General features: G+C 34.1%; 56 protein-coding genes and 2 other annotated features (2 of these 58 cut by a window edge). Of the genes, 11 read left to right on the forward strand and 45 right to left on the reverse strand.

Translation table 11 applies throughout. The features are described 5' to 3' along the window. Nucleotides 1-862, reverse strand: partial view of an aminotransferase class V-fold PLP-dependent enzyme gene (locus NST77_RS08970; RefSeq protein ID WP_163186826.1) — the 5' portion only. It extends 623 nt beyond the left edge of the window; the window shows 862 of its 1,485 coding nt (coding positions 1-862); the start codon lies at nucleotides 860-862; its stop codon lies off the left edge, out of view. 74 nt (nucleotides 863-936) lie between these two features. On the opposite strand from NST77_RS08970, the gene NST77_RS08975 reads away from it, so the two are divergent. Next, complete coding sequence (locus tag NST77_RS08975; protein ID WP_164463836.1) at nucleotides 937-1,917, forward strand: site-specific integrase; 981 nt, start codon at nucleotides 937-939, stop codon at nucleotides 1,915-1,917. 51 nt (nucleotides 1,918-1,968) lie between these two features. Here the strand turns inward: NST77_RS08975 and spoIIP are convergent, their stop codons facing one another. The 6 genes from spoIIP to NST77_RS09005 form a co-directional block, all read right to left on the reverse strand. Next, nucleotides 1,969-3,108, reverse strand: coding sequence for a stage II sporulation protein P (spoIIP, locus tag NST77_RS08980; RefSeq protein ID WP_095328883.1), 1,140 nt, complete (start codon nucleotides 3,106-3,108; stop codon nucleotides 1,969-1,971). Nucleotides 3,109-3,365: 257 nt separating this feature from the next. Further along, entirely contained in the window at nucleotides 3,366-3,782 is a 417-nt protein-coding gene (gene fabZ / locus NST77_RS08985) for a 3-hydroxyacyl-ACP dehydratase FabZ (protein WP_095328890.1), read from the reverse strand. After that, complete coding sequence (locus tag NST77_RS08990) at nucleotides 3,782-4,387, reverse strand: lysophospholipid acyltransferase family protein (protein ID WP_095328884.1); 606 nt, start codon at nucleotides 4,385-4,387, stop codon at nucleotides 3,782-3,784. The genes fabZ and NST77_RS08990 overlap by 1 nt, the downstream gene beginning before the upstream one ends. A gap of 427 nt (nucleotides 4,388-4,814) precedes the next feature. After that, entirely contained in the window at nucleotides 4,815-5,687 is an 873-nt protein-coding gene (locus NST77_RS08995; RefSeq protein ID WP_095328885.1) for an HAD family hydrolase, read from the reverse strand. After that, nucleotides 5,684-6,457: a DeoR/GlpR family DNA-binding transcription regulator gene (locus NST77_RS09000; RefSeq protein WP_095328886.1), complete on the reverse strand. Its 774-nt coding sequence runs from the start codon at nucleotides 6,455-6,457 to the stop codon at nucleotides 5,684-5,686. Before NST77_RS09000 ends, NST77_RS08995 begins: the two co-directional genes overlap by 4 nt. A 136-nt stretch (nucleotides 6,458-6,593) precedes the next feature. Then, nucleotides 6,594-7,361, reverse strand: coding sequence for an alpha/beta hydrolase family protein (locus tag NST77_RS09005; protein WP_095328891.1), 768 nt, complete (start codon nucleotides 7,359-7,361; stop codon nucleotides 6,594-6,596). A 200-nt stretch (nucleotides 7,362-7,561) separates the two neighbouring features. On the opposite strand from NST77_RS09005, the gene NST77_RS09010 reads away from it, so the two are divergent. Then, complete coding sequence (locus NST77_RS09010) at nucleotides 7,562-8,353, forward strand: histidinol-phosphatase HisJ family protein (RefSeq protein ID WP_123257723.1); 792 nt, start codon at nucleotides 7,562-7,564, stop codon at nucleotides 8,351-8,353. A gap of 269 nt (nucleotides 8,354-8,622) precedes the next feature. Here NST77_RS09010 and manA read toward each other — a convergent pair whose 3' ends face one another. Beyond that, the gene (gene manA, locus NST77_RS09015) at nucleotides 8,623-9,567 is read right to left on the reverse strand and encodes a mannose-6-phosphate isomerase, class I (RefSeq protein ID WP_341122919.1); all 945 of its coding nucleotides are present in this window, start codon (nucleotides 9,565-9,567) and stop codon (nucleotides 8,623-8,625) included. A 223-nt stretch (nucleotides 9,568-9,790) separates the two neighbouring features. Between manA and NST77_RS09020 the strand changes: the two genes are divergently transcribed. Beyond that, nucleotides 9,791-12,961 (forward strand): S8 family peptidase, encoded by a 3,171-nt coding sequence (locus NST77_RS09020; RefSeq protein WP_341122920.1) that lies wholly within the window; start codon nucleotides 9,791-9,793, stop codon nucleotides 12,959-12,961. Between the two features lie 53 nt (nucleotides 12,962-13,014). Here NST77_RS09020 and NST77_RS09025 read toward each other — a convergent pair whose 3' ends face one another. From NST77_RS09025 to NST77_RS09050, 6 genes are all read right to left on the reverse strand, one after another. After that, complete coding sequence (locus NST77_RS09025) at nucleotides 13,015-14,238, reverse strand: MFS transporter (protein ID WP_341122921.1); 1,224 nt, start codon at nucleotides 14,236-14,238, stop codon at nucleotides 13,015-13,017. Further along, nucleotides 14,235-14,669, reverse strand: coding sequence for a MarR family winged helix-turn-helix transcriptional regulator (locus NST77_RS09030; RefSeq protein WP_095328896.1), 435 nt, complete (start codon nucleotides 14,667-14,669; stop codon nucleotides 14,235-14,237). The genes NST77_RS09025 and NST77_RS09030 overlap by 4 nt, the downstream gene beginning before the upstream one ends. Nucleotides 14,670-14,967: 298 nt before the next feature. After that, nucleotides 14,968-15,099, reverse strand: a complete 132-nt coding sequence (locus NST77_RS09035) for a hypothetical protein (RefSeq protein ID WP_268926835.1) — start codon at nucleotides 15,097-15,099, stop codon at nucleotides 14,968-14,970. A gap of 202 nt (nucleotides 15,100-15,301) precedes the next feature. Further along, a complete protein-coding gene (locus tag NST77_RS09040; RefSeq protein ID WP_095328974.1) occupies nucleotides 15,302-15,598 on the reverse strand; it encodes a YfzA family protein in 297 nt (98 codons plus the stop codon). A 258-nt stretch (nucleotides 15,599-15,856) separates the two neighbouring features. Beyond that, nucleotides 15,857-16,570 (reverse strand): MOSC domain-containing protein, encoded by a 714-nt coding sequence (locus NST77_RS09045; RefSeq protein ID WP_171509648.1) that lies wholly within the window; start codon nucleotides 16,568-16,570, stop codon nucleotides 15,857-15,859. Between the two features lie 83 nt (nucleotides 16,571-16,653). After that, nucleotides 16,654-16,986 carry a DUF3889 domain-containing protein gene (locus NST77_RS09050; protein WP_095328898.1) on the reverse strand — a complete coding sequence of 111 codons (333 nt, stop codon included), beginning with the start codon at nucleotides 16,984-16,986 and terminating at the stop codon, nucleotides 16,654-16,656. Between the two features lie 150 nt (nucleotides 16,987-17,136). Between NST77_RS09050 and NST77_RS09055 the strand changes: the two genes are divergently transcribed. After that, on the forward strand, nucleotides 17,137-17,709 hold the full coding sequence (locus NST77_RS09055) for a biotin transporter BioY (protein WP_235850211.1): 573 nt from the start codon (nucleotides 17,137-17,139) through the stop codon (nucleotides 17,707-17,709). A gap of 281 nt (nucleotides 17,710-17,990) precedes the next feature. On the opposite strand, the gene NST77_RS09060 is transcribed toward NST77_RS09055, so the two are convergent. Then, on the reverse strand, nucleotides 17,991-19,646 hold the full coding sequence (locus NST77_RS09060; RefSeq protein ID WP_163186820.1) for a copper resistance protein CopC: 1,656 nt from the start codon (nucleotides 19,644-19,646) through the stop codon (nucleotides 17,991-17,993). Nucleotides 19,647-19,883: 237 nt separating this feature from the next. Here NST77_RS09060 and NST77_RS09065 point away from each other — a divergent pair, with 237 nt between their 5' ends. Continuing rightward, complete coding sequence (locus tag NST77_RS09065; protein ID WP_164463637.1) at nucleotides 19,884-20,057, forward strand: hypothetical protein; 174 nt, start codon at nucleotides 19,884-19,886, stop codon at nucleotides 20,055-20,057. Nucleotides 20,058-20,282: 225 nt separating this feature from the next. Then, nucleotides 20,283-21,287, forward strand: coding sequence for a cation diffusion facilitator family transporter (locus NST77_RS09070; RefSeq protein ID WP_095328900.1), 1,005 nt, complete (start codon nucleotides 20,283-20,285; stop codon nucleotides 21,285-21,287). Nucleotides 21,288-21,401: 114 nt separating this feature from the next. On the opposite strand, the gene NST77_RS09075 is transcribed toward NST77_RS09070, so the two are convergent. The 3 genes from NST77_RS09075 to NST77_RS09085 all read right to left on the reverse strand — a co-directional run bounded on the left by NST77_RS09075 (nucleotide 21,402) and on the right by NST77_RS09085 (nucleotide 24,169). Next, nucleotides 21,402-21,809, reverse strand: a complete 408-nt coding sequence (locus tag NST77_RS09075; protein WP_095328901.1) for a hypothetical protein — start codon at nucleotides 21,807-21,809, stop codon at nucleotides 21,402-21,404. 107 nt (nucleotides 21,810-21,916) lie between these two features. Then, nucleotides 21,917-22,921, reverse strand: coding sequence for an LLM class flavin-dependent oxidoreductase (locus tag NST77_RS09080; protein WP_123257729.1), 1,005 nt, complete (start codon nucleotides 22,919-22,921; stop codon nucleotides 21,917-21,919). Between the two features lie 90 nt (nucleotides 22,922-23,011). Then, nucleotides 23,012-24,169 (reverse strand): metallophosphoesterase, encoded by a 1,158-nt coding sequence (locus NST77_RS09085; RefSeq protein ID WP_171509649.1) that lies wholly within the window; start codon nucleotides 24,167-24,169, stop codon nucleotides 23,012-23,014. A gap of 251 nt (nucleotides 24,170-24,420) precedes the next feature. Between NST77_RS09085 and NST77_RS09090 the strand changes: the two genes are divergently transcribed. Both NST77_RS09090 and NST77_RS09095 read left to right on the forward strand, forming a co-directional pair. After that, nucleotides 24,421-25,356, forward strand: a complete 936-nt coding sequence (locus NST77_RS09090) for a helix-turn-helix domain-containing protein (RefSeq protein WP_123257730.1) — start codon at nucleotides 24,421-24,423, stop codon at nucleotides 25,354-25,356. A 125-nt stretch (nucleotides 25,357-25,481) separates the two neighbouring features. Further along, the gene (locus tag NST77_RS09095) at nucleotides 25,482-26,276 is read left to right on the forward strand and encodes a Cof-type HAD-IIB family hydrolase (protein WP_095328905.1); all 795 of its coding nucleotides are present in this window, start codon (nucleotides 25,482-25,484) and stop codon (nucleotides 26,274-26,276) included. Between the two features lie 58 nt (nucleotides 26,277-26,334). Here the strand turns inward: NST77_RS09095 and NST77_RS09100 are convergent, their stop codons facing one another. Continuing rightward, the gene (locus tag NST77_RS09100) at nucleotides 26,335-26,769 is read right to left on the reverse strand and encodes a hypothetical protein (protein ID WP_095328906.1); all 435 of its coding nucleotides are present in this window, start codon (nucleotides 26,767-26,769) and stop codon (nucleotides 26,335-26,337) included. A 309-nt stretch (nucleotides 26,770-27,078) separates the two neighbouring features. Between NST77_RS09100 and NST77_RS09105 the strand changes: the two genes are divergently transcribed. Next, the gene (locus tag NST77_RS09105; protein ID WP_095328907.1) at nucleotides 27,079-27,396 is read left to right on the forward strand and encodes a thioredoxin family protein; all 318 of its coding nucleotides are present in this window, start codon (nucleotides 27,079-27,081) and stop codon (nucleotides 27,394-27,396) included. Nucleotides 27,397-27,635: 239 nt separating this feature from the next. Here the strand turns inward: NST77_RS09105 and ppc are convergent, their stop codons facing one another. The 4 genes from ppc to NST77_RS09125 form a co-directional block, all read right to left on the reverse strand. After that, complete coding sequence (ppc, locus tag NST77_RS09110; protein WP_095328908.1) at nucleotides 27,636-30,398, reverse strand: phosphoenolpyruvate carboxylase; 2,763 nt, start codon at nucleotides 30,396-30,398, stop codon at nucleotides 27,636-27,638. A 457-nt stretch (nucleotides 30,399-30,855) separates the two neighbouring features. After that, complete coding sequence (locus NST77_RS09115; RefSeq protein WP_061796239.1) at nucleotides 30,856-31,155, reverse strand: heme biosynthesis protein HemY; 300 nt, start codon at nucleotides 31,153-31,155, stop codon at nucleotides 30,856-30,858. Nucleotides 31,156-31,396: 241 nt separating this feature from the next. Then, nucleotides 31,397-31,777, reverse strand: a complete 381-nt coding sequence (locus NST77_RS09120; RefSeq protein WP_095328909.1) for a hypothetical protein — start codon at nucleotides 31,775-31,777, stop codon at nucleotides 31,397-31,399. A gap of 184 nt (nucleotides 31,778-31,961) precedes the next feature. Then, nucleotides 31,962-32,588 (reverse strand): YitT family protein, encoded by a 627-nt coding sequence (locus NST77_RS09125; RefSeq protein WP_095328910.1) that lies wholly within the window; start codon nucleotides 32,586-32,588, stop codon nucleotides 31,962-31,964. Nucleotides 32,589-32,814: 226 nt separating this feature from the next. On the opposite strand from NST77_RS09125, the gene NST77_RS09130 reads away from it, so the two are divergent. Then, nucleotides 32,815-33,261: an Lrp/AsnC family transcriptional regulator gene (locus NST77_RS09130; RefSeq protein ID WP_047940607.1), complete on the forward strand. Its 447-nt coding sequence runs from the start codon at nucleotides 32,815-32,817 to the stop codon at nucleotides 33,259-33,261. A gap of 88 nt (nucleotides 33,262-33,349) precedes the next feature. Here the strand turns inward: NST77_RS09130 and NST77_RS09135 are convergent, their stop codons facing one another. From NST77_RS09135 to NST77_RS09200, 14 genes are all read right to left on the reverse strand, one after another. After that, nucleotides 33,350-34,129, reverse strand: coding sequence for an HAD family hydrolase (locus NST77_RS09135; protein WP_095328911.1), 780 nt, complete (start codon nucleotides 34,127-34,129; stop codon nucleotides 33,350-33,352). Between the two features lie 187 nt (nucleotides 34,130-34,316). Next, nucleotides 34,317-35,507, reverse strand: a complete 1,191-nt coding sequence (locus tag NST77_RS09140) for a class I SAM-dependent rRNA methyltransferase (protein WP_163186816.1) — start codon at nucleotides 35,505-35,507, stop codon at nucleotides 34,317-34,319. Nucleotides 35,508-35,604: 97 nt separating this feature from the next. Next, complete coding sequence (gene arr / locus NST77_RS09145; RefSeq protein WP_095328913.1) at nucleotides 35,605-36,021, reverse strand: NAD(+)--rifampin ADP-ribosyltransferase; 417 nt, start codon at nucleotides 36,019-36,021, stop codon at nucleotides 35,605-35,607. 344 nt (nucleotides 36,022-36,365) lie between these two features. After that, a complete protein-coding gene (gene clpP / locus NST77_RS09150; RefSeq protein ID WP_095328914.1) occupies nucleotides 36,366-36,947 on the reverse strand; it encodes an ATP-dependent Clp endopeptidase proteolytic subunit ClpP in 582 nt (193 codons plus the stop codon). 26 nt (nucleotides 36,948-36,973) lie between these two features. Next, the gene (locus tag NST77_RS09155; protein WP_095328915.1) at nucleotides 36,974-37,588 is read right to left on the reverse strand and encodes a sigma factor; all 615 of its coding nucleotides are present in this window, start codon (nucleotides 37,586-37,588) and stop codon (nucleotides 36,974-36,976) included. A 72-nt stretch (nucleotides 37,589-37,660) separates the two neighbouring features. After that, a complete protein-coding gene (locus NST77_RS09160; RefSeq protein ID WP_095328916.1) occupies nucleotides 37,661-39,142 on the reverse strand; it encodes a DUF4153 domain-containing protein in 1,482 nt (493 codons plus the stop codon). A 93-nt stretch (nucleotides 39,143-39,235) separates the two neighbouring features. After that, nucleotides 39,236-39,880 (reverse strand): hypothetical protein, encoded by a 645-nt coding sequence (locus NST77_RS09165; RefSeq protein ID WP_095328917.1) that lies wholly within the window; start codon nucleotides 39,878-39,880, stop codon nucleotides 39,236-39,238. Continuing rightward, the gene (locus tag NST77_RS09170; RefSeq protein ID WP_095328918.1) at nucleotides 39,877-40,209 is read right to left on the reverse strand and encodes a PadR family transcriptional regulator; all 333 of its coding nucleotides are present in this window, start codon (nucleotides 40,207-40,209) and stop codon (nucleotides 39,877-39,879) included. Before NST77_RS09170 ends, NST77_RS09165 begins: the two co-directional genes overlap by 4 nt. Before the next feature lie 359 nt (nucleotides 40,210-40,568). Next, a complete protein-coding gene (locus NST77_RS09175) occupies nucleotides 40,569-41,468 on the reverse strand; it encodes an AEC family transporter (RefSeq protein ID WP_095328976.1) in 900 nt (299 codons plus the stop codon). Between the two features lie 55 nt (nucleotides 41,469-41,523). Further along, a complete protein-coding gene (locus NST77_RS09180) occupies nucleotides 41,524-42,771 on the reverse strand; it encodes a glutamate-5-semialdehyde dehydrogenase (protein WP_095328919.1) in 1,248 nt (415 codons plus the stop codon). Between the two features lie 16 nt (nucleotides 42,772-42,787). Beyond that, nucleotides 42,788-43,885, reverse strand: coding sequence for a glutamate 5-kinase (proB, locus tag NST77_RS09185; protein WP_095328920.1), 1,098 nt, complete (start codon nucleotides 43,883-43,885; stop codon nucleotides 42,788-42,790). A 379-nt stretch (nucleotides 43,886-44,264) separates the two neighbouring features. After that, nucleotides 44,265-45,041, reverse strand: coding sequence for a Cof-type HAD-IIB family hydrolase (locus NST77_RS09190; protein ID WP_095328921.1), 777 nt, complete (start codon nucleotides 45,039-45,041; stop codon nucleotides 44,265-44,267). Nucleotides 45,042-45,419: 378 nt separating this feature from the next. Then, on the reverse strand, nucleotides 45,420-46,394 hold the full coding sequence (locus NST77_RS09195) for a DMT family transporter (protein ID WP_095328922.1): 975 nt from the start codon (nucleotides 46,392-46,394) through the stop codon (nucleotides 45,420-45,422). A 191-nt stretch (nucleotides 46,395-46,585) separates the two neighbouring features. Next, nucleotides 46,586-48,298, reverse strand: a complete 1,713-nt coding sequence (locus tag NST77_RS09200) for an ABC transporter ATP-binding protein (protein ID WP_095328923.1) — start codon at nucleotides 48,296-48,298, stop codon at nucleotides 46,586-46,588. Nucleotides 48,299-48,751: 453 nt separating this feature from the next. Here NST77_RS09200 and NST77_RS09205 point away from each other — a divergent pair, with 453 nt between their 5' ends. Further along, complete coding sequence (locus NST77_RS09205; RefSeq protein WP_249937848.1) at nucleotides 48,752-49,678, forward strand: LysR family transcriptional regulator; 927 nt, start codon at nucleotides 48,752-48,754, stop codon at nucleotides 49,676-49,678. Between the two features lie 493 nt (nucleotides 49,679-50,171). On the opposite strand, the gene trpA is transcribed toward NST77_RS09205, so the two are convergent. The 8 genes from trpA to NST77_RS09245 all read right to left on the reverse strand — a co-directional run. Next, the gene (trpA, locus tag NST77_RS09210) at nucleotides 50,172-50,963 is read right to left on the reverse strand and encodes a tryptophan synthase subunit alpha (RefSeq protein ID WP_163186812.1); all 792 of its coding nucleotides are present in this window, start codon (nucleotides 50,961-50,963) and stop codon (nucleotides 50,172-50,174) included. A gap of 4 nt (nucleotides 50,964-50,967) precedes the next feature. Further along, nucleotides 50,968-52,164, reverse strand: a complete 1,197-nt coding sequence (gene trpB, locus NST77_RS09215; RefSeq protein WP_123257735.1) for a tryptophan synthase subunit beta — start codon at nucleotides 52,162-52,164, stop codon at nucleotides 50,968-50,970. A gap of 18 nt (nucleotides 52,165-52,182) precedes the next feature. Continuing rightward, the gene (locus NST77_RS09220) at nucleotides 52,183-52,794 is read right to left on the reverse strand and encodes a phosphoribosylanthranilate isomerase (protein ID WP_123259383.1); all 612 of its coding nucleotides are present in this window, start codon (nucleotides 52,792-52,794) and stop codon (nucleotides 52,183-52,185) included. After that, a complete protein-coding gene (gene trpC / locus NST77_RS09225; protein WP_341122922.1) occupies nucleotides 52,791-53,585 on the reverse strand; it encodes an indole-3-glycerol phosphate synthase TrpC in 795 nt (264 codons plus the stop codon). Before trpC ends, NST77_RS09220 begins: the two co-directional genes overlap by 4 nt. Beyond that, entirely contained in the window at nucleotides 53,586-54,611 is a 1,026-nt protein-coding gene (gene trpD, locus NST77_RS09230) for an anthranilate phosphoribosyltransferase (protein ID WP_095328929.1), read from the reverse strand. Then, nucleotides 54,608-55,195, reverse strand: a complete 588-nt coding sequence (locus NST77_RS09235) for an anthranilate synthase component II (RefSeq protein WP_095328930.1) — start codon at nucleotides 55,193-55,195, stop codon at nucleotides 54,608-54,610. Before NST77_RS09235 ends, trpD begins: the two co-directional genes overlap by 4 nt. Beyond that, nucleotides 55,176-56,573, reverse strand: coding sequence for an anthranilate synthase component I (gene trpE, locus NST77_RS09240; RefSeq protein ID WP_095328931.1), 1,398 nt, complete (start codon nucleotides 56,571-56,573; stop codon nucleotides 55,176-55,178). The genes NST77_RS09235 and trpE overlap by 20 nt, the downstream gene beginning before the upstream one ends. A gap of 88 nt (nucleotides 56,574-56,661) precedes the next feature. Then, nucleotides 56,662-56,897, reverse strand: a binding site (T-box leader). A 37-nt stretch (nucleotides 56,898-56,934) separates the two neighbouring features. Beyond that, nucleotides 56,935-57,184, reverse strand: a binding site (T-box leader). 59 nt (nucleotides 57,185-57,243) lie between these two features. Continuing rightward, nucleotides 57,244-57,671 carry the 3' portion of an MOSC domain-containing protein gene (locus NST77_RS09245; protein WP_095328932.1) on the reverse strand. Its footprint extends 214 nt past the window's final position, so 428 of the gene's 642 nt are visible here — the last part of the coding sequence; the start codon falls outside the window, past its right edge — the gene reads right to left on this strand; the stop codon is at nucleotides 57,244-57,246.

Here is a 57,671-nt window from a genome sequence, read left to right on the forward strand (position 1 = left end):
CGGTTCCCCCTCCTGGCTGATCCGGTATACTGGAAAAAATAAGCTTCTTTGACATCACTAGCACTCCGCTCGTTCCCGGTCCACCTAGAAATTTATGAGGTGAAAAATAAATAGCATCTAATCGTTCCTCTTTATCATCAGGATGCATATTCATTTCTACATAAGGAGCTGATGCAGCAAAGTCAACAAAGCAATAGCCTTTATACTTATGCATTATTTTTGCCAGCTCGTGGTAATTTGTTTTCCTTCCAGTAACATTGGAGCATGCTGTAAATGCCCCTATTTTTAATGGGATGTCCTTATATTGCTCTAGCAGAGATTTTAAATGTTCCATGCTGACATCCCCACTGTCATTTGGCTTAATCATTATGACATCTGCATTTGTTTCCAACCATGATAAATAATTAGAATGATGTTCCATATGAGTGACAAATATTACAGCGATTTTCTCTTTTTTCGCACAGGCACAGCCATTCTTTAAACCTATTATTCTTTGTAATTTATTAACAACCCCTGTCATACCAAATCCATCGAATAAAATAATGTCATTTTCGTCTGCATGAACATGTTTTTTGATGATTCGCTTTGCTTCCTTATATGCCTTAGTCATATAAGTACCCGTAATATTTGACTCTGTATGTGTATTAGCAACATACGGTCCTAATTTATGGATGATCTTCTCTTCAATAGTCTTATATAATCTGCCACTTGCCGTCCAATCCGCATATAGCAGCTGTTGCGTTCCATAAGGTGTAGAAAAGGTTAAATTATTGCCAATGATATTATGCTTAATTTTTGAAAAATATTGCTCTAATTTAGTATGATATTGGTAGACAGACTCACCAACTTTAATTCTAATCAATTTAAAATCCCCTTTCTCTCTCCTTCTTTAACCTATGTCAAAATAAGAAGAGAGGTTATTGCATTTCGGATAGTTTGAAAAAAATTCATAAGAAGGATGGAACATATATGATGATTACCTTGCCTGATTATGCACTTGATTATATGGAGAACTTAAATCAATCTGGACGAAGCAAACTTACATTAAAACAATATGAATCTGATTTAAAGAAATTTTTCAGCTGGCTCTCTACATACAAGGAAAATACTAAATTTGAAACAATAAAGGCATTAGGTGCTGATGATATTCGCGCTTACTTTCATTATTTAAAGGAAAAGCAACTGTCACAAGCAACTATACGCCGACTTGCATCTGTCCTTAGCCGACTATTGATGTACCACCAATGTGTTTGCGCCCATGAAATTCATAAACTAGCTGAAGCTGCCCCATTGCGTTCCCTAACTACAAAAGATTTTATTACAAGTGAAGAATCTAATAAATTATTGCAAAACCTGCTGACAAAGGATTTTGAAGGAACTAAAAAATCGGCTCGAAACTATCTGCTGGCAAGAAATTGGACAATTGTGACTTTATTAAAAACCTTTGGCCTGACACCTCTCGATATACACAGTATTAAAATGAAAGATGTGAACTTTGCACAAGGAGAACTAACTCTTCATAGAGAAGAATCTGGGTTCCTTCTCACCATTCCAAATGATATTCTGACAAAATTACGAGCATACTACTTTTCCATTCCGGAAGTCTTGCGGCCAAAATATTATTCTAATGATCCCGTCTTTGTTGCTTTTAACAATATTTCTTATTCTTTTCAATATGATTATGATCGACAAAAACCAAAAGCTCTGTCTGTCCGCGCTATTCAAGAAATGATTAAAGATGAAGTAAAAAGAGCAGGTTTGCGTAAAATTTCTGCAGTCAATTTTCGCAATGCTGCTATATTAAAAGAACTAGCATTAGGCGTAAGCGATGAGAAGGTAATGCATCAATTTCATTTAACAAGTGAAGCTGCCCTTAGAAGGTATAAACAATATTTGCAAAATAAAATCAATAGATAAATAGAAAAAAGCTGGACCTCCAATATAAAAGTTGGTCCAGCTTTTTCTTCGTTATTGCTGTGTCGCATCATTTTCTTCCCAATACACCTTTGAGAATACGTCAGCAAATGCTTCAATGCTGCGATTCAGTTCTCCTTGCGTATTGTCTATCCCACCTACTTCAAGTAGAATAGCACGATCAGAAAAGTTCTGATTGTATACTCCGTTTCCTTCTTCTTTTCCCTTCAAGAATACGCCTCTCGATATTCCAGGGTATTTTTTTTGCAGTTCTGCATGAAGCTTTTTGGCAAATTCTTGATTTTTTTCATAGCCTTTATTCGCATTGCCTATAATAAATAGTAATTTGGCATAGCTTTTACCATCAATCGTAGCACTAGTAGTTTTTTTCCTTGCTGAATCTCGGTGTATATCAATTAAATAGTTTAAATGTTTATTTTCGCTAACTGCTGTCTCCACCACCTCTTTAGAAACGGCATAAGATGAGAAGAAATTCCAGCCTCTATCAAGAAGCTTTTGGTTAATATTTGTTTTATCTAATTGCACGCCAATTCCTTCATCTTGCAATATACTACTTAATTTATTACTTAGCCCAACTACATTGGCCCGTTCATCTGAGCTGACTGCTTCATTTTCATTTGCATTCTTTAAAAGTGGTAGATATGCTTCTAGATTATGAGTATTGTAAACCAATACTGTTTTATTTTTAGGAGTAGTTACTGGAGCTTTATTCTCTGAAGGCTTATCTTCCTTCTCCACTTTTTCTTCATCTACTTCTTTAGGGTTCTTCATAAGCTCCTTAGAAGGAGTTGACTCAAATGGTAGATTAGCAAGACTTGTCCCTTCTTCTGCGACAACTATTTCAGTATGAAAAAAAGTCAGAGCAGGTAGTTCTCTTCCTAAAAGAGTGCGTGTGTCATCTAAACGAATATTAGTGGCAATTTGAAAAAGAATATTTCCGATTGAAAGTCCCTTTCCATCTGATTTTGGAAAAAGATGATTTTCACTATGAAATATTTCTGTATAAATTTCCGTTGTATTTACTGATTTTAAAATATTGGCAACATTATCAGAAGTTAATTTAAAGGAAAAAATAGAGGTCGTGATTCCCGCAATAAGGATAAACATTAGGATGATTCCTAATATTGTTGTATTCAAATATTGGATTAATGTACGTGTTTTGGAGGTTTGCATATAGGTACATCCCCTTTCTCCTTATAGATATATGTCTATTTACTAGAAAATAGTCTTGTAATCTATGAAATATTTGATAGGGAAATGTAATTATTTTAAAGATGATTGAGAAATTTTTTTATTATGTTGATTGCGTAAAATTTATTATAAAGACTATAGGAAGCTGCTATTTTTAGCTATCCAGTCTTCCATAAAAATAAAGATCACCTTCTAGAAAGATTGTCCTTTTCTAGAAAGTGACCAAGTAACTACTTTGCTTATTGAAAGGAAAAAAGAAACTCTGCTTCACAAATCAATTCACCAGCTACTGTTGCTTTCCCACTTGCTTTAGCAAAGCTATTTTTCACCTTTTCAACCATTACTTCCATACAAAGTTCATCTCCAGGAAAAACTGGCTTTCGAATTTTGGAATGATTAATGCCTGCTAATAAGGCGAATTTATTCCTATGTTTTTCTTCGCTATGAATAGCTACTGCTGTAACTTGCGCAATCGCTTCAATTATAAGGACGCCTGGCATAATCGGATTATTGGGGTTTTGCCCCGTCGCAAATGTGTCTTCCTTGTTAATCTGCTTTACTCCAACTGCCATTTTGCCTTCTTTTAACTCTAATATTTCATCTACTAGAGGCAGAGGATACCGACTTAGTATATCCTTCACTTTCTGTAGATTCATCATTGCTTACCGCCTCTTTTATCTAATTCATTTTGTAATTGTGCCATTACATCGCTTAATTCTCTTGTAATATCAGCTGGATCTTTTTTCGTACCATCTTCATTTTTCAAAAAAATTGGATCACCAAATATAACACGGATTTTCCTTCCCCTTAACAGCCCCTTTAAATCCGTAGGACCACTATAAGCTGCTGGAACGATAGGTACTCTCGCCAAGTTTGCAATCGTAGCAGCTCCCTTTTTTAATGGCACATCCTCAGAAGTTCTTGTTCCACTAGGAAAAATTCCTACTATCTTTTTTTCCTTTAAAAGTTTTACTGGCGTTTTAATACTGCTTGGGCCTGGATTTTCTCGATCCACTGGAAAAGCATTAATACTATGCAAAAATTTCGCTGCATTTGGTTTATTAAATAACTCTTTCTTAGCCATAAAGTGAATTTCATTTGGTAATAAAGAAGTACCAAGCGCAACCACATCCACCCATCCAATATGAGAACATGCAACCACATAACCAGTATCTTGCGGTAATTTATCTTTATTGATTACCTTTGTTCTGCCGAAAATTTTTAAGACAACATTTGCAAATCTGCTCGTAAATGCATACATTTTTTCTTTCTCCTTTATGTGAAAATTACTTATTATTTATGTGTAGCTATACTATATGTAAGATTTTTAAAATGGCCAAATACAAATATTCCGCTGTTAAAAACCGCTATCAAAAATAATATCATCTGCTATTAGTACTAGATACTATTTTTTTACTACCTACTTATTATATCTCATTCTCCTTAAAAAAAATAGTATCAAACAACTACAAAATAGGCGTCTTCCACATAATGGATCAACTGTAATTAAAGCAGTAATTTATCGAACTAATTTTCAAACAAGTTGGTGATCAAAGAATGGCCACAACCTTTATTTATCCAAATAATAAAAAAACCTAAACGATCATACGAAATTCTAATGGCCTATCCGTATAATTGTTTAGGTTTATATTTGATTCTAAGTCTTATATCCATGCAGGGTTCCTATATTATACGGTTATCGAAGACAATACTAATCGTTTAATCGTATTTGCGACTCCATCCTGGTCATTCGTTTCAGCAACCTCTAGTGAAGCTTCTATTACATCCTGCCTTGCATTTCCCATCGCCACAGGATATCCGACCTTTGTCAGCATCGAAAGATCATTCATACTGTCACCCATTGCTAACACATCCTTTAAGTGAATTCCTAAGTGATTTGCTAATTTTGCCAGTGCATTTCCTTTGGAGGCATCCTTATGTTCAAATTCAAAATTATAGGTACCAGATGTCACAATGGTGATGCTGGAATCATCTTCGAACGTTTTCCATCCAGTGTCTAGCTTCTCCTTATCAAAGGAAAATGCCAAAATATTATAGACATCAATTGCTGGATTTTCTATTTCTTTATAGCTATCAATATAAGAAAATCCTGTTTGTGCAAATTGAATAGTCGCATGTTTTTCAAGCTCTTCTCTGCTAATTTGAGGATTTGCCGTACATAAACGATCTAGTTCAATGGCAATTAATTGTCTACCACGCTGTGGCGAGTATAGATAATCGTTGCTAAAAACTTCATAATAGTAATCTCTCTCATCTAACCATTGCAATAGATTCATTGCTTTTGTCTTATCCATCGGAAGATGATCAAATAGTTTTCCTTCTGGATCATGGATAGTCGCACCATTTGCGCCAATAACCCATGTTTTTAGTCCGGTTTCTTTGAAAATCTCCATAACATCTGGATAGTTTCGCCCTGTTGCTACAATTACTTCTATTCCTTTTTCTTGTGCACTTTTCAAACTGGCTGCATTTTCTGGACTAATCTTACTTTCATGATTTAAAAGAGTTCCATCTAAATCGGTTACAATACATGTAATCATCCTTCTCCATCCTTCCTGTCTGCCACTAATAATTCCACACCATTTTCCTTTAATAATTGAATAAACCATTCTTCCGGTTCTTTATCAGTGATAAAGAGATCAATATCGGAAAGATTCGCGAATTGGTAAAAGTCAGTGATGCCAATCTTGCTATTATCGGCAACTACAATAACCTGCTTTGCTTGCTGCATCATCTTCTTTTTAACATCGCCGTCTTCTTCGTCAACAATTGTTAGTCCCTTTTCAGATATACCGACAATACCAATAAACACTTTATCTACATAATATTTATCCAATCGTTGAATAACAGAATTCCCATATAAATAGCGATGTTCTTTTTGCATTACTCCACCTAATAAGTGGATTTTCGGCAATTGTTTATCTGATAAAATATCTGCCAAATTAATAGAATTTGTTATCACTGTACATTCTTGATTAATAAAACTTCCGATTGCCTGTACAGTGGTAGAAGCATCTAAAATTATATGATCATTCTCACGAACAAAGGATGCAGCTAATTTTCCAATTGCTTTCTTTTCTTCTGAGACAGCTTTCAATCGATTATGATAATTATCTACTTTGCGATGAGTTTTTGGTAAAAGCGCACCACCCCTTGTTCGAATAATTGCTTGTTCCTCTTCTAGTTTTACTAAATCCCTTCTAGCTGTATCTCTGGAAACATGAAAGAGAGAACAAATTTCTTCCACCGTTATTTTTTCATGCTCATTTAAGTGCTGTATAATCTCCACTAATCTTTGCTCTTGTGCCATATTATCCCCTCAAATTCATTTCATCTATTTACATTTTAAGTTATTTACTTATAAATTTCCATTATAATAAGCAAAATAATTATTTTTACTTAAAAAAACGCAAACGGATATCTATTTCATCCATTTGCGTTTTTAATTATTTCCTTTCTAACCAGTCAACCGTTCCATTAATCAGCTTCAAAAATTGCCTTCCAGATGAGAATGTATGTACACCATCTTCAATAAGTATGGAATCAACTGTTCCTGTATTTCTAGTTAAATATTCATTTTTATATTTATTCAAATAGTGATAAGGAATATCCTCATCAGCTGTACCGTGCACTAGAAGCACATCTCCTGAAAATTTATGACAGCTAGTTAATGGTTGATAATCTGTTAAAGAATCAAAATAAGTTTGAAAAAAAGAATAACCATAAAAATCAACAACTTCCCTCTCTGCTAATTCAGATAATCTAGCTTTACCAAATATTCGTTTAATATCAACCGCTGGATCTCCGACAGCAGCCCACTGAATTAACCGGCTGACCCGTGAATCTTTGATAGCTGTCAATACCGCGACAGCTCCTCCCAGACTATGACCAAGTAAAATAAGTTCCGTTATCGAGAATCCATCATAAGCAAATTGAATAATTGCTTCTGTCTGTTCTATTAAATCAGACAATTGCGTGCTGCCATACTCACCACTTGATTCACCACATCCCCTATAATCAAAACGAATCACTAAATAACCCAATTCAGTCAGTACATTACTTGCCTTTACAAACAAGCGATCAACGCCAATTCTACTGCCAATTAACCCATGACACATTATCACTACTTTATATTCACTCTGTATTTTCTTTGGATAATCAACAGACAAAACAATAGTATCGTCTTTCCAGTTGATTGTTCTTACCTCGGTCATTATTTCTTCCTCCTAAATACTTCATATATCTATTATACATTATTCCTACCTGTTTAGTAAGTTTAAAAGAAGAATTTTCTGAAATCTTTTTCCTCATAAAATAATAGAACCTCTTTCCAACTTCAAGTTTGTTATTAAAATATGGTAGAATAAACAAGCAATATTTCATTAATTAAAGCGCGTCATTAAAGGAGATTCTTATGTATTATATTGATTATCATCATCATTCCAACCATTCATTTGATTCTAAGGCAATAATGATGGATATTTGTGAAAATGCCATAAGTAAAGGGGTAAACGAAATTTGTTTTACCGAACACTTTTCTGTCAATCCGAATGCTCCTACTTACGGTCATATGATTTGGCCAACATATCTAGAAGACATTAACAAATGTAGAATTCGTTATCAGGATCAATTAATAATTAAATTAGGAATTGAACTATGTGAACCCCATTTATTACGTGAACAATATAAAGCAGTGTTAGCACCGATTCCTTTTGATTATATCCTTGGTTCTGTTCACAATTTACATGGGCTTACACTTCGTAAATATATGAATACTCACCCTGATGAGGATATTTATCTTACTTATTTTAAAGAGGTTCTTGAATTAGTTACATACGCAGATATTGATGTCCTCGCTCATTTTGATTTAATGAAGCGCTATGCCCATCCCATACGAGGTATCTATCACTTCCCTGACTATCAGGAGATTATCACTACTATCTTAACAACAGCAATCAAAAGAAACATTGGTTTAGAAATTAATACTTCTGGCTGGCGAACAAGCTTAAATGAATCATTACCTTCTATAGAAGTTTTGGCATTATATAAAAAGTTAGGTGGCGAAATACTTACAATTGGTTCTGATTCCCATAGAAAAGACGATGTTGGCGCCGGTTTCATGCAAGCTCTTAATCTAGCAAAGAAAGCAGGTTTTACAGCATATTACAAATATGAAAAAAGAAAACCTATTCGAATAGATATGTAAAAATCTTAACAGCTTCTTATAAGCATTAGAGCTATACTAGCAGAGACTCTTCTATTGTAATGAGAAAGTAGAAGGATTTCCGACCATTCCGTTAGGATAGGATGAAAAAATTATCAATTAAAAGGATAATACAGCACTACTCAATAATCATCCCAAACTAAATAAAAAAAGAGTGCATAGGTAGTTACCGATAAAAGTTAGTATTGTTATTCTAACTTTTGGAGATCAGTATCCAAATGACACTCTTTTTTTATTTTTGCAAATTCGCTTTAGATATAGGAAACAATCAGCTCTGCTTTCCCAGCCAATTCAAATTCACCAAATTTATATGGCAGTATGAAATGATCCCCTTTTTGGAAAGTGAATTCTTTGCCATCCTTTTGCAGAGATCCATCTCCTTCAATTACGCTACATAGTAAAAAAGCTTGGTCTTGTTCTCTAGTAGACTGTCCGTCCAACACCCATTTTTCTACTGTAAAATAATCACATGTAACAAATTTAGTAATCTCCATGTTTCCTTGTTGTTTAACAAGTGGAGTAGTTGCCGCTAATTGATGTGGAACAGTTGTAACGTTAATTGACTGTTCAATATGCAGCTCTCGCTTATTGCCTTCGCTATCTGTACGATCATAGTCATATACGCGATATGTGGTATCCGAATTTTGTTGCGTTTCAAGGATGATAATCCCTTCACCAATAGCGTGAATCGTTCCGCTAGGTACAAAGAAGAAATCACCTTTTTTCACTGGTACCTTGTTTAGTAATTCATCCCATTTATTTTCCGCTATCATCGTTGTTAATTCATCTTTTGTGTTCGCGTGATGCCCAAAAATGATTTCTGCTCCATCCTGACAGTCAATAATATACCAACATTCCGTTTTACCAAGTTCTCCATTTTCATGAACTTTTGCATAGTCATCATTTGGATGCACTTGCACAGATAAATCTTGATTAGCATCTAATATTTTTGTTAATAAAGGAAAACGGTCACCTTCCATATTTCCAAAAAGCTCACGATGATTCTCCCATAACTCTTCTAAGTTTTTACCCGCTAATGATCCGTTCTTCACCATACTTTGACCATGAGGATGTGCTGAAAACGCCCAGCACTCTCCTGTTACTTCACTGGGAATATCATACCCAAAGCTACGTAGTGCTGTACCGCCCCAAATTCTTTCTTTAAATACTGGTTTAAAAAATAATGGCTCGTTCATGTGATTTGGAACTCCTTCTTTACAATATTTACTAGACTATTCTATCATATTCCAAAGTAAATTGGTTTTTATTTTCATAAAACGAAAATGTCGATCTGCTTTCTATATTATTAAATGAAATTGATAACATACATTTTTTTCTAAAAATACAAAAAATATGAGGACAAAGAGGTAGAAAGGTGTTTTAATAGATTTGTAATATATTACTAATAGGAGGAGAATTATGTATAAAAAGCGTAAATGGAAAACCTTATTTGCTTTGTTATTAACGGTGACATTAGTATTAAGCGCCATGCCATCGAAAGAGATTCTAGCATCAGAAGGAGAAATTTCAGCTGATACTCTTTCAATCGGAAAAGAGTTATCCTCGAGCTTTCAGCCAGATGAATATGTTAAATGGTTTAAGATTGATCCAAAATCTGTCGTGACTAAAGCAACTCACCTGGAGGTCGAATTGAATTCGACGGAAGAAATGAATATTAGCGTATATTCAAGTAAAGATAATGCTATGTCAGACAACACCTTCGATCGATATAACGCCGTTAGCTTTATGGATAATAAGGGCGTCATTTACTTCCCGATTGCTTGGGAAGGGCCATACTATATTAAGGTTGAGTATTATTCCAACACAGATGACGAGGAATACATAGAAGAAGAGGAAGTACCTGAACCGAATAGTCAATTTTCCTTAAAAGTAACGGATACAAAGCAAGCTCCTACTGTTGAAACAGAAGAAGCATGTCCAGTTGAATTAAGTACTAAGGAGACAAAGGACAATCAACCACTCCTTACACAATTACGTACCATTAGAGATACCATTTTGTCTTCAACCGAAAATGGGAAAAAACTATCTTCTTTATACTATCAAGTATCTCCATTTTTATCAGCGAAAATGATATTTAATAAGCAGCTAAGACAAGATGTATTAACAAATTTAAATACATTAAAACCGATTTTCGCTAATCTGCTTGATAATGGTACAAGTAGCACCTATAAGATAGGGAAAAACGAAGCAAAAGCAATAAATAATTTGTATGAAATCGCCTTAGAAGCTTCTCCTACCGCTTTACAAACTAAGATTTCAACCCTCGCTAACAAAGTAGAATTATCTAATATTGAAGGAAAAACGCTTGATGACATTTTTACTTTATTAGGAGCTTCCAGTTCAAGTATTACGAACAAAGAGATAAATAATAAATATATTGTAAAAATGAAAGCTGGTAAAACAGTTTCTTCTTTAAAAAACAGCTTGGGTAAGGCTTCTGCTCAAACGATTAAAGGTTTAGAAGGAAGCGAAAAAATTGCTGACGGCATGTTTACCCTTGAATTAAAGGAAGGAAAATACACAACGAAAAGTGCTAATACTCTTATTAACAAGATTCAAAAAGCAAAAGAAGTAGAATATATAGAGCCTGTACAGCAGTATACCTTACTATCCTTGCCAAGTGATGTTTCTGCACCTTACCAATGGTCATTAAAAAACACTGCCCAAACAAATGGGAAAAATGGTGCTGATATTCAATTTGAAAAGCTTTATCAGCTTCAACAATCTACTGATGTTAAACAAATGAAAATTGCTGTCTTAGATACTGGTGTGGATGCTTCATTAGCCGATTTAAAAAATAAAATCACAGCGGGTTATAATTTTATTAACGAATCAGACAATGTATATGATGACAATAATCATGGCACACATGTAAGTGGCATTATTGCAGCGGGCATAAATAATGGCTATTCAATGTCTGGCATCCATACAAACGCAAAAATTATGCCAGTCAAAATATTAGATGCATCTGGCTCTGGTGACACGGAACAAATTGCAAAAGGAATTAAATATGCAGTAGATCATGGTGCAAAAGTTATCAACATGAGTTTGGGTGGTGGTTATAGTAGAGTAATTGAGTCCATGCTGCAATATGCCAACAGCAAAAATGTCACTATTATTGCCGCAAGCGGAAATAATGGTTATGAAGGCCTTGATTATCCGGGCTCTTCCAAATATGTAACGGCTGTTGGGGCTTCCAACGATTTAGATATCGTTGCTGATTATTCAAGTTATGGAAAAGAGCTTAAGCTTGTTGCACCAGGTTCCAACATTCCAAGTCTGGTTCCCAATGGAAATCTCGTGTTATACAGTGGTACTTCAATGGCTACTCCACATGTATCTGCTGTAGCTGGATTATTGCTTTCTTTAAATGGAAAGCTGAAGCCTAAAGAAGTAGAAAAATATTTAATTGAAACAACAACATCTATTGTTTTTAAGGAAAATGACAATCCTGAAAATGAATTTTCGGAAGAATATCCAGAAGATTTACCTGCTAGTAGTAATCCCATCGGTTTTGATAAAGTATCTGGCTGGGGGCGATTAAACGCATTTTTTGCTTTTAGTGCTCTAAAATTAAACGCAAAAATTAATCCTGTTTATAATAGTACTCGATTACTTACCGGGACAGCTGAACAAGGAAGCAAAGTAAGTGTAAAACTTGGCAGTAAAACCTATTCTTCGTCAGCAGACAAAAATGGCAAGTTTACAGTAGAAATACCTTTACAAAAACCGGATAAGCTTATGTATATCCAACTTTCAAGCAAAAATGGAAATGCAAGTACTTCCCTCAGAACGACTGTTCAAAGAGACACGAAAGCTCCAAATTTACCAACGATTCAAAAACTTGGCGATAATGATAGTTTGATGAAAGGTACAAGTGAACCTTTTGCTTATATTAATGCAAAGGTTAAGGGGAAATTGATTGGTAAAGGAAATGCAGATAAAAATGGGAAATTCGCCATTAAAATCAAAAAACAGAAAGCTAATACAATTGTATCTGTAACAGCTGCAGATGGTGCAAAAAATACAAGTAAACCAGCAACCGTAAAAGTTGTGGATAACACTCCACCTCCCATCCCAACGATAACGGGAACAATCAGTAATAAATCAGATAAAATCACTGGTAAAGCGGAAGCTAATTCTACTGTTACTGCCAAAGCAGGCAAAAAGAAGCTCGGTTCTGCAGTTGCTGATAAAAAAGGAAAGTATACGATTAAAATTAAAAAGCAAAAAGAAAATACGAAAATCAGTGTTACAGCTACAGATAAGGCAAAAAATATAAGTAAAGCGAAGACTATTACAGTAGTAGATAAAATAGCTCCTGTTAAGCCAAAAGTAAATACGATCACGACGAAAACAACAAAAGTGACAGGAACTTCTGAAAAAAATGCGACCATTATCATTAAAAGAAACAACAAAGTATTAGCAGAAGGAAAAACAAATAAAAAAGGAGCTTTTTCTATCAAAATTAAAAAGCAAAAAGAAAAAACCTCTTTAACTATTACGGCAAAAGATACATCTGGTAATGTCAGCAAACCTGTTAAAAAAGTGGTCACAAAGGCAAAATAATAAAAAGGCTCTCCTTTTTAGAAAAATTCCATTTCTAAAAGGAGAGTCTTTTTTTAAGCATTTGTATTTAATTGTTCTTCCTTAGCTACTGTCGTTTCATTTCTAATCGTTTTACCATGCAAATAGTAATAAACAGCAATGCCGATTAAAATATAAATGCTGCTTAATGAATAGAATGAATTCAACCCAATAGCATCACCAATAATTCCTACAATATAGGAGCCGAACCCTATTCCTATATCAAATATGGATAAAAATGTAGCTGTTGCAAGCCCTCTTCGATGTGGCGCTGCTTTCTGAATCGCAATGGTTTGTAGACATGGAAACATTGATCCATATCCTAAGCCGATTAATGCAGCAGAAAGTAAGAACATCCATTCTGTTTGTGCAGTCCCCAGGATAATCATCCCAATGGAAAATAAGATGATACACGGATAAACAATTTTATTTGCACCATAGCGGTCAAACCACTTACCAGCAAAAGGTCTTGCTATTAACATAAAGATAGCGTAAACCACAAAGAAATATCCTGAAACACTTATAAATCCTTTGTTTTCAGCGTAAACCGAAACAAATGAAAGAATCGATGAATAAACAATCCCAAATATCGCTGCTACGATACTAATTTTTACTGCCGTACTCTCTATAATTCGATCAAATTGAAATCCTTTTTTCGCCTCTGCTTCTTTGTCTACTCTCTCTGTCTCTATATCTGACTCTAGTTTCATAAATCCACCTGTTAGAATCGCAAAGAAAGCAAAAATTAGCGCCAATGTAAACAAGGTAGAAGTTCCCCATGAGTTAATTGCTTGCAGTCCGATAAATGGACCGACTACCATTGCTAAATTCATACTCATCGAATAATACCCCATGCCCTCTCCTCTTCTAGAACTTGGCAAAATATCTGCAACAATCGTTCCTGTTGCAGTTGTAGCCATACCAAATCCAATGCCGTGTATTGCGCGAACGATGAGCAAACTAGTAATTGAATCAGTAAATAAATAAAAAACCGCTGCCACTAAGAAAATAAGTAATGAAGTAACAAATATAGCTTTTTTGCCAAACTTCTGCATCAAGTTACCAGCTACTGGGCGGATGAGAATAGCTGTTATAATAAATACCGTAACAATTAAGCCTGCTGTAGACTGCTTTCCATTCAATTCTCGAATCGCATAAATTGGTAATGAAACTAATAAAAAATAAAACGTCATAAATAAAAAAAAGTTACTTATCCATATTTGGATAAATCCCTTTGTCCATAATGGTTCTTTATTCAATTCTTTTCCTCCTTGATTGTTAATGAATGAGTCCATTCAAAAATTATGTGTTGTAAAGTCTTTCGAGATTCGATTGGCAATTGTTCAAGTAACTCCTGATTTGCTTGCAGAACAGCTGCTTCCCATTTCGCATACTGCTGTATAGCAAAATCTGTTAGAAAAACTCTATTTGTCCTCTTGTCTTCTCCCTTTATTTGCAGAACATATTTTTTCTCCACGAGCTTCTTTATGGTACGTGTTACTGGAGGGGGTTCTATGGATAGATAATCGGCGATTTCCTTTTGGGTAAGGGGACCATTCTTTTTTAATACATACAAAATTGCCCATTCAGAACTATAAATATCAAATGGCTCAAGTGCTGTATTTAATTGTTTGGTTAATTGTCGTGCGAGCTGCTGGATAGAATGGAATAAATCATGAGTCGTGTTCATTGCTTTCTCCGATCTAAAAATAATTACCTAGGTAACTATATCATATCTTTGTGGGAGATGGCAATATAATATTTCATTTAAACAAACGTTTGATTAAACATAATACAAACATACTAAGATTAATAGCACAAACCATGGCCTTGGTTTGTGCTATTAATCTTAGTATGTTTCTGCTGCTTTATTCGGTAGTGTATCGCAGACATCTTCCCCAAAACTTGAATGAAGCAATGTTTCTGGATGACAAGCTGCTATAGTCTTTTAATTTGTAACTAATTAAACTTAAACATCAACTAACTATTTACCCAATGCTACTAATTAAACGAAATACCATTCTTGGTATAAACAGTACAATATTCCAGACTACTTCCCCTACTACCTCAAATAATACTTCTTTAAAAAAACTGTTACGCTTTCTTGTTTTAATTTTCATCTTCTAACTTCCCGTTATAAAATTTAGGTACCTATTGTTAATAACTATAAATTGACTGCCTGAATAGATCTTTCGCTATCCTACCATTTTTCTATAAGCAGGCAGCTTAATAGCAGCAGTGTTTAAATATGGCCTCCAGCGTTATTCTATTCCCCACTTGCACACATATCTATTATTACAGCTTAAATCCGCAATGGTATTATTATTTACCGCGAGTAAAAATCTTTATTATCGCACTTATTATTCCGGGCACAAGAAAAAAGACGACAAAAAAGACAGTGAGTAAATTATACTGTGGTGTTTCATAGAAATTAAACCATTCAGTGATAATATAACTGTCAAGAAGCCTCCCAAATATTGTTCCATCCATATCTCTGTATTTAAGTATCCATCCTGTGGCTTCTGAAGTAAAAAAGAATATTTGTGACAATACAAATACGCTAATAGAAGATACCCAATATTTTTCCAGAAATGTTGAAGCTTTTTGTTTCCTAACCAATGTAAATCCCATCCTTTACGAATACTCTTGTCTATATATTCATAAATTCATACGGATAGTTAGGAATTAAGTTTCAAAATTTTTCTGTTTTATTGGAAAAAATTAAATTGAATATATACCATTTCTACTAACTTGTTATTTAAATCATCAATAGCCATTAAATCAGAAGGAAATGGCGGGTGGATACTCGTAATTATAGATTGTTCAACTTTAAATAATTTACTTTTATGTTTCTACCATCCGTATTTATCCATTTCTTTATAAAATAGCTATCTCATCACCAATATGAATAATTCCAGTATGAATCACACTTGCATATAAACCAAAATGGTTATTTCGCTCTTTAACTATCTGTTTTAATAGCTTCGGCTGTCGGATGCCTGTTTCTGGATCTACAGTTATGATCATACATCTTTCACAAAACTTATTAATCTTCAGAATTACGTCTGAGCCGATTTTTATTTTTTTCCCTAGTAGATCTTGTTCGTTTATACCACTTTCTTGGAGATCATAGACAATATTTCCTCTGAATCTTCTCTCATCAATTGATTCACCAAATGATGTAGATAATTCTGATAGGGCCTTTGTGGAAATTAATAAAAGATTGTCTTCTTCAATTGCTGGAAAGGGAACAAAGGTCGGAGCATAGGTAATTGAATCTAGTGTCCGATTCGTTTCTTGTTCTAATCTTTCTAGTAATGCTGTTTCCCCCCAAATATATTCCGAGCCATCATTTGCAGTTATAGTTAAATCAGGAAATTTTTCTATTGACTCTTCTCCTGAAAAGCCTGCTCTATATGTAACCATTTTAGGGTATTGTGTTATTGTTAGATGTTTATTATTTGCTTTATCGATAAAAGCATGACTACGATCGCCGTATATTCCATAAGACATAATCCGTGCCTTTTCCAAGCTTTCTCCAGTAAATGATTTTATTGGATAGCGCATAATCTTTTGTATATTCCCTATCATAATTTCTCCCCTTTTACTTCTCTTTCTTCTATTAAAACAAAAAAACTCTCTAAAACCAATTCTTTTAGAGAGTTTTTCGAAAATTAAGGCTTTGTTTCCTGCATATCTACCGACAATAGTCGTTCTGTGCGGGTGTCAAAAGTTAAATGAACAAATACACCAATTTCCTTTTGATCTTTGTTTACAATTAGTTTAAACTTTTCCACAGATGTTCCTTTCTTATCTTCCTTGCCTACATGAAGATAATCAGTAACTTCACTATTAGGATATTTTTCTTGCGTTTTTGTTATGGCAATTCTCCCCCATTTTACATAGGAAGGCAGCTCTTCCGCACCTGTATGTAAAGGACCGTTAAGCTGCATAAGGAATAAGCTTACCAAAAAGATGCTTATGAATGGATATTTTAATTTTTTCATGCAAACATCTCCTTTCTTGTTATTTCTAGTATGAACAGAGAAACAAAATATATGTATTTTTATATGTTAACCAATTAAAATTATAAGTTGACACAAATTAATTAGAGAAGTATATTTATTACAGAAATTAAACAAAAGGGAGTGGCCATTTTGAAACAGTGGAAGCCAATAGATATAACAATGATTGCCTTATTTGTTGCTTTTATGGCGGTGGGAGCAAATGTTACAAGTTTTCTTATAATTGGAGGTGTTCCCGTAACTCTTCAGACTTTCTTTTCTATTCTTGCAGGGTTGATTCTTGGGAAAAGGTTAGGCGGTGTGGCGATGTTTGTATATATGCTTGTTGGCCTTATTGGAATACCTATCTTTGCGGGGATATCTGGCGGTCTTATGGTGATTACTAGGCCATCGTTTGGATTTATTTTAGCTTTTATTATGACAGCATTTCTTGTGGGTTCCTTAATCGAAAAAAAGCAAACCGTCCCATTCTATATTTTTAGCGCCTTCATTGGATTATTGATTAATTACATCATTGGGACTAGTTGGATGTATATGTCCTACAAACTTTGGTATGCTGCACCAGAAGGGTTTACCTACCAACTAATGTGGAGTTGGATGGCTCTACCTTTAATAAAAGACATTATCCTAACTTTTATCGCTGGTATTATAGGACATCGCTTATATTATTCCGTCATCAAAAAAAGTTCCTTTCGCGTGCATTAGCATGAAAATTTTTCTCGATAAGAAAGACTGGCACATTTTAAAGGACAATCTCTCATTTAGCTAATAAAAAAGACTATAGACAAACCCCATAATTATTTTAGGTATTTGCCTATAGTCTGAAAATCCTCGGTAATAGCGAACAAGTTTGTTACTAAAACCGATTGCTTTCTATGTTATTCGCTATTATACGACGTTCTCTTCTAAAAATCCTGTCTGATTATGCGCTTTCCCGAGAAATAATTATCCTCTTCTCTATTTCCCATTGCCCTCTATATGAAACTTTATCTTATGTCAATAGAATAAGAATAATCCAGTGATTCTAATTTATCGGTTAACACATGTATTTCTACATCCCATTTTCCCGGCTGATTTAATTGAAGATTCTCTGCAAAATAATGTCCTTCCTTTTCCTTCGTTAATGGAAACGCCATTTCTTTGTCTCCCTGTTTTAAACTAATTGTAATTTGTTCCACGGGATCAATTGGCTTACGATTATTATCAAATACAAATACTTCATACTGATTTTGCACACCCGTTTTCTTAGGTGTGATCGATAAACTGATATTTTCATTATACCCAAGTTCTGCTTCTTCATAAAATGGCAGGTCGATAGGCAAGGTCGGTGTCTGTATTTGAGTAAATGCTGTAGTTACTATCAGTATTAATATGCCAAGTGTAATTTCCACTTTTATTGATTTTTTATAAAAGTCTTTCTTTCTTAATAGAAGTCTGCTAACGAGGTGATATGCACCAAAAATCAACATTAATACAAGTAAACCAATTTTAATAAGCAAAACCTTTCCATATGCCGTACTTACTAATGACTGAAAATCAGGAATTAATAAGGAAGCATTTACTGCACCAGAAATGGCTAAAACCGCAACAGTAAAAAGGGCCCATAATGAATATTTCTCCATAGTTCCCCAATATAAATCATGCCCTTCCCCTTCTTTAGCAAATATGCCTTCTCGTAAAAAGAGAATAATAACAATCATTCCGCCAAGCCAAATAGATGCTGCTATTAAGTGAAAGAAATCAAGTACAATAGCTACAGTCTCATAAGGTGAACTGGAAGGATGGCCAAGAAATGCTTTTGAAAGCATGATGCCTATAAATGCTAATCCAGGAATTATCCAATGTTTTCTATCTAAATAAGCTTCTTTTGCCCAAATAAATCGTTGTCCAAGGAATAAAATAGCTAAAAGGATCATTTGTACAATCCAAATAATTCCTTCCTTTGTACTTGTCAATGTTTCCATTAAATTACTTGGCTTCAAACTAGCTAATAGACTTACACCAGCATAGCTTTGTGTTTGAATAACTAATGCACTAATAATACTAATAGCAAGTAATAAGACAGCAATAATAGAAATTCTTTTCGTTCTTTTTACTAGCTTAGCGGATAATTTATTATTTCTATACCAAAATGTATAGAATAACAATAATCCCATAAAGACAGAAAAACCTATATAAAGAAAGCCTTTATTGATCATCGTGCTTATAAAACTTACTAGATTACCACTGTCCTGTTGAGTTGGAAAATCTGCACCATCCGGTAATTCCCCAATGCTGAAAGGAATCATCCCAGACACAGAATGGCCATCAGCAGAAACAACTCTCCACTCTACCGTATATATATCATTCGGTAAATCTGACTTTAGATCAACTTCCATTGATTTTTCTGTATCAGGATTAATGACTACATTTTTCTTGTCTACTCTTTCTCCCGATGAATTTAAAACATTTAATATTTTAAAACCAGTTTGGATCTTTTCATTGAACTCTATGTATACTCTCTTTGGCGCTGACTCTAATATTTCATTCTCACTAGGGTTTGAATTTGTAATATAAGCATGTGCAGAAACATTATTAATCCCTAAAAGACTAAACATTAATACAACGAAAGGAAGAATCATAAGCAACTTTTTGCTATTCACTTTTAAAATCACGTCCTTCTATTTTCTCATTCCCCTCCCAATTATAGCGAAAGAATAGACATTCGTACAATGAAGTGCTGCCTTCCTAAAAGAGTTCGACATTAAACTAGGTAGAAAAGTCAACATTTGTCTTTATAGCGCATTTTTTGCGCTTTCCCAAGAAATATTTACGGAAAAAGCGAATAAAATATGTTGAACTGGTAAATAATATGAATAAATTTAAAAGGAGGTAGGTCCATGGATATTAGCATGAATGCTGATGAAGTATTGTTGGCCATTCAACAATTACGCTCAAATGGCATGAATATGAATAAAAAGAAGATAAAACAAAGCCATCCAGATTTAATGCGCCATGCGCTCCATTATTTTCCTGATTGGAACAGTGCGGTTGAAAAAAGCGAATCAGCTTAAAAATGCCGGATTTACTACTTCTTAGACATACATATTCAACGATTGTCTGATAACACCATAGACTTACGAAAAAAATTTAATGAACACGTTTTTTTTCAGTATCAATTAGAAGTTAATAGAGGCTTCCCTTACAATGTAACCACTTAAACTTTAATTGGTTACAAACGGGAAGTTCTCTTTTTATTTGTATACGACCTTTACTGAGGAAGAAGGGTATTAGATAGAATGAAGGAATTCTTATTATTATTAAAGAATGGAAACCGTTCAGCTCTGCTTGCTGCTTTAGTAAATACCGTTATCTCCTTATTAAAAGGAGTTGCTTACTTTCTCACCGGCAATGTGGCGATGTTTGCTGAAACAATGCACTCCCTTGGTGATGCAGCCAATCAATTTTTTGTGTTTATTGGATCTGCATTAAGTAAAAAAGCTCCAACAAAACGCTTTCCAGGAGGATTTGGCAGACTTGTCAATGTTGTTTTATTATTTGCGGTTTTAATTGTTGGAATTATGGCTTATGAAACAATTCGCGAAGGGCTTGATCATGTTTTTAAGCCACAAGAATCAACAGGCTTTTTACTCATTATCATTATCCTCTCCATATCTGTTTGCTTAGAATTTACCGTTTTAATTAAAGCAATGAAAGAAATTGTTGCAACAGCAGGTTTAAAAACAAGAGGTTTACAATTGTTTTCTGCCAGCATTGCCTATTTAAAATCTGCCAAGCCTGCAACAAAATTGGTATTTTTAGAAGATTCCGTAGCAACAGCAGGAGGAATCTTAGCAATTGCGGCAGTAATAGTAAGTGAATATACAAACTTTAAACAAGCTGAAGGCGTTGTATCCATTATCATCGGCATTTTTATGTTTATTGTTGTTGGGAGAGTTTTTTTAGATAACGCTGCAGGAGCTATAGGAGAAGCAGATTTAGAAATGCAAGATACAATTGGCAATATCGCGATAAAAGATCCTGATGTACGCGATATCCAAGATCTAGCAGTCTACAAAGAAGGGGAAGATTTTCATGTAGAACTCAGTATCGAAATCGATAGTAAATTAACCGTTGAGCAAGTAGATAAAATAAGACAACGAATTGAAAAGCAGATTTTATCAGAAAAAGGCGTATCCGATGTGATTATCGAATTTGATAAAGATGATGGTATTTTAAAATGGCCCCATTTTATTTCCGAATTGGATAAACATAAAAAGATGGCTGAAAAGCATACAAATTAAAATCAAAGATTATAAGGTTCATTCTTGAATAGGTGAATTAAAAATCAACTATCCTTCTATGCTAAAGGCCAGGAATACATAAAAAATCCCTGGCCTTTAAAATTAACAAAGAATCTATTTAATTACCGCGTCTTCAAACGGCGCATAAAATACTCCTTTAGGTGCCAGAACATTGGTTTCTGACTCCTCTTCTCTCCCATCGACTTTATATGTGCCTGCTGGAAAATAATCATAATAGCCAGACTTCACATGTAAATCCACATAGTATTCATCGAGTTCCCTCATTAATATGTGGTATGCTTCTCTATCCATAATTTCACCTAAATCATCAAGTTCAAAGTTTACTTTCACTGCCTCTATAAATGGTTCGCAAGATTCTGCCGCAACGTATAAATCTACGTCACAACATTCCATACAAAGTAAAACCTCTTCTCCTTTTATATTAGCATAAGCATCATCGACCATTTGTTTTAAAATCTGTTTGATTTTTTCTTGATTAACCAACTTCATAGTTGTTTTCACAACAGTTCCCTCCAAGTATTTACAGCTGACAAAATATCTATAGCTTTATCATACACAAAAACAAGTACAAAATGAAATAATATCATTTTGTACTTGCTACAGCCTTTTTATTTTAAAATATTTTTTACAATTTCATATGAACGAAGACGTTCAGATTGAGAATACACTTGTGTGTTGATTATTATTTCGTCCGCTTGGGTTTCCTCTAAAAATGTTTGTAATTTCTGAGTAACTGTATCTTTGGAGCCGATAATAGATGCTTTCAATTGCTTGTGAACAATAGCTTTCTCATAAGTACTCCACATCTCCTCCATATTGGAAACTGGGGGCTGCAGTTGTGTCGGCTTGTTCCGGATAAGACTTAAAAACTGCTGCTGAGAAGATGAAGCAAGATAGGCCGCTTTTTCATCCGTGTCTGCTGCAATAATATTCACTCCAACCATCACATATGGCTTCGTTAAAATTTCTGATGGACAGAATGATTGATAATAAGTATTAAGTGCAGGAATCGTATAGTCTGGCGAAAAATGACTAGCAAATGCAAAAGGCAGACCAAGTTGACCAGCCAATCTAGCACTAAAGTCACTAGAGCCTAACAGCCAAATCGGTATCGTTACCCCTTCCCCTGGTATAGCCCTTACTGGTAAATTCGTCTCTTCATATGGTTTAAAATATGTTCTTAATTCCTCTAGCAATTCAGGAAAATCACTTCCATCACTTTGATGGTAACGTCTTAATGCCCTTGCCGTCAGTTGATCACTGCCAGGCGCTCTTCCAAGACCTAAATCAATACGATTGGGGTACATAGATTCTAATGTACCAAATTGCTCAGCAATAACTAAAGGCGAATGATTCGGTAACATAATTCCGCCTGCTCCGACTCTAATCTTGCTTGTACCCCCAGCTAAATAGCCAACTAATACCGAAGTAGCACTACTAGCAATTCCAGGCATACTATGATGCTCAGCTACCCAATAGCGGTTATAACCCCACTGTTCAGCATGTTGAATAAGTTCTAAACTATTTTTAAAACTTTCAGCAGCATTGCTTCCTTCTCTAATCGGTGCTAAATCAAGAACGGAATATTTTATTTCCTGTAATGTTTTTCCCATATATCCAACCCCTTCTCTCTACTTACTATAAAGCTGTTCCGTTCTTCCCTTCAACTTTATTGCCTGTATATTGAAATTTCTGCGAATATATTAATCAAAATGATTTAGTAATTGCTTACTGTTTATATACTCTAATGTATCTTGATGATATCGCGAAAGAATATATTCCAATTGCGGCATTGGGGAAACAATCGGTATTTTTTTGTTTTTTATAATCCTAATAATTGGTTTTGCAGTTGATTTTGAATCGACAATTGCCCATTTTCCTTTTTTCTTCTTAAGCGTTAAATCAATTATTCCAAGGTGATTTCCCCAGTTTCCTGCCTGGACCGTCGGTTTTCCATTAATTAATCCTTTTTCATGGTTAACACCTTTTGGTCCTTTTTCTCCTTTAACTGGAAAGATACCATGCGAGTGACCATAAAGAATAACATCTATTCCTTTGACTTTGCTAATATCTCTGACATTATTCCCTTGTTTTGGCCAATATTGATCAGAATATAAACCGGCATGCACTAAAGCAACAATTATATCTGCGCCAGCTTTTTTCATTTGTGGGACAATTTCTTCTGCTGTTTTTTGCATATTTTTTATGATAAGTTTATCTTCCAAATGCTCCTTGTCCCATACCCCGGTTATTGGAGTAATTAATCCTATGACACCCACCTTAATATTTTCCGTTTTTCCTTGATCATTTACTAATATTTTATCTAATAGTAGAAAAGGTTGAAAAAAATGAATATCATCTTGTTCATAACCATTATGATCATCTACATAAATATTGGCATTCGTATAGGGAAAATCTGCCCCTATTAGTGTATTTAACAAAAAATCTAATCCGAAATTGAACTCATGATTCCCTACCGTTGCCGCGTCATATCCCATTAAATTCATGCTCTTATAGGCTGGATGAATATCACTAGAATAAAACATCGGCGAACTTGCTACATATTCAGCAAGTGGACTTCCTTTTATTACATCCCCTACATCAAACAACATTGTATTTCTTTGTTCTTTTTTTGCCTGCAATATTAAACTTGCAACACGATTGTATCCATATTCAATCGTTTTCTTTTTCTCTTCGTAATTATAATCTAAAAGATAGGAATGAATATCCGTTGTTTCTAAAATTCGAAGTGAAAAGATAGATTCCTTGTGATTTTCATCAGAAGCTTTTGTAAGTAGAGGGTTGGCATGTATAAAAAGGATAAAAGTAATACAAATACTAACAAAGAATTTCTTTTTCATATGTAAGTCTCCCCTTTTCTCCGAGCACACCTTTCGATTGTCTTAGTTTATACATTTATGAACATACCTACACATAAATGAAGAAAGGAATTAATAATATCGTTTCCTAAATTAGAAAAAGTGGGAAATTTGTCAACTAATCAGAAGTTTTGATAGCTTTTGTCTTGTTGCAGGAAATTAATTCCCGCTTCTCTAAATACATACAGTAAAGATGGTCAATTAAATTGATTATTCAAAAGGAGAGAGAAAAAATGAAAGCATATACGATAGGTGAAGCATCAAAAAAACTGACGACAACGCCAACAATGCTAAAACAATGGGAAAAGGAATTTCAAGGAATTATCGTGATACCTAGAACCAAAACAGGAGCACGTATTTATACCGAAAAAGAAATAACCCTCCTACATGAGGTGAAAAATTTATATAAAGAGAAACGAAAAACAGCTGAAGTAAAAGAAACATTAACAATGCTCCTTAACAGACCTAAGAAAGAAAAGATTGTGGAAATAAAAGAAAAAAGCGAAAACACAACCATCGAATTGCTTCCTAAAAAGGGAGCTTTAGAACCTGTTGAGACGGCGAAATCACAAATTACAGAACAAAACTTTCGCTTATTACTTTCTTCCTTGGAAAATTATAAACAAGATTTTCTTGAAGAAGTGAAAGATGAAATTAGAAATGGGATTAAAACAGAGGTATTAGAAACGATCTCAAAGGAAATAAAAGCTGGTCATGAAGAAACAATTTCCCATATTACTAATACAGTAAAGGAAACGCAGACACAAACATACGAACATTTAGATGAATTTTCCGAACTTTTACATAAAAACGCAGAAACTACGACAACAAAATATGAAGAAATTCAAACGAAAATCAAAAAACTTTCCCAAATTTCGAAAGCTGAAAGAAAAACCTACTCGAAACAATGGACATCTAATGTTTCTTCCGCAAAAGAAATTAAATCAATGATTGAGCATCTCTCGAAATCAAATGAAGAGCTAAACAAAACAGTCGAGCAATTAAATGAAAATGATCAATATTTTATGGAAACATTGCAGCTAGAAAGAGAACAACTGAATAAAGAAATTAAACAAAGAGAAAGAAGTTTTCAAGAACTTGTACAAACATTTCGTCATGCCGCAGCTGCTCAAGAAAAAAGGAGATCCTGGTGGAAAATTTTCAAATAATGGATAACATTTAAATTCTGCTGAAAGAGTAGCCAAATAATTTCCCTTTTTGGTTACTCTTTTTCATTTGTCCTTTTTATATGGTAGTATGGTATTGAAGAAATGTAAATTTAATGGAGGTAAAAATGTCAATTACTTATAAAGTTTTGTTCCTAGATATTGATGGAACTATCTTAACACCAGAAGATACGATCCAAGATTCCACAAAAAAAGCGGTGCAATTAATGAAAGAAAAAGGATTAGAGGTCTTTTTAGCAACTGGAAGACCACTGCATGAAATATCACATATTGGAGAGACACTCGCCATAGAATCGTTTATCGGTTATAATGGCGCATATGCAATACATAATGGAAAAGATGTTTTTAGACAACCGATGAGTCCTGACTTGGTCACGAAATACTTAGACATTGCCAATGAAAAAGGAAATGAACTAATTTTATATACAAATACTCATAATTTACTTTCCCACCCTGAAGGGAAAATGACAAAACAATTTAGTGCAAAATTCCACTTAAAGCAAAATAGAGCTTTTACTCTAGATGAAAAAGCGAATATTCTAGGAATTACTATAATCAATTTAAGAGAGGAAGATATTTCACTATACGAAGATTTCCCTGATATCCACTTATCACAAGTTAATATCGATGGATTTAGACATTCCTATGATGTTATTAGTGATAAAGTAAATAAAGGGTTTGCTGTCTCCCTTATTTTAAAAAGATTAGGAATCGAGAAAGAAGCTTCTATTGCTTTTGGAGATGGCCTAAATGACAAAGAAATGCTCCAAGTAGTTGGAGAAGGATTCGCGATGGGGAATGCACATGAGTTGTTGTTTTCCTATGCTAAGCATACAACCACATCTGTTACCGATTCAGGTATTTACAATGGCTTAAAATGGCTTGGATTAATCGAAGAATAAGTAATCATTCCTTAACAAAAAGGATCAGTCTCCTAAAACGGAAACTGATCCTTTTTTGTTAAACTTCTGTACTTTCCTCATTTGCTTCTTTGTTCAGATGCTGTAATATTTTCTTATCAAAATATTCTTCATTCATTTTGTAGGAGATTTCAAATGCTGGAGTGCTGGCAAATTCTTTTTTTATCCAGAAAAAATTCTCTTCTTTTATTGGCTCTGTTAAATCAAGCATAATAGTGATTTCAAGAGAGATAAGATGTTTATTTTTTGTAATATTTACAGTTGGATTCGTACTTCTTGCTACTTTGTTTATCAACTTTTTGTTAAAAAGCATGGAAAAGTGAAGTTCGTTACCGCTTTTATTTTTCTTATTGACTTTTAGTAAATAGGAATCACCTAGATCTACTAATTTCTCTTTATCCATATTCTCTATTGCTAATATTAAGCGTATGTACGTATTTTCCACTGGTGAGATGTTTATTTTTGTTGAACTCATTTGTTACCTCCTCTTACTTGAAACCGCAAAATGAACCCTCTTTATCATATGACAACATTTCATTTATTATAACGAAATAAGGGGTCAAAAAATAACTGCATAAATATAAATTATAATGGCAATATCATATTGTTTGCATCCTTCATCTCCTACCTTGTATATTCTTATCTTTCTAACGTTATAATGCAAATAAAATGCTTAGAGAAAAGAATGCATTTTGGAGGAAAGAAATACGTTTCATGTGTATAATAAAAATTGTAGTAACTTTTCATAGTTATTTGGAATTTATTTAATGAGGAGCTTAAAGATATGAATGAAATTAAAACAGTAGAAACATTTGAGGAAATTATTAACAATGGTGATACAAATATTGTGAAGTTTTTTACCACTTGGTGTCCTGATTGTACAAGAATGGATATGTTCATTGGGGAAATCATGGAAGCAAATAATGACAAAAAATGGTATAGTTTAAATAAAGATGAGCTTCCTGAAATAGCTGAAAAGTATGATGTCATGGGAATTCCAAGTCTGTTAGTTTTTAAAGACGGTGAAAAAATTGGCCACTTACACAGCGCCAATGCCAAAACACCTGAACAGGTAGAAGAATTTTTAGCATCATATAAATAATTTTGGGAAATAAAAAGAGGAGTAATATTAATTTGTCCTCTCAGTTTATCAACAAAAGGGGAATCAGAATGTTTTCATTCTGATCCCCTTTTGTCATATATGAAAGCAAAACCCCTGTAGCGGAAACACCACTCCATTAGAAGAGGTTATACAAAAAAACCATAGACAAAACCTCGAATTTCAAGGAGTTTGTCTACAGTCTGAGATTAGACTCATCTTTTTTTCAGGCTATCCTCAAATCAGCCTGTATTTCGTAAACCAGCAGCGATACCATTAATGGTCAATAGAACTTGATTCAGTAATTCCTTGTCAAGAACTTCTTGTTCACGAAGCTGTTTAATTAAATCAACTTGGAAGAAATTCAATGGATCTACATATGGATTTCTTCTATAAACAGACTCTTGAATAGAAGGTGTGTGATCAAGTAATTCTTCTATACCAGTGATTTCTAATAAAATAGCTCTTGTCTTATCATATTCTTCTTTAATATTTTGATAAATCCGATTGCCGATTGCTTCATTTTCCACAAGAGAAGAATATTCTCTAGCAGTTGTTAAATCTGCCTTCATCAAGGCCATTTGTAAATTATCAATTGTCGAGTGGAAAAATGGCCACTTTGCATACATTTGTTTTAAAATTTCAATATTAGCTGGCTTTTGCTGAGCAAACTCTGTTAATCCAGTACCAGCAGCATACCAAGCGGGCAGAAGCTGTCTACTTTGAGTCCATGCAAAAACCCATGGAATAGCACGAAGATTCTCAAAAGTTGTTGTATTTTTTCTGCTCATTGGCCGTGAACCAATTTTTAAATTTCCTATTTCATTTAAAGGAGTTGCCTCTTTAAAATAAGTCATAAAATCAGGGTCATTAAAAACTAATGATTGATATTTTGCAAGCGCGATAGCAGATATTTCTTCCATGCAATCTTCCCAAAGATTTCTCTCTTCTTTATGTTCGCTAATATCCTTTGAAATATGAGCAATTGCCATGAGCAATGTAGAAGTTGCTTGCTCCAAGCTTCTAAAAGCAATATCTTCTAATAAATAGCGCGAGGATAATACTTCCCCTTGTTCCGTAATTTTTACGCCATCCCCTAATGTTTCACCTGGTTGAGATAGGATACTCTTATTCAACGGACCGCCGCCGCGACCAAGTGAACCACCACGACCATGGAAAAACTTCAAGCCGATTTGATAGTTACTAGCCATTTCGTGAATTTCACGCTGAGCTTTAAATAATTTCCAGTTTGCTGTTAATGTGCCACCGTCTTTACTGCCATCAGAATATCCTAGCATGATTTCCTGCTGGTCATTATGTTGTCTTAAATGTTCTCGATAAACCGGCATGCGGAATAATGTTTCAATAATCTTAGGTCCCGCGATTAAATCATCAATTGTTTCTAATAATGGTGCTACATTTAAGTGACTTTCTACGGTTCCATCCGCATGCAGTCGATAAATTCCAGCTTCTTTTGCTAATACAAGTACTTCAAGAATATCGCTTGGCGACTGGGTCATACTGATTAAATAAACATTAATAGCTCGTTCTCCAAATTTCTTATGTGCTTCTCTAATCATGTTAAATGTGCTAATCATTTCCTGTGTTTCATTTGAATAATCTTCGTTTAATAAAAGAATAGGACGAGGGTCATTCAAAACAGATTCAAGAATTCTTATTTTTTCATTTTCTGGTAAATTTTTATAATTATCTGTTATGCCAACTTTACGCAGAATCTCATCTATAGCTGCCTCATGCTCTCCACTATGATTACGAATATCCAGAGTTGCTAAATGAAAACCGAACAATTGCACTTGTCGAATTAATTTTTGTAAATCTTTTTGCTGATGGGCTTTTGGTTGATGCAAGGCGAAGCTTTCTTGAATTAAATATAAATCTTCAAGTAGCTCTTCTGCCTTCACATAGCCTTTTTCAGATTTGCCATATTCTTTTAATCTTTCTAAAATAATTGAAAATTTCCGGCGATAAACTTCTTTTTCAACTGGCCATTTCTTTTCTGGTGTAAGATATAGTTGTTCTTCCTCCATAATTGTCTGAATAAGCTTTGAACTAACCTTAACACGATTAGTAGAATGACTGAATCTCTTCATCAATTCATCTACTGCATGAATGTATTTTTGGATGACTAATTCATTTTGTTTATGCAGTGTTTGCCATGTAACATCAGGTGTTACATTTGGGTTACCATCTCGGTCTCCACCAATCCAAGAACCAAACCATAAGAAATTAGGTACTTTCCATTCGAAATTAGGATAGTTTTCATCCAGTGCATCCTGAACCTCTTGATGGATTTCTGGCAATACATCAAATAATGTTTGCTCAAAATAATAAAGACCATTTCTAACTTCATCCATTACGGTAGGACGCTCTTGCCGTAATTCATCTGTCTGCCACATGATTGTTATCTCTTCAAAGAGATCATCGTTTAAATGCTGTCTCTCTTTCTTCGTCAACATTGGGTTATCAAGTTGTTTTAAGATATTAGCAATTCTCTTTTGCGATTCTAAAATCGTACGTTTTGTTGATTCTGTTGGATGTGCTGTAATAATAAGTTCAAGTGAAAGAGTATTTAAGACTTCTTGAATGGTCTCTTCAGATAAATTCTTTTGTTTAAATGCCATGATTGCACGATCAATGGAATATGGCTGTACACCTTTTTCTTGACTTAGCTGATATTCTCTTCTACGACGTATACGATGATTTAACTCAGCAACATTCACCAAATGAAAATATTTCGAAAATGCTCGAATAACTTGTCTGCGAACTGGCTTATCTAGTCTTTCCATTTCGAACTTTAATTGGTTATATGTATGTTCATTATTCGTTTCCCGCAGTTCTTTTGCTAATTTACGAATTATTTCTACCTTGTCTAATAATTCTTGGCCACCATGGTGGATAAGTACCTCACCAAGAATATTACCAAGGTGTTTCACATCTTTTCGTAAAGGTAAACTGCTCTCATTTCCTTTTATCGTTGTTGTCATTAGATTACCATCCCTTAATCTAAATTTTTTAACATAAATACTTTATTACCATTAATCCTATCATTATTCTTTTAAAAATTCATTAACAAAAATCGATAATTAATAGATAGATAAGATAGATCTTTAAGAAATCATCTATTTTTTATATTAATCATACAACAATTAACTTCCATTGGATTTTTTTGTAAATTTCCTGGTAGATTTATGGGAACATATGAGACCTAAATATTATTTTTTCTTGATTCTCATCATTTATGTCATTTAAAGTATATAGCCTAAAAAATGAAATATGTAAACCTAAATGCTCTGTTACACTTAAAAGTGACGGATTAAATACAGAACAACTTTCATTTAGGAGTTAATTATAACATATAACAATCAGTATGGAAATATCTCATTTAAAATGAGGACAAAAGCAAATATAAAAAAACAGGAAGTGTTTCCACTTCCTGTTTTTTTAATGATGATGTTGTTCTTTTGATGGATTATAAATAGTGAATCCTGGCTGTGGAACATGGAAATATTGAATCCAAACACCATCCAAGAAATCTGCATCTCTTGTATCTAATAAAATAGGAATATCTTTATCAGACTGCACCACTTCATCATGTTCTGTCTTCTTGTCCAATTTTAAATCGTAATGTGCATGGTTTCCATGATTCTCTGTTATGTATACACGAATCATTTCTCCTTCTTCAGCCTTTTCTAACATTTGATTAAGTACTTTAACAGCGTGTCTGTTTATTTTGACTTTCATCTAATAATCCTCCTAAGCGAACATTTGCCTTCTTCATAATACTATCCCATTGTAATCTTCTAGAAAGACGTTTGCAAATATTCAAGACTTTATGTTTGAATTAATTCATTTTTTCTGTTTCTTTTGTAAAAAATCTCCTTGGCTCTTTCATAGGATTTACTAGATTGTTTCGCTATCCGTTTATAAAAATAAAAAAGCAATCCAATTTATCTACATGGATTACTCTTGAAAATTTATATAATCAAATCAACGCAAGCTCATTTTGAATGGATTTTAAATCATTAAGCTCCTTGGCAAAAAGCTCAAATTGCTCTTTATTTAAGCCATCTAACGATTCATTTACTTTATATTCTAAATAATTCATTCTTAATTCCATATCCATTAAGGAAGTAATCTTTTTATTCGCAATAAACTCTTCTATTTCATCGATAAACATGAAGAAACTATAGTCATTTACCATAACAAGCAGTAGCCAGCCAAGCGAATCAACGTATTTTTTTTCTTCAGTAATGGTAATGATATCCCCTTTATGTAAATCAAGAATGAATGTATGTTCAGGTCTAGGACAGGTACATTCGATCATATATTGAAATGGAGCTAAAACAATGAAATCATTTTTCATTATATCTTACACCTTCCTATTCATTTCGTTATTTGTTTACATTTTAAATGAAAATGATTATCACTGTCAATTATTTTTCCTTATTATAATATTGAATATAAAGAATATCCTTTTTATTATAACAAAAAACAACCCTCTAACTCCCCTCTTTCATATGAAGGAGGGGAGTTAGGGGTTCCTATTGTTAAACAGATTGTGTTTCAACCACAGAGTTAACTTTTTCGATATTAGCATTACTCGTATTTCTTTTAGCTATTTTTTCCTTAAACGTACTCATCATAAACGAAATGATAAATACTGACACAATGCTGTAAAGACCTCTAATTAATCCTACACTGTACAAGCCAATTAAAATAACAATTGAATCAAAAATAAAATTTGTTTTTCCCATATTCCAATTTAATTGTTTTTGAAGCGTAATAGACAGAATTTGTGCTCCCCCTAAAGACGAACCATTCATAAACAAAATAATAGTTCCTATTCCAATAATAAAGCCACCGATGATAGACCCTAGTAGGGAATATAGAGCGAGCGGCGGTAGAATGATGGATAATAAATAGGAAAATAAAGTAACTAAGGATACAGCTAAGATGGTGGATAACGTAAATTTCTTCCCCATTTTAAAGTAGGATAAAATATAAAACGGTATGTTTATTAAAGTAAATAAGATGGAAAATGAAATAGGTAATAAGTAAGAGATACTTAATGCGAGTCCTGCTGTTCCACCAGTAACAATTGCTGACCCTTTTAATAAAAACAGACCGAATGATGTAATTAAACAACCAAACATCATTACAATTATTTTTCTCAATGCCACACACTCCTATAGTAATCATGATAAGCGGAAGATAAACGAGGATTTATCGGTGAAATCCTAAAAATTTGTGATTTTAGGGTGGAATTCTTACATATATAATGATAGAATATATCGAAGTGTTTTTACATACCAATATGAATGTAATTACCTTGTACTTCCTCTATTTCGCATAAATATATGCATCATTACATTCATTTTGCAAAAAGGAGTATTCATTAAAATGGATAAGGTTGACATACAACTACTAAAAATTTTACAAGAAGATGCCAGAATTACGGTTAGTGATTTATCCAAAAAATTAGCTTTGAGTCGCCCGAGTGTTTCGGAAAGATTATTAAGATTGCAAGAAAAGGGGATAATTTTAGAATTCAGCGCCCGAATTTCACCTGCAAAGTTGGGGAGAGAAACGCTTTTATACATTCAAATCAGTGAACTAAAAGAAGAACCACATGCATTTGAGGAATTTATTAAAACAGAAGCAGATATTATTGAATGCCATCGTGTAACCGGTACTGTCAGTTATATTATTAAAGCAGCTGTTTCTGGAATTGACGGAATGAGAAACTTGGTCGACCGCTTAATTCCTTATGGCACTATTAATACTTCCGTCATCTTAGCTTCACCTGTTCCTTTTAGACATATATTACCTAACGAACAATCACAATGAACAATCACAATAATGAATTAAAAAATGAAAAGACTAGTCGTCATAAGAGGCAAAATGTCTCCAATGATCACTAGTCTTTTCTTCTTTCTTAATCTAATAAAGCGAATAATTCTTCAAGGTGATGTATTTCATATGTGGGCAGTACATCCTGCTTTGCAGCCTTTTCGCGATTAATCCAAACGGACTTTATTCCCGCCCGATTAGCCCCTAAAATATCTGTCATTAAATTATCTCCCACCATTAAGCATTCAGTTTTATCTACACCTATTAAAGAAACAGCATGCTCAAAGATAGAAGGATCAGGCTTACCTTTGCCAAAATCGCCAGAAATTACAATATGATCAAAATAAGGAGAAATTTCTGGTGTAATAGATAGCTTAGTATTTTGCAAATGAGGCGATCCATTTGTTAATAATAACAATGAGTATTTACCCTTTAATTGATTAAGGACAGAAAATGTTTCTTCATATACGTAAGGAGATGTCTTTCTGTTTTCTGGAAAAGCTTCCGCTAATTCTTCGCCAAATTCGGGATCATCAATTCCGAGTGCTAGTAATCCTTTTGTCCATGCATCTTTCCTGTAAACCGGGATAATCTCTCTCATTATTGGGAAAGAAGCATGTTCTTCAAGAAATTCTCCCCAAAGTCCTTCAAAGGGATTAATCCCGATCATTTTCGTAAATTCATATGTATCATAACCTTCATATAAAGCTCTGGCTTCCTTCCGCACAGCTTCTTCTAAACGTACAGGAGAAATTTTATATTTTTCTTCTGCCAATTTACATGTTTTAAAAAAAGCTTCTTGTACACTTTTTTTATCCCATAGTAGTGTATCATCCAAATCAAAAATAATTGCTTTAATTGTCATTTTTCCGTTCTCCTTTTAAACAAAAAATATTTTATTCAAAGCATAGCCAAGCAAAAGGAATCTTTCTCTATAAGATTACAAGTGTTTTTAAACCACGTAAACCCTTCTTTTTCATAAAAAAGGACTTTGCTATTGAACAGCAAAATCCTTCTTTGATATTTCAAATCGAAAATAATATTCTAAGATATCACTTTAGTTTTTTTATAAAAACAACTTTTAAATAATTACTTTCTGTTACTTCTTTAATATTCGCAAAATCGGCAGGTAAACCAAATTGTTCAACTATTTGATATGTTTCTTTCTGATGATGAAAGGCAGCATCAATAAATCCCTTAAACTTCTTTATATCAAAGGTTGCACAATTAGTGGAAGCGACAATAATTCCGCCATTATTGGTTATGGCAATTGCTTCTTTAAGTAAATTAGTATAGTCTTTTGCTGCGCGAAAAGTATGCTTTTTTGAACGTGCGAAACTAGGAGGATCTAGAATGACCATATCAAAGCTTAGTTGTTTCTTCACTGCGTATTTAAAATAGTGAAAAACATCTTCTACGATAATTTTTTGACTCGATAAGTCAATATCATTTAACAGAAAATTATCTGCCGTTTTCTGCTTGCTTCTATTTGCCAAATCAACACTAGTAGTCGATAAACTACCACCAACAGCTGCCGCAACCGAAAAAGCCCCTGTATAAGAAAAAGTATTTAGAACATTTTTCCCTTTTGCATATTGATCTCGAATTGTTTTACGAACATCTTTTTGATCTAAAAAGATTCCTGTCATCGCACCTTCATTCAAGTTTACTGCGTATTTAATCCCATTTTCTAAAATAGTAAGGGGGAAATCAGCTTTTTTCCCAACCACAAAATCATCGTCTTCCATATATGTTCCATTATCATCGAATCTTTTTTTCTCATAGATTCCGTCTATTTCTAATAATCGCTGCAACGATTCAACAATCCAGCTTTTATATTTATAAATGCCAATACTGTACCATTGGATTAACAGATAATTTTGGTAAAGATCAACAGAAAAGCCTCCGATTCCATCGCCTTCCCCATTAAAGATCCGAAATGCTGTCGTTTCAGGATCCTTAAAATAGGCTACTCTTTTATCAATTGCTTTTTTTAATCGATTTTCAAAAAAAGAATCATCAATAGGAATGTTTCTTTCTCTTGTCAAAATCCAACCAATTCCTTTATTTTGAATGGCATAATATCCTCTGCCAATAAATTTGTTTTTCTTTGTTACAACATCTATTATTTGCCCTTCTTCAAGAGAAATATTAGCTTTTATAGCTTCTTTATAAATTAAGGGATTTCCATTTAATAAATTTTTCTCAAATGGTGTTTCAATTTGTACTGTTACGATTTCCATTTTGCCACCTTTAACTTTCCGACCTAATATTTTCATATGCCCTTTCTATTATACATGAAATGAAGCTAGACGCTAATCTTCTCTATCGTTATGTGACTTAATCGTAAATTACATTTTTTCCTGCTTCGCTTAATTTTTTTAAAGATTCAAGCATATGATTTATTTCTTCATCAGAATGTCTTTCCCACGCGCCTAACTCCGCTATTATTTTCAAAGGAGACTTAGAACGATAGGAACGAGTTGGGTTTCCCGGAAATCTCTTGTCCGTTACGTTCGGGTCGTTTTCAAACTCACCTAATGGTTCTACAATATAAATACGTTCTTTTGAAGTAGACCTTGCTAATTCAGCACCCCATTTAGCAGCATTAATCGTTGCAGTAAAATATATATGGTTCGATTTTTTATCTTGGTAATTTGATAGGTGATTAGGTTCTAATAAATCGCCAATTTTCAGTTCTGCTTTCGTACCATGAAAAAACGGGCCATTGTCTAAAGCGTTTGTTTTAATATTCATTCAATGCACTCCTAAATTATTATTTTCATTTTTGTAGAACAATATTAGTATAGTGGGAAATTATAAAAAAACTAGTCTATAAATAGTACTGTTAGTAATGGTATAATGTAAGTAGAGAGAGAAAGAAAGAAAGAATTTAACTAAAAGGGAGAAGTCTAGATACTCTCTTAAGAAAGCCGCGAGAATTCCTAGATCCTGCTTCGGAGATCACAATGGAATAGGCCGCTACTACAATACTTTTACCAAAAAACAAATAACCAAACGAAATATACGCTACCCTTTAACTATCGCCGTATATTCGTTCGGTTTTATATTCGGTTAGACTCCTTTTGCTCCGCCTCTTTTTATTTCACGCTAATTATTTCATCGACAATGCCATATTCTTTTGCTTCTTCAGCACTCATGAAATAATCCCTTTCTGTATCATTTGCTATTTTCTCAAAAGACTGGCCCGTTTTCTCTGCCATAATACGATTAATATGTTCTTTAAGTTTTAATATTCGTTTCGCAGATATTTCAATTTCTGTTGCCTGCCCTCTCGTTCCACCTAATGGTTGATGAATCATAATTTCGCTATTCGGTAAGGCATATCTTTTTCCTTTCGTACCAGCAAGAAGTAATAACGCACCAAAGGATCCTGCCATTCCTGTACAAATCGTCCGAACATCTGGCTTAATATAGTGCATCGTATCATAAATAGCAAAACCAGCAGAGGTGGAACCGCCAGGACTATTGATATATATAGAAATATCTTTCTCTGGATCTTCTGCTGCAAGAAATAGCAGCTGAGCCACGATATTATTAGCAACTTGATCATTGATCTCATCCCCAAGCATAATAATTCTATCCTTCAAAAGTCTTGAATATATGTCATAGGATCTTTCTCCATTTGCTGATTGTTCAATAACATAAGGAATAGTACTCATTGTTATTAACCTCCTGTATTCTATTATTATGCGGCCATAAGCATTGGCTGTTGAGACAAATATTTTTTATCTTCTTTAGCTAAAAGGATGTTTTTATAGATTGAATTAATTAGAATAGCGGGATCTTCTCTCTTAAGTACTTCATAGTACATCCTTTGCATGTTTTCCTTATCTTCATCATGCTGATTTTTAACGATCATCGCCTCTTTTTTCACTTGATTCCTAGCTCGGAACAATACTGATTTCACAGCAGTTTCTGTTATATTTAATAATTCTCCAACTTCTTTTAAGCGAAATTGAAACCCCTCTACGAGCAGATAGACAATCCCTTGCTTAAAGGTTAATTTTTCAGATAGAAATTCTGCCAGCATCATAGAGGTTAAATTTTTTTCTTCTGCTCTTGGTTCCTTTACTTGGATACCAATAATATCTTGTTTTTTTCTTATTTTATCAATCCATTGATTATCAGCTATTTTTTTAAGCAAAGCAGGTGTAATATCTTTATCTTGATAATTTTCCATCGCTTTTAAAAGGGCTTCTTGAATTAAATCCTCTCGTTCCCATTTATCTAAGGAAAGATACCGACAATAGGAATCGAGTTTTTGATACAGATTTTTTATATTTTGCATTTCCATCCTCATTGATAAATCCCTCCTTTTACTGTTTATATATAGAACGTTTCAGGTAGCGAAAAAGATACGGGGTCAAAAAAATTATTCTTCTAATCGATATTTATTCTCTTCATGATTTTCAGGCACTTTCTTAGGCAACTCCATTGCATTAAGTAACTTTCTTGCACGGTCTTCCACGATATTATAGCTCTGCCATTTTTGATCTGTCTGCTGAAGGCGTTCCTTTTTAGCAAGCAATAATTGTTTTACGCTCTCCATATCAGGATTTTTTTCGTAATAATCTACTAGAACCGGAATAGCTGAATAAGATAAAGAATCTATATAGAGAAAATCAATTAAGTTTGTTTCCTCAAACCGCTGCAAATTTTTGCTAACGATTATGCGATCGATATCCATGACATTCAGGCTGCAGTAATATAACAGGGAAAATAATAAGAAAAAACGCATAAGTTGAATTTTCTTCATCCAAATTTTTATCAATGTGAAGGAGAAAAATACCGCTAAGAGTAAAATAAAGGAATGAGAAAATAATCGTAAATATGTATATCCATACGCCTGTTCATATAAAGATAATCGTAAATGAGCAGACAAAAGAATGATAAAGCTAAAAGCAATTAAACAGGATAAAAATATTTTTAAAAAAAGAGTGCGTTTTTTAGCAAAGCTATTTACTAACAAAATAATTGATATGTTAATCACAGTCACGATAATAAGTTCAAAGAATCCTCTTCTCGCATAGGTAGCATATGTAAAACCATTCAATAATACATCATTGAAAAAGTATTGGAACTGTACGATGGTATAGAATATATACAGCCCATTAATGAAAAGTAAAATGGTTAATAAAGTTGTTTGCTCCCATCTTCCTTGTTTTCCTTTTCTTTCGCTTGGAATAATAATCGACCTTTTACTAATTGTCTTCATGAATAGTAATAGAAAAACAAATATTAAACCTATTCTTAGCAATGTACTTATTCCATCTATATGGAATGAAAAAAGCCGGGTGATTATGGTTACCATCATATTATTAAAATGCTGATCTGAGGAACTAAGCAGGAAAATTAATAACATTAAAATTGGCATTACAATTACCATTCCTAATACTATTCTTTTTATAGCGATATAATTCCTTTCATCAGAACGTACATTTACTGATTTCCATACTAGAAAGGTTAAATATTTTCCTAATTTAAAAAAGGAAGAGACTTTCTTTCTTAAATAAAAGAAAACATCGGTATTGCACCAACTAAGAAAAGAAGGACTTGTTAATAACGTGGTATGAAAACCAATTAAACTAAAAATAACAATAAAATTAAAGAAATAAAAAGAAGGATTAGCTATGAAAACAAAAGACAATGATAATAGCCATATGCACACAAATAGATATATACCAATTAAACGATGTGTGTGCGTTTGTTTCCTCGTTAGATAAAAATAAAAAACATAAAAAACAACAACAAAAATACTAAGGGAAATTCCAATTGTCTCTGTAAATAGCGTTATTTCTGCAATAATTGCCAGTAAAAAACAGCTTATAAAATAAATGAAATTTTTCTTGTTCAAGTTATTTTCCCTCCCTTTACATAGTTTAGCTATATAGTGAAATAAAAAGAAATTCGTTGCACAGTAATACTAGGTAGTATACAAAAGAACAACTTATACCGATCTTGTTGTTCCATAGCGAAAGGCAAGATAACATATTGGATATAACATTATCGTAAAAGAAATACAGATAAGGACAAATTCCGGTGTTAATAATGGATCAAAGAGTGTTAATGGAATAATCTTAAAGACAACGGAACACATAAGCAATAGATTAGGAACTAATGAAATACAAAATGTCTTCAGTAAAAGTTTTTTTCCGCCAAGGCCAAATTCCTTGCCTACTTCATATCCAAGTAAAAGCCAAAAGAATAAGTAAAGAACAATAAGAAAAAATGGAATACTGGTTAAGAGTGACCATAATTTACTGATTGTTGGATTAGATAGGCGATGATAAATGATCGTCAAACCAATTCCGCCGACAAAGAAAAACAAATTAGCGAAAAAGAAATTCCATTGCGTTTTTTTCGCAGTCATGTTTAACTCTTCTTGATACATGGCAACAACCTCTAGTGGTGTACCTAATCTTTGGATTGCCATAATTAACGCTTCTTCTTCTGAACATTGTTTTTCAAAAGCAATCTCTTCCAATATGTCTATTAGATGAAGTTCATACTCCATGCATATTTCTTCAGATTGCTCATGATCTTTGAGTAAATCCCGCAGCTGTTTCATGTAGGATTCTTTTGAAGAAATCATATTCCCTTTCTCCCAATCACTTTATCAATCGTTTGCACAAAGTTTTTCCATTCTGCTGTTTTTTGCTCCAATATTTGCTGACCAGAATCGGTAATTCGGTAATATTTTCTTGCTGGTCCTTTTTCTGATTCTTTCCAAAAAGATTCTACATATTCTTGTTTTTCTAATTTATGTAGAGCGGGATATAAGGTCCCTTCTTTTACTTGCAAAGAATAATCACTTCTTTTTTCCATTTCTTTGACTAGTTCATAACCATACATTTCTTTCTCTGCTAATAGCTGTAGAAGTATTAAAGATGTACTCCCTTTTACTAGCTCTCTATTGAACATATTTTCACCTACCTAGAAATAAAATGTACTTTGTTAGTATTGTATCGTTCCTATCGCTATAATGCAATATGAAATATGACTCTCCAATCTAATTTTTTGCTCAAATCTACGCCTTTAAAGACTAGCATTCTTCATTTAGCCATTGTATATAGTTTAACGTATGAATTGGTTCTTTCATTCCAGTTCTTTTTTCAAATGCTATTTTCTTCTAAAAAAACGAGTAAAAACCCGAATAATTATCCGAACATGTCTTAGCATACTCACATAATTTTCAGGTTTAAAATAAAATGGAATATTTCTCCCCCATCTCTGATCTTAAACAGAAAAACTGATATCCCCTGTCAATTTTACAATAATGATTAAATCAGAGACAAAATAACAGGCAATGTTATTAAACTAGCTAATGTGCTAAAAAAGGTTGCACTTGATACAAAATCAGGTTCTGTTCCATATTGGACAGCATAAAGGGTTGTGTTTGCTGCTGCTGGCATTCCAGCAAGCAGAATCATTATTTGTTTTAATATCTCATCTACTGGCAATACAAGCGTTAGCAGCCATGCAATCACTGGTGATACTATAAGTTTAAGTAACAATGAAACAGATAGAGGGCGATAAGAAATATTTTTTAGACGGACATTAGCAAGCTGTATTCCTAAAACAAGCATGACGGTTGGAATCGCCGCATTGCCAACTAGCTTAATAGCCTCAAGCATCGTTGCTCCAATCGGTAGATGAAGAGAATGCAAGACTGCTCCTAGAATTGCTCCATACATAACTGGTACTTTTAATACTTTTTTTAAAGTATCTTTCCCATTTCCATCATCAACAGAGCCTTTGGCTGCATAATAAACACCGATCGTAACCATAATTAATTGCTGAATAACCATTAAGATAACTGCATAGTGCAAGCCTGGCTCTCCGAAAACAAATAAAACAAGCGGAGTTCCATAATTACCGTTGTTCATAAATGCCGAGGATAGTATCATTCCGCATGTCTTTCTAACCGAATAACCTCTAAAAAATCCAATAATGTAAACGATCGCGACAATACTTAATACTAACGTTAATGCGTACAGTGTCATATACAAATAGTCTATTGTAAAAGTTGTTTCATAAAAAACGCTAAAAGACAACAACGGCGTCATCAAATAAACAGATACAGCTGAAACAGATTTTATATCAATATGAAGCATCTTTTGTCCAATGAAACCAACGGAAAAAATAAAGAAAATAGGTAATAAAATACTTAAATATTCCAATAACATCATCCAATCTTCGTGAACTATGACATACCCTGGTGTAAACTGCCAGCAATTAATTTCTAACTTGACCTTCTCCATAAATAAAATATTTAAAGGATGTTAAAGCATTTAATCCCATTGGACCTCTAGCATGCAGTTTTTGCGTACTGATTCCAATCTCCGCCCCATAACCAAATTCAAATCCATCTGTAAATCTTGTACTAGCATTATGATAGACTGCTGCTGCATCTACTCCTGATAAAAAAGTTTCGGCATTTTCAATATTTTCTGTAATAATCGCTTCTGAATGCTTAGTACCATAAGTATTAATATGGTTAATTGCTTCTGTCACTCCATCTACTGTTTTTATACTTACTTTCAAAGCAGAGTATTCTGTATACCAATCTTCTTCTGTCGCTTTTTTTGCAAAAGAAAAAGTAGTGCAGACAGTTTCATCTCCATAAATCTCCACACCATTATGATGTAGTGCTTCTAATAGTGCTAATCCATGTTGAGCAAACCATTTTGTTTCTATTAAAATAGTCTCTAAGGCATTGCATACTGATGGACGTTGCGTTTTGCCGTTCAAACTAATCGCAAGGGCCATAGTTAACTCTGCGGTTTCATCAATAAATAAATGGCAATTGCCAGCTCCTGTTTCAATGACCGGAACGGTTGCTTCATTTACTACCGTATCAATTAACCCTTTGCCGCCACGAGGGATCAATACATCTAAAAATTCTTTCAAATGAAATAGTTCTTTCGCTGTTTCTCTGCTTGTATCTTCAATTAGCTGGACTGCTTCTTTTGGAATTGCGGATTTCTCCAGCGCGCGATGGATTGTGTCAACAAGAGCCAGATTTGATTGCTTAGCAGATGAACTTCCTCTTAAGACAATACTGTTCCCTGTTTTCAGAGCAAGACTTGCTGCATCAATCGTTACATTTGGTCTCGCCTCATAAATCATTCCCATTACGCCAATTGGCACAGTTTTCTTGATAATTTTTAAGCCATTTTCTTTTTCGATTTCTTCCACCACTACACCAACTGGATCATTCAGTTTAATTAACTCTTTTAGTGCTAAGGCCATATTATTAATCCGCTTTTCATCCAGCATAATTCGATCTAAAACAGAAGAAGATAGACCATTTTCTTTCCCGTTTTCCAGATCTATTTTATTTGCTTTTATTATTAATTCTTGATCTTCTATTAATTGTTTACTAATAAAAGATAAAGCTGCATTTTTCTGTTCCGTTGTCTTATTTAATAATTGATAACTTGCATTCTTTGCTAATTTACCTTTTTGATATACTTCGCCCATTTTCCATCTCTCCTTTTTATAATTTCACCCATTTGTCACGGTGAATAACTTCGATTTTAGGATGTTTTATCATTGTTTTTTCTTCTGCTCTTTGTGTAATAATCGCTTTTAGCTCTTCAGAAGAATAGAGTACTTCCCCTTTACCGATAACTCCTTTTTCACCATAGACTTCGACAACATTTCCTTTTTCAAAGAGCCCTTCAACTTTATAAATACCGGCTGGAAGCAAGCTCCCACCTTTATTTAGCAACGCCATTTCTGCTCCTTCATCCACATACAGACTTCCTTCTACTGTAGAATGAAGGGATATCCATTGACGATTACTGTTTATAGATGATAAAGCATCAGAACCAATATAGGTTCCGTCTCCTTTCCCCTCTATAATATCGATGAGCTTCTTCTCCCCCTCGCCTTTTCCGATAAAAACCTTTACTCCTAAGGAATTTGCTGTTTCTGCTGCAATCAACTTTGATTTCATGCCACCAGTTCCAACCTTTGACCCAGATCCTTTCGCAGCATCCTTCCATTCCACCGTTATTTCAGGCAAATAATCAATCCGTTTTGCTGAGGCATCTTCCTTTGGATTTTTGTCATATAAGCCATTAATATCTGTGAGAATTATTAATTGATCGGCATGGACAAGTCCACTAACAAGGGCTGATAACATATCGTTGTCTCCAAACGTTAATTCTTCTACAGATACAGTGTCATTCTCATTTATAATTGGTAAGATATTTCTTTCTAATAATTCTGTTAATGTAGAATAAGCATTTCGGTAGCGATCACGTTTGGAAAAATCATTTCTTGTTAGTAATACTTGAGCGGGAACAATCCCAAACTTACTTAATTGTTCATTATAGCTTTGAATTAGCAAGCTTTGACCTACTGCTGCTGCTGCCTGTTTCCCTTTCAATGTAACTGGTCTTGAAGGATAGCCGAGTTTTCCAAAGCCCGCAGCCACTGCTCCAGATGATACTAAAAGTACTTCATGCCCATATTCTCTTAATTTTGCAATGCTTGCGATATGGTCACTTAGCTTTGATTGATCGATTGCTCCTTTTGTATTTGTAAGAGAGCTGCTCCCGATTTTTACAACAATTCTTTTCTTCTCCATTTGATTTCCTCCGTACTAAGTTACTCCGAATACACCCAATTAAAAAAGCTCATTTTCATCCTATTAAAAGGACGAAAATGAGCTTTCCGTGGTACCACCTTAATTGAACCAATATAAATATTGATTCCACTTTGTCTGATAACGCAAGAAATGCGCCTACTGTAGTAGGACTTGAGAGGCAGGTTCTGTGTTCTTTCATTATGAAGTCTTTCAGCTTATAAACTTCACTCTCTTTTATGAAAGGTTCTCACATACTAATCCTTTCGCTTCGTTCGATTTTCTTTTTTCTAATTATAAGCAGTTTTCACTATTGTTTCAATCGTTTTTTGAAATTTATAAGAATAGCAAAAAAATTTTTGTTCTATTTGTCAGTAAGTGATTATTCTTTTATCCCGGCCATTTCTTTTTTTAAGGCCCATTTTCTGATTGCATAAGCGACACCATTATCATTATTCGTCAAGGTAACAACATCTGCTGTCTGTTTCACTATATCTTGTGCATTTCCCATTGCCACGCCTATTCCTGCTTCTTTAATCATGCTAATATCATTTAAACTGTCTCCAGCAGCTAGTACTTGATCCATTGTAATATCTAAAAGTTCACATACTTTTTTAAGTCCTTTTGCTTTATTTATACCAAGCGCATTGACTTCAATATTTACTGGGGAAGAATTGCTGATTTCAAAGCATTTTTTCTCGTTTAAACTTGTTAAGACTTGTTCACGAACTTTATCATCTTCTATATGATAGCCAAATTTGAGCCATTCTGATTTATTTATGTCTTCTGGCATTTCATCTACCCAGACTTTCTCACAACTAGCAGCCCACATTTTAGCTTTATGCTGTTGTGCTAATTCCCACATCCATTGAATATTGCTTGCATCGACAAGATTTCTTTCGATTAAATTACCATTCATATCCCATATTTCACTACCATTTACCGTTATTAAATAAGAGTTTAATAACAGACTTTTTGCATGATCTCTACAAGTTGCAATAGTTCGACCAGTACTTAATACAACATGCAGTCCTTGGTCATGGGCCTCTTTAATCGCTTTTTTATTTTCTTCTGGAATTTCTCCTTTTTCATCTAATAAAGTACCATCCATATCTAGTGCGATTAATTTAATCTCTTTGTCTTCTAACCTCTTTGTCATTTTGCTGTTCCTCCTAATGATTATTTTTAGAAGTGATAGCCAAAAAACACGACTGTCAGAATTTCCGTATTCTTAAGCTGTATATTTATCTTTTTTTACCATAACTAGATTTTTGAAACAGAGCATGTTCATGCTATGCTAAATAAACTGTTTGCAATAATCCTCTAAAATTTTTTGCCAATCCACGTAGTAACAAAATTCAAATCATTTCTTCTGACTAACATATTCAACTTCTAAATTTGCCTTTCCTACTCATTACCATAGTATAACGAATAGGGATAAAAAAGTAAAAAATTCCGATAAGTCTAACAAAACTTCATAAAATCATTAGGGTTTTAACAAAATTTTTACCTTATCTTCAACATATGATCGTAACATTTATGAAGATGCTTCCATGCTTCTATTTATGTGTAATTTTTTACTTGAATATACACTATGTAAAACCATTCCAAACATAACTAAACAGATACCAAAAAAACTTAAATGGCTAGGTAATGGGGCAGAAAGAAATAGAACTTCTCCTATTAAGGCAAATAAAACTTCTAATGATTGTGTTGCCTCTACCGCTCCTAATTTAATCAAATTGTCTTTTACTAAATCTGTTGCGGCAAAAAATAAGATGGTAGCAATTATACCGGAAAATATGGCCACAATAGCAGATTGAAACACTTGTTGCTTTCCAGGTAATCCTAATGTGAATGCACCAACACCTGATAATAGAACCCAAAAAGGAATACTTGCTACAGTCATACCTAGTACCCTTTGAAATACATCTAATCTCCCATCACATACCTCCATCATTTTCCGGTTACCTAGTGGGTAGGCAAAGGATGCAATAAGAATTGGAATAAGGCAAAATAATGCATTCTTTAAGGAAATAGATACGGCAAATTCAAGCTGCATAATGATAATACCCAATACAATTAACATGGAAAAGGTTAAGCTTTTAAAAGGAATTTTCCTTCTGATTTTTTGAATACGGCCATTTCCGTCCATTTTTTGCTCATAAAAAAAGGGAGCAAGCAATGTTCCAGATATAATAGTAAGCTGCCATGTTCCTGCAACCAGCCAACCAGGTCCATATGCTCCAGCAAAACAAATACCACCGTAAAACAATCCAAATCCTACTGAACTCCAAAAGATCCAAGTAACTGGATTGTCTCTTAATTCTTTCCATACTGCTGTTAAATTCCTTCTCCACCCAACTATTAGGAGCAATAACGGGACCATAAAAAAATAACGCAGGGAAGCACTCCAAATCCAGCTTCCTCCTCCTATTTCCATGGACTGATTTAATACAAAAGTAAACGCAAAAAACAAAGCTGAAAATATCCCTAAAATGATTGGTCTCAATTGTTACCCCCCTATTTTTTTTGTTAATCACGAAAACTTATATCCAATATATCGCATATTGGATATTAATAACAATATTTTTTTATTTCCTTCTAACCTATGTTTTTTTGTTTAATTTAATTGTGGATTCTTCATTGTTGTGACCAACCCATAAAAAAAGGTCTGCACCTTTAAAAGTACAGACCATATGTTTATCGTTGATATTGAACACGATGAAGGTTAGCAAAAATACCATTACGCTCTAATAATTCATCATGCTTTCCTTCTTCTTCTATCCCATTTTCAGTAACTACTACAATGCGATCAGCATTACGAATAGTTGCAAGTCGATGAGCAATAATTAAAGTAGTTCGATTTTTAGCTAGTTCATTTAAAGAATTTTGAATAATTAATTCTGTTTCTGTATCTAGGGCAGAAGTGGCTTCATCCAATATTAAAATTGGCGGGTTTTTTAGGAACATCCGAGCGATGGCAATCCTTTGTTTTTGACCACCAGAAAGCTTTAATCCTCTTTCCCCAATTTGTGTTTCATATCCTTCTGGTAATTTAAGCACTAACTCTTCCAAATGTGCTCTTCTTACTGCCTCGTGAATTTCTTCATCTGTAGCATGTAAATTTCCATATGCAATATTTTCTTTCAGTGTACCTGTAAATAAAAAGACATCTTGCTGTACGATTCCAATTTGTGATCTTAATGAACTCATTGTCATATCACGAATATCGATACCATCAACTTTAATACTACCACTATTTACATCATAAAAACGTGGTATTAATGAACAAATCGTAGTCTTTCCAGCTCCGGATGGACCTACAAAAGCAATTGTTTCCCCAGCCGAAATGGAAAGATTAATATTTTTCAAGACAGGATTTTTATCATACCCAAAGCTTACATCGTTTAAATGGATATTTCCTTTTAAGGATTCTACTTCAATTGCATCATCGCGATCTTGGATTTTCGGTTCCGTATCTAACAACTCCAAGAACCGTTTAAATCCTGCCATTCCTTTCGGATAAAGTTCCAAAATTGCACTAATTTTATCAATCGGTTTTTGTAATATATTTACAAAAAGGATAAAAGATACTAGTTCGCCAATTTTCATCTGATTATTAAAAGTTAACCAGGCACCAAATACTAGAACGACTAATGTGAAAAATCGCATTAACATATAAACAGAAGAAGAAGTAATCGACATTACTTTATATGCTCCGATTTTTGCTTTGCGGAATCTTCGGTTATTCACTGTAAATCTAGAAATTTCAAACTCTTCATTTGTAAATGATTGAACAACACGAACCCCAGATACACTATCTTCCACTCTTGCATTAACATCTGCAATATCTCCATACATTTGTCCCCAAGCTTTGTTCATGCTTCGGTTACAGTATGTAATTAACCAAACTAGAATTGGAACAATAAAGATAACGATAAGTGCTAGTTTAATATTAATCGTAAGCATAATCCAAAATGCACCGACAAATGTCATAATAGCAATAAATAAATCCTCTGGTCCATGATGGGCCAGTTCCCCGATATCAAATAAATCATTGGTAATCCGACTCATAATATGTCCCGTTTTGGTATTATCAAAAAACGAAAAGGATTGTCTTTGTACATGAGTAAATAATTGACCTCTCATATCTGTTTCAATATTAATCCCTAATTTATGTCCCCAAAAGTTAACAATGTATTGAAGAAAAGTACTGATACCATATAATAGCAACAGACCTACTCCTACAGATAAAATACTACTCCAATTACCTTCGGGAAGTAGTTCATCAATATACCAAGAGACTGCAAGTGGAAATGCCAGCTCTAATAAAGCAACCACTATTGCACTGGAAAAGTCGAGTGTAAATAATTTTTTATGTGGCTTATAATATGAAAAAAAGCGTTTTATCATGATTTTTCTCCTTCACTCCTATCGTTTTATTTACCATTTTACCAATCAAACTAGTTTTCTCTTTATTTATTATTGCGAAATCCTAACCTTCTCTTGCTTCGATTCTTCTAAAGCGCACAATGTAATCTTTTACCAAATACCATCATAATGAGAATCATTATTGATTATATTAGCAATTCACTTTTTCTACAAGAAAAATATTTATCATTCCGAAATAATTACAGAAGAAAACATTTATGAAAATAGGAGTAAGGACTGATTGCTTGTTTATAATTAAAAAAAAGAAATAATAATTTAGTTAATATTCTTTATTTTTAGATTATTCTATTAATTAATCTTTTTTCTTTACTAGTTTTTAGTATAATAGATAGAAAGAATGTATTGTCTCTTATTTTAGGTAATCTCGATATTGCTTTCTTCATGTATCATGTATTCTATGTCTTATAAAGGAGCGTGTTTTTTTTGGATTATCATCTCTTAACCTTTGTAACAGTTGCTGAAAAACTGAATTTTACGAGAGCCGCAGAAAGCTTACATATTACGCAATCAGCAGTAACTCTTTCTATTAAAGCCTTGGAAAAAAAGTATAATATTACCTTTTTAGACAGAACGAATAAGTATGTAAAGCTAACAAAAGCAGGCGAACTATTTTATTTTCATGCTAAGAAAATTTTATCGGAATACAAGGAAGTAAATAATTTAATTGAACACCTTTCCGAAAAAGAAAGCCGTCCTCTCACCGTCGGTTCAAGCTTTACATTTGGAGAGTATTTACTGCCAAAAATAATGGCTAACAATGTTAGAATCAATAATAACCAAGAGAAACCAATGATAAGTATTAGAAATTCGAACCGTATTGTTGATCAACTTTTACGTGGAGAAATTGATTTAGGTATCATTGATAGTCCTTTAAAAACACACCCTCACCTATCCATTACACCTTTTAAAGAAGATGAATTAGTAATCATCGTCAGTAAAAATCATCGATTTGCCCATCAAACATTCGTGGAATTAAGCGATTTATATGAGGAAACTTGGATCCTAAGGGAAGAGGGGTCCGGTACGAGGCAGATTATTAATCAGTTTTTTCAAAACCAGGCATTCTCCCCGCCAATGATTCGGTCATTTGGGAGCATACAGATTATTAAAGAATCAATCGAAGCTGATTTAGGCATTTCTATTCTCTCTAAATACGCTATCCAAAAAGAATTTTCCATGGGAAGTCTAAAAATATTACGGATCAAAAATAGGCCAATTACCAGATATTTTTCCTATATCACTCCAGAATTTTCTTTTAAACATCATGCAGTATCTCCGCTAATCAAGGAGCTGACGAAAGAAAATAAACGATTATATCGAAACATAAATTTAGGAGAGTAATATGTAGGAGAGTTTCCAGTACTGCTAGGAGACAAGAAGGACAGAATGCTATTGAGCTAATGATCCGTGATTTGGAAATAATTTGCGCATTTTTTTTAGCCAATATACGACGTTAGAAGCATTCGAACAAAACTAAATAACAAAGAAAAACATTCTCATGTTAGCTTGCTAGCTGATGAATATTAGTATAAACCATTTCTTTCTATTCAGGTTGGGACATAAGTATTTCAATCAAATATAACCCCAAACAATTATACACATACACTAAAATTCGTATGTTTGGGGTTTTTGATTAATTTTAAGTAAGAAGGTTTGTGGTAACACTCGCAGGCTGAATGCAGTAACCCCCACGGCAAGCGAAGTGTATTCAGCCTGCGGGTAAATAACAAGTGACTTTACTGAAACCTTCTTTTTTAATTATAATAAAATACAGAAATTTGCGATTTTTCAATCCTATTCACTATTATCACTAAATGGAACTCATGCTCCAAACTTAAATAGCGGGTAATGTATTCCCTTTTTTGCTAGCTGCTATTAATGCTTTTATTTCCTCCAGTTTATTTTCAGAAAATAGTTGTACAATTTTACTTCCTACAATGACACCATCACAATACTCAGTCATGCTGACAACATGTTCAGGAGAAGATATTCCGAATCCAGCAAGAACAGGGATAGGACTAACTTCCTTGACCTTTAATAAATGGGTACCTAAATGAGCTTGGAAGCTTGTTCGAGACCCTGTTATACCGGTAACAGTTACAGCATATAAAAAGCCATTCCCTTTTTTGGCAATATTTTCGATGCGATCTAATGGGCTTGTTAAGGTTACTAATCGAATAATTTCAACACAATGTTTTGCTGCTACTTCCTCTAGTAATGCTTCTTCTTCAACAGGCAAGTCAGGTACGATTAATCCATTAATCGCAGCTTTTTCACAATCCTGAAAAAAATTCTCCACGCCATAGGCTAAAATAGGGTTTAAATAAGTCATGATAACAAGCGGGATATTCGTTAGCTCTCTAAACGACTGTATAGTTTCTAATACCCCTTTAAGAGTAGTGCCCGCTTGAAGAGAACGAATCCCTGCTACTTGAATAATCGGTCCATCCGCAACTGGATCAGAAAAAGGAATGCCAAGCTCAATTGCTGTTGCGCCTGCTTCTTCAAGAAAAAGTACTTTCTCCTTTAATGTTTCCAGTCCTCCATCTCCAGCCATAATATATGGAACAAAAGCTTTATCCCCTTTATCAAGTGTCGCTTTAAAGGCTGCTTCAATTGTAATCATCCGCTTACTCCCCCATTCTTTCCATAACTGTATTTACATCCTTATCTCCTCTACCAGATAAACAAACAATAATGCCTTCCTCTTTATCCATCTTCGCTGCAAGTTTTACTGCATAACTAATGGCATGCGCACTTTCTAAAGCAGGGATAATTCCTTCGATCTTACATAGTAATTGTAGTGCTTCAAAGGCTTCGTCATCTGTAACAGATTCATAGTTAGCACGTCCGATATCATGTAGAAAGCTATGTTCAGGACCGATACCAGGATAATCTAAACCAGCTGAAATAGAGTGTGCCTCTTGGATTTGACCGTCTTCATTTTGTAATAAGTACATATATGAACCATGTAAAACACCTGGTTTTCCTTTCGACAATGATGCAGCATGTTTATCTGTATCAAGGCCATGTCCTGAAGCCTCTACTCCATGTAAAGCGACACTTTCCTCTTCAATAAATGGATAAAATATTCCCATTGCGTTACTGCCGCCGCCAATACATGCCACAATCGCCTCAGGTAGCCTGCCAATTTTTTCGATGTATTGTTTTTTCGCTTCTTTACCAATAACACTTTGAAAGTCACGTACCATCATCGGAAATGGGTGTGGTCCCATAACTGACCCAAGGATATAATGAGTATCTATCACATTTGTTACCCAATAACGTAAGGCTTCATTACACGCATCTTTTAAGGTAGCACTTCCGGATGTAACACTAACAACCTTTGCGCCTAATAACTCCATTCGAAAGACATTTAATTTCTGTCTTCGAATGTCCTCTTCTCCCATGAAAATCGTACATTCTAAATTTAATAAGGCACATGCTGTCGCCGTTGCTACTCCATGTTGGCCTGCTCCTGTTTCTGCAACAACTTTCTTTTTGCCCATTCTTTTTGCAAGAAGTGCTTGCCCAAGAGAGTTGTTAATTTTATGAGCACCAGTATGATTTAGATCCTCTCTTTTCAAATAGATTTTTGCACCGCCAGCATATTTTGTAAGATTTTCTGCATAATATAGCGGTGTTTCTCTGCCTACATAATCCTTTAAGAGATTATTTAATTCTTCATGAAAAGCAGGGTCTTCTTGTGCCTTTTTATATTCCGCTTCAAGCTCTGTCACTGCCAGCATCAGAGTTTCCGGAACATATCTACCTCCATACCTTCCAAAATGGCCTCTATTATCTGGATAAACATAAGTTTCTGTCATAATAAGCTCCCTCTTTTCTTAAATTTGAACAGTTTTTGCTAATTCTAAAAAAACTCTTATTTTTTCTAAATCTTTCTCGCCATCTGTCTCCACGCCGCTGCTTACATCGACCATAAATGGATGGGTGGTTTCTATTGCTTCCGTAAGATTATTTTCGTTTAGACCGCCGGCAAGAATAACTTTTTTATTGCCAAAGTCATAATCCTTTATCAAATTCCAATCAAACGCTATTCCATTTCCGCCATGATACTTTCCTCTCGGGCTATCAAGTAGTGCATAGTCACAAGGATATGCTGCCACTTGTTTTAAATCCTCTGGCGTGGAAATACTAAATGCTTTAATGATTGGCAAGGAAAAACTTGCTGCGAATTCTGCCGTTTCATCACCATGAAGCTGAATTACATTGATGCCTGTAACATTCACAATTTTCATTATATTTTCTTTGGACTCATTGACAAAAACGCCTACCTTCATTAAATCTTTAGGAAGAGTAGCGATAATATCCTTAGCCTCTTCTTCGCTTATTTTTCTTTTACTATTTGCAAATACAAAACCGATTGCACTTGCACCATAGCTAACAGCACATGCTGCTGCTTCTATTGTTGTAATTCCGCAAATTTTTACATTCATTCTATCTCCGCCCTTATAGACACTTTCATTTCTTTCATTTTTGTTTCAAGATCCGCTGCTTTCATAAAACTTTCCCCTACTAAAATAGCATTTGCTCCGCTTGCACTAACTTTTTGGATATCTGTATATGTGGAGATGCCACTTTCACTAATCATATACCTGCCACTTTCTTTAATTTTCCCTGCCAGTTTCTCGGTAGTATCTAATGTTACTTCAAATGTTTTTAAATTCCGATTATTGACCCCAATTAATTGCGCCTTTGTCTTCAAAGCTCTTTCTAGCTCTTCTTCATTGTGAACCTCTAATAACACTTCCAGACCAATTTCTGTTGCATACGTATATAACTCATGAAGTTCATTATCTTTTAAAGCTGCAGCAATTAATAGGATAATGTCCGCTCCATAATATTTCGCAAAATCAATTTGAATTTTATCGACGATAAAATCCTTGCAGAGAATCGGCAGATTTACTGTTTCTCTTACTTCCGCCAAATCCTCATATGTGCCTTTAAAAAATGGGGTATCCGTTAAAACAGAAATGGCATCTGCACCATATATTTCATACATTTTCGTCTGTTCCTTCGGATCTTTATCGATATTTATATCCCCTTTTGATGGGGATGCCCGTTTAAACTCAGCTATAATTGCTAACTTTTCCGCATCCTTCAGTTTCTCTATAAAGGATCTTTTTTTAAAAGAATGCTTTTTCGTATGCAGTACTTCTTTTCTCTCATAAAGGTCAGCAATTGTTTCTCTTTTTTTTGTAATAATTTTATCTAATATGGTTGTCACTTAAATCCCTGCCCCTTCCAATTCTTTACTAACCTCTACTAATTGGTTTAACTTATAAAGTGCGGCTCCAGAGTCAATGCTTTCCTTTGCTATATGGACTCCCTCTCCAATACTTTCCGCTCTTCCAGCTGTATAGATACCAATGCCAGCGTTTAATAGGATTGTATCTCGATATGCACCTTTTTCTCCTTTCAACACTTTTAATAAAATAGCTGCGTTTTCCTTAGCATCGCCTCCACGTATTTGTTCATTTGTATAATATGGCAGATTAACATCATCTGGAGTAAGGACGATTTTCTCTATTCTTCCATTTTGTAAAATGACAAGCTGATTATCGCCTTGCAGGGAAGCTTCATCCATTCCACCTGCTCCATTTAATACAACTGCTCGTTTTCTACCAAGTTTCCGTAAGCTTTCCGCAAAGGTAAGCAATAAATCACTTCTGTATATCCCTAACACCTGGCTTTCCAAAGAAATTGGGTTGGTTAATGGACCAATTAGATTGAATATAGTTGGAAGTCTTAATTCTCGGCGAACCTTCATAATTCTCCCCATTTTCGGCTGCACATGTTGCGCGAACAAGAAAGTGATCCCAACTTCTTCTAATTGCTGCATGTTTTGTTCTGGAGTGATATTTAGCTTAATGCCAAGCTCTTCTAATACATCTGCACTTCCCGTCTTACTAGAAATACTGCGATTTCCGTGTTTAGCGACAGGAATTCCAGCTCCAGCTAACACAAATGCCGACGTGCTGCTAATATTGAAGCTTTGTGATTTGTCTCCACCTGTTCCACAATTATCGATACATCCACTGACAGGCTCAGCAAAAGACAATGTTTGTTTACGAACGGCTTTTACAATACCCACGATCTCTTCCACTGTTTCTCCCTTCATTTTTAAACTTGTCATAAAAGCAGCAATTTCTGTATCGGTAATGTCATCAGAAAAAAGAAGATCAGCGGCCCCTTCCATTTCTGTTTCAGTTAATGATTCATTAGCCATGATTTTCTCCACATATTGTTTCATCTCTGCACTTCCTCTCGAGTTTCATTGATAAAATTTTGCAAAAATTGCTTGCCGCTCTCGGTCCCAATCGATTCTGGATGGAATTGATAGCCATACAACGGATAATCTTTATGTTTGATCGCCATAATTTCATGGTCATCTGTTGAACTAGCCAAAACCTCAAATTCCTTCGTTAATGTACCTTTTTTAATAACAAGAGAGTGATAACGCATCACTTCAATCGGTTCCTCCATAGCATGAAAAAAGGAATGACCAGTAACTCGTAATGTCGATGTCTTTCCATGCATGACATTTACTGCCTTTACTATCTCAGAACCGAAGGCATATCCAATTGCCTGATGCCCTAAGCAAATCCCTAAAATTGGATATTCTCGATAAAGGGATTGGATAAGTTCGATTAAGATGCCTGCATTTTCTGGCCTGCCTGGTCCAGGAGACAAAACAATTCCATGAGGATTTAATGTCCGAATTTCCTCTACAGTTATTTCATCATTTCGAACAACCTTTATCTCTTCTCCCAGCTCCCCTAAATATTGAAATAAGTTATACGTAAAAGAATCATAATTATCGACTAATAAAATCATGTTGTCCCTCCAAAAATAATTTTAATTTATGGATTGTTTCTTCATATTCCTTTTCTGGAATAGAGTCATGAACAATTCCTGCTCCAGCTTGAATGAATGCCTTTTTGCCTTTAATAACCATCGTGCGAATTGCTAAAGCAAAGTCCATATTCCCATTTTGGGAAAAATAGCCAACAGCTCCAGAATAAATACCTCGTTTTGTTCCTTCTAATTCATTTATAATTTGCATTGCCCTAATTTTAGGTGCACCTGAGACTGTTCCCGCAGGCAAGCAAGAAATTAAAGCATCTACACACGAGTAATCCTTCTTTAATTCTCCACTTACTTCCGATACGAGGTGCATAACATGCTTAAACTTTTCTACTTTTATATATTTATCTATCGAAATACTGCCAAAATTACTCACTTTCCCAACATCATTCCTTGCTAAGTCAACAAGCATTTTATGTTCCGCCAATTCTTTTTCATCCAATAGTAAATCTTGTTCTAACTGGCTATCTTCTTCCTTCGTCTTACCTCTTGGTCTTGTACCTGCAATAGGATTGGTAATGACTTTGCCATTTACGGCTTTAATTAAGCTCTCAGGAGAACTTCCGAGCACTGCATAATCTTCAAAATCAAAGAAATACATATAAGGAGACTGATTTTTGATACGCAATTTACGATAATAAGAAAATGGTGATCCTTCTATCTCAGCTGTCATTCTCTGCGATGGAACTACTTGAAAGATGTCTCCTTCTAAAATATATTGTTTTGCTTTCTTCACTTTCTCCATAAATTGTTCTTTTGATATACTTGCTTGAAAGGGAGTTACCTTTACTTCAGGTGAATCTTCTTTAAATGGTGCAGTAATCTCTAACTTTCTTATCTGAAGGCGGAACTTTAACTCTTTTTCCGTTGTTGTGTGCTTTAATGGGCTAGCAATTAAATAAACTTTAAGTTCTGAATGATCAAAAATTACCAAATCTTCAAAAAACATTAGATGCACATCTGGAATCCCGATTTCATCCTTTGCTTCTGGGCCAATGTTTTCATATAGTCTGATATTGTCATACCCAACATATCCAAATGCTCCCGCATTAACTGGTAGTTGAAAGGGAAGCGTCGCTTTGTTTTCAGGTAAAAATTCGTTAATTAAATCGAGTGCTCTTCCTTTTCTTTGTTCTCGCTTTTCCCCTTCCACAATAGTTGTTTCCAATCCTTTCCCTATAACTTCAAAGGTTGGATCGCAGCCAATGATAGAAAATCTTCCAGAATCTTCATGTTTTAATGAGCTTTCGAGCAAAAATTTCTTTTTTCCAGACAATCTTTGATAAATACTAATGGGCGTCAGTGTATCTCCTTGGATTTCATCGATTAACAAAATGCTATTTTCCATCATAAATCCTCCTAGTCAGATGCTTTTGAAAAGTGCTCATCTATAAAATTCTATAAAAAAAGTCCCCTATTTGCATTGTTATTTGCAAATAGAGGACGATTCATAAACCGCGGTACCACCTCTGGTTAGAGCGAAGCTTCACTCTCTCTTTACGAGTACAATATTATACTCTATCCCAGTAACGGGGGATACCGTCAGGCCCTACTTCTTTTTCAAGCCCCCACTCAGAAGTCCATTCAGTATAATCAATGTATCGGTTCACACCAGCCACCGACTCTCTTTAACATCTTTCTTATACTTACTACTCTTCCTCATTGTTTTGCCATATTTTTTTGAAAATAAAAAAGGGTCTCTCTCCTATAAAAAGGACGAGAAACCCGTGGTGCCACCTTCATTAGCTTAATAAAATTAAGCTCACTTTAAGAAATCAGTCTTTATTAGACAAATTTCTGTCTCTTGTAACGATGAGACGTTCGCTAAAGCCTACTACAAAGGTTGGTTCGGTTTAGAAGCTCAGAAGTCCATTCTCTTTATCGTCCACACTGGTTCACACCAACCACCAGCTCTCTGACGTTTTCAATAAAGATACTACTCTTCATCATTGCCGTTCGATATGTTAATTACATAATAGTGAACTCTCACATAAAAGTCAACCATTTTCCCCAAAAATTTATTTTACTTTTTGAAGTGCCTTTCTATAGCGATTCTTCCAATCTTCTGCTAATTCGTCAATTTGCAGGATGGAAATCATTGCTTCTTTATTTGTACGATCAAGAAGCATTACTTTTGTTGCGTCCCAAACTGATATCTTGTTCTGCGGACGTTCTATTAGCTCCATCGTAGAATGTTCGCTGACTACGCCTTCTTCTAATACCTTTAAAAAATAGCCGGTATAACAAGTTTCCACAATTCTACTTAAAAATGGATCAATCTGATTATATTTTGAAATGGTTGAACATGGTACTCTTCCTTGTGTTACCTGAACAATAGCATTTCCTAAAGAAAAAATGTCCCCAATATATGTATTTTTTTCTGTAAATTCCGTTCCGCATATATTTTCCCCCAACGCCGGAGGATTTATTTTTGTTTTAAATTCGT

Source organism: Niallia sp. FSL W8-0177 (assembly GCF_038006285.1).
Lineage (GTDB): Bacteria > Bacillota > Bacilli > Bacillales > Cytobacillaceae > Niallia > Niallia circulans_A.

What these genes read in the sequence shown, in the direction of transcription:
- spoIIP (WP_095328883.1), bottom strand. Translation starts at nt 3,108, where the DNA reads ATGCAAACCTCCAAAACACGTACATTAATCCAATATTTGAATACAACA.
- fabZ (WP_095328890.1), bottom strand. Translation starts at nt 3,782, where the DNA reads ATGAATCTACAGAAAGTGAAGGATATACTAAGTCGGTATCCTCTGCCT.
- NST77_RS08990 (WP_095328884.1), bottom strand. Translation starts at nt 4,387, where the DNA reads ATGTATGCATTTACGAGCAGATTTGCAAATGTTGTCTTAAAAATTTTC.
- NST77_RS08995 (WP_095328885.1), bottom strand. Translation starts at nt 5,687, where the DNA reads ATGATTACATGTATTGTAACCGATTTAGATGGAACTCTTTTAAATCAT.
- NST77_RS09000 (WP_095328886.1), bottom strand. Translation starts at nt 6,457, where the DNA reads ATGGCACAAGAGCAAAGATTAGTGGAGATTATACAGCACTTAAATGAG.
- NST77_RS09005 (WP_095328891.1), bottom strand. Translation starts at nt 7,361, where the DNA reads ATGACCGAGGTAAGAACAATCAACTGGAAAGACGATACTATTGTTTTG.
- NST77_RS09010 (WP_123257723.1), top strand. Translation starts at nt 7,562, where the DNA reads ATGTATTATATTGATTATCATCATCATTCCAACCATTCATTTGATTCT.
- manA (WP_341122919.1), bottom strand. Translation starts at nt 9,567, where the DNA reads ATGAACGAGCCATTATTTTTTAAACCAGTATTTAAAGAAAGAATTTGG.
- NST77_RS09020 (WP_341122920.1), top strand. Translation starts at nt 9,791, where the DNA reads ATGTATAAAAAGCGTAAATGGAAAACCTTATTTGCTTTGTTATTAACG.
- NST77_RS09030 (WP_095328896.1), bottom strand. Translation starts at nt 14,669, where the DNA reads ATGAACACGACTCATGATTTATTCCATTCTATCCAGCAGCTCGCACGA.
- NST77_RS09035 (WP_268926835.1), bottom strand. Translation starts at nt 15,099, where the DNA reads ATGAAAATTAAAACAAGAAAGCGTAACAGTTTTTTTAAAGAAGTATTA.
- NST77_RS09045 (WP_171509648.1), bottom strand. Translation starts at nt 16,570, where the DNA reads ATGATAGGGAATATACAAAAGATTATGCGCTATCCAATAAAATCATTT.
- NST77_RS09050 (WP_095328898.1), bottom strand. Translation starts at nt 16,986, where the DNA reads ATGAAAAAATTAAAATATCCATTCATAAGCATCTTTTTGGTAAGCTTA.
- NST77_RS09065 (WP_164463637.1), top strand. Translation starts at nt 19,884, where the DNA reads ATGGATATTAGCATGAATGCTGATGAAGTATTGTTGGCCATTCAACAA.
- NST77_RS09070 (WP_095328900.1), top strand. Translation starts at nt 20,283, where the DNA reads ATGAAGGAATTCTTATTATTATTAAAGAATGGAAACCGTTCAGCTCTG.
- NST77_RS09080 (WP_123257729.1), bottom strand. Translation starts at nt 22,921, where the DNA reads ATGGGAAAAACATTACAGGAAATAAAATATTCCGTTCTTGATTTAGCA.
- NST77_RS09085 (WP_171509649.1), bottom strand. Translation starts at nt 24,169, where the DNA reads ATGAAAAAGAAATTCTTTGTTAGTATTTGTATTACTTTTATCCTTTTT.
- NST77_RS09090 (WP_123257730.1), top strand. Translation starts at nt 24,421, where the DNA reads ATGAAAGCATATACGATAGGTGAAGCATCAAAAAAACTGACGACAACG.
- NST77_RS09095 (WP_095328905.1), top strand. Translation starts at nt 25,482, where the DNA reads ATGTCAATTACTTATAAAGTTTTGTTCCTAGATATTGATGGAACTATC.
- NST77_RS09100 (WP_095328906.1), bottom strand. Translation starts at nt 26,769, where the DNA reads ATGAGTTCAACAAAAATAAACATCTCACCAGTGGAAAATACGTACATA.
- NST77_RS09105 (WP_095328907.1), top strand. Translation starts at nt 27,079, where the DNA reads ATGAATGAAATTAAAACAGTAGAAACATTTGAGGAAATTATTAACAAT.
- ppc (WP_095328908.1), bottom strand. Translation starts at nt 30,398, where the DNA reads ATGACAACAACGATAAAAGGAAATGAGAGCAGTTTACCTTTACGAAAA.
- NST77_RS09115 (WP_061796239.1), bottom strand. Translation starts at nt 31,155, where the DNA reads ATGAAAGTCAAAATAAACAGACACGCTGTTAAAGTACTTAATCAAATG.
- NST77_RS09120 (WP_095328909.1), bottom strand. Translation starts at nt 31,777, where the DNA reads ATGAAAAATGATTTCATTGTTTTAGCTCCATTTCAATATATGATCGAA.
- NST77_RS09130 (WP_047940607.1), top strand. Translation starts at nt 32,815, where the DNA reads ATGGATAAGGTTGACATACAACTACTAAAAATTTTACAAGAAGATGCC.
- NST77_RS09135 (WP_095328911.1), bottom strand. Translation starts at nt 34,129, where the DNA reads ATGACAATTAAAGCAATTATTTTTGATTTGGATGATACACTACTATGG.
- NST77_RS09140 (WP_163186816.1), bottom strand. Translation starts at nt 35,507, where the DNA reads ATGGAAATCGTAACAGTACAAATTGAAACACCATTTGAGAAAAATTTA.
- arr (WP_095328913.1), bottom strand. Translation starts at nt 36,021, where the DNA reads ATGAATATTAAAACAAACGCTTTAGACAATGGCCCGTTTTTTCATGGT.
- clpP (WP_095328914.1), bottom strand. Translation starts at nt 36,947, where the DNA reads ATGAGTACTATTCCTTATGTTATTGAACAATCAGCAAATGGAGAAAGA.
- NST77_RS09155 (WP_095328915.1), bottom strand. Translation starts at nt 37,588, where the DNA reads ATGAGGATGGAAATGCAAAATATAAAAAATCTGTATCAAAAACTCGAT.
- NST77_RS09165 (WP_095328917.1), bottom strand. Translation starts at nt 39,880, where the DNA reads ATGATTTCTTCAAAAGAATCCTACATGAAACAGCTGCGGGATTTACTC.
- NST77_RS09170 (WP_095328918.1), bottom strand. Translation starts at nt 40,209, where the DNA reads ATGTTCAATAGAGAGCTAGTAAAAGGGAGTACATCTTTAATACTTCTA.
- NST77_RS09180 (WP_095328919.1), bottom strand. Translation starts at nt 42,771, where the DNA reads ATGGGCGAAGTATATCAAAAAGGTAAATTAGCAAAGAATGCAAGTTAT.
- proB (WP_095328920.1), bottom strand. Translation starts at nt 43,885, where the DNA reads ATGGAGAAGAAAAGAATTGTTGTAAAAATCGGGAGCAGCTCTCTTACA.
- NST77_RS09190 (WP_095328921.1), bottom strand. Translation starts at nt 45,041, where the DNA reads ATGACAAAGAGGTTAGAAGACAAAGAGATTAAATTAATCGCACTAGAT.
- NST77_RS09200 (WP_095328923.1), bottom strand. Translation starts at nt 48,298, where the DNA reads ATGATAAAACGCTTTTTTTCATATTATAAGCCACATAAAAAATTATTT.
- trpA (WP_163186812.1), bottom strand. Translation starts at nt 50,963, where the DNA reads ATGATTACAATTGAAGCAGCCTTTAAAGCGACACTTGATAAAGGGGAT.
- trpB (WP_123257735.1), bottom strand. Translation starts at nt 52,164, where the DNA reads ATGACAGAAACTTATGTTTATCCAGATAATAGAGGCCATTTTGGAAGG.
- NST77_RS09220 (WP_123259383.1), bottom strand. Translation starts at nt 52,794, where the DNA reads ATGAATGTAAAAATTTGCGGAATTACAACAATAGAAGCAGCAGCATGT.
- trpD (WP_095328929.1), bottom strand. Translation starts at nt 54,611, where the DNA reads ATGAAACAATATGTGGAGAAAATCATGGCTAATGAATCATTAACTGAA.
- NST77_RS09235 (WP_095328930.1), bottom strand. Translation starts at nt 55,195, where the DNA reads ATGATTTTATTAGTCGATAATTATGATTCTTTTACGTATAACTTATTT.
- trpE (WP_095328931.1), bottom strand. Translation starts at nt 56,573, where the DNA reads ATGGAAAATAGCATTTTGTTAATCGATGAAATCCAAGGAGATACACTG.